Annotated in this window: 44 protein-coding genes and 1 riboswitch; of the genes, 30 read left to right on the plus strand and 14 right to left on the minus strand. The window is 68.7% G+C overall.

The window, feature by feature from the left end:
* Positions 1-77: 77 nt before the first annotated feature.
* Positions 78-611: an NUDIX hydrolase gene (locus ACWDU4_RS23495; RefSeq protein ID WP_450116344.1), complete on the minus strand. Its 534-nt coding sequence runs from the start codon at positions 609-611 to the stop codon at positions 78-80.
* 35 nt (positions 612-646) lie between these two features.
* Here ACWDU4_RS23495 and ACWDU4_RS23500 point away from each other — a divergent pair, with 35 nt between their 5' ends.
* Positions 647-1,030, plus strand: coding sequence for a nitroreductase family deazaflavin-dependent oxidoreductase (locus ACWDU4_RS23500; RefSeq protein WP_450116345.1), 384 nt, complete (start codon positions 647-649; stop codon positions 1,028-1,030).
* 383 nt (positions 1,031-1,413) lie between these two features.
* On the opposite strand, the gene ACWDU4_RS23505 is transcribed toward ACWDU4_RS23500, so the two are convergent.
* Positions 1,414-2,280, minus strand: coding sequence for an SIR2 family protein (locus tag ACWDU4_RS23505; RefSeq protein ID WP_450116346.1), 867 nt, complete (start codon positions 2,278-2,280; stop codon positions 1,414-1,416).
* A complete protein-coding gene (locus ACWDU4_RS23510) occupies positions 2,277-3,293 on the minus strand; it encodes a ParA family protein (RefSeq protein ID WP_450116347.1) in 1,017 nt (338 codons plus the stop codon). The genes ACWDU4_RS23505 and ACWDU4_RS23510 overlap by 4 nt, the downstream gene beginning before the upstream one ends.
* Positions 3,294-3,850: 557 nt before the next feature.
* On the opposite strand from ACWDU4_RS23510, the gene ACWDU4_RS23515 reads away from it, so the two are divergent.
* The 12 genes from ACWDU4_RS23515 to ACWDU4_RS23570 all read left to right on the plus strand — a co-directional run bounded on the left by ACWDU4_RS23515 (position 3,851) and on the right by ACWDU4_RS23570 (position 17,474).
* Entirely contained in the window at positions 3,851-5,116 is a 1,266-nt protein-coding gene (locus tag ACWDU4_RS23515) for a hypothetical protein (protein ID WP_450116348.1), read from the plus strand.
* Between the two features lie 199 nt (positions 5,117-5,315).
* A complete protein-coding gene (dop, locus tag ACWDU4_RS23520; protein ID WP_450116349.1) occupies positions 5,316-6,815 on the plus strand; it encodes a depupylase/deamidase Dop in 1,500 nt (499 codons plus the stop codon).
* A gap of 151 nt (positions 6,816-6,966) precedes the next feature.
* A complete protein-coding gene (locus tag ACWDU4_RS23525) occupies positions 6,967-7,161 on the plus strand; it encodes a ubiquitin-like protein Pup (protein ID WP_450116350.1) in 195 nt (64 codons plus the stop codon).
* Positions 7,158-8,042 carry a proteasome subunit beta gene (gene prcB, locus ACWDU4_RS23530; protein WP_450116351.1) on the plus strand — a complete coding sequence of 295 codons (885 nt, stop codon included), beginning with the start codon at positions 7,158-7,160 and terminating at the stop codon, positions 8,040-8,042. The genes ACWDU4_RS23525 and prcB overlap by 4 nt, the downstream gene beginning before the upstream one ends.
* Positions 8,039-8,836: a proteasome subunit alpha gene (gene prcA, locus ACWDU4_RS23535; RefSeq protein WP_450116352.1), complete on the plus strand. Its 798-nt coding sequence runs from the start codon at positions 8,039-8,041 to the stop codon at positions 8,834-8,836. The genes prcB and prcA overlap by 4 nt, the downstream gene beginning before the upstream one ends.
* Positions 8,837-9,031: 195 nt before the next feature.
* A complete protein-coding gene (pafA, locus tag ACWDU4_RS23540) occupies positions 9,032-10,390 on the plus strand; it encodes a Pup--protein ligase (RefSeq protein WP_450116353.1) in 1,359 nt (452 codons plus the stop codon).
* 26 nt (positions 10,391-10,416) lie between these two features.
* Positions 10,417-11,403 carry a helix-turn-helix transcriptional regulator gene (locus ACWDU4_RS23545; protein WP_450116354.1) on the plus strand — a complete coding sequence of 329 codons (987 nt, stop codon included), beginning with the start codon at positions 10,417-10,419 and terminating at the stop codon, positions 11,401-11,403.
* The gene (locus ACWDU4_RS23550) at positions 11,400-12,368 is read left to right on the plus strand and encodes a helix-turn-helix transcriptional regulator (RefSeq protein ID WP_450116355.1); all 969 of its coding nucleotides are present in this window, start codon (positions 11,400-11,402) and stop codon (positions 12,366-12,368) included. Before ACWDU4_RS23545 ends, ACWDU4_RS23550 begins: the two co-directional genes overlap by 4 nt.
* Before the next feature lie 72 nt (positions 12,369-12,440).
* Positions 12,441-12,695 (plus strand): Sec-independent protein translocase subunit TatA, encoded by a 255-nt coding sequence (gene tatA / locus ACWDU4_RS23555; protein ID WP_450116356.1) that lies wholly within the window; start codon positions 12,441-12,443, stop codon positions 12,693-12,695.
* Between the two features lie 74 nt (positions 12,696-12,769).
* A complete protein-coding gene (gene tatC, locus ACWDU4_RS23560; protein WP_450116357.1) occupies positions 12,770-13,693 on the plus strand; it encodes a twin-arginine translocase subunit TatC in 924 nt (307 codons plus the stop codon).
* A 108-nt stretch (positions 13,694-13,801) separates the two neighbouring features.
* Positions 13,802-16,492, plus strand: coding sequence for a DEAD/DEAH box helicase (locus ACWDU4_RS23565; protein WP_450116358.1), 2,691 nt, complete (start codon positions 13,802-13,804; stop codon positions 16,490-16,492).
* A 112-nt stretch (positions 16,493-16,604) separates the two neighbouring features.
* Positions 16,605-17,474, plus strand: coding sequence for a DUF4333 domain-containing protein (locus ACWDU4_RS23570; RefSeq protein WP_450116359.1), 870 nt, complete (start codon positions 16,605-16,607; stop codon positions 17,472-17,474).
* Positions 17,475-17,483: 9 nt separating this feature from the next.
* Here ACWDU4_RS23570 and ACWDU4_RS23575 read toward each other — a convergent pair whose 3' ends face one another.
* Positions 17,484-18,431, minus strand: a complete 948-nt coding sequence (locus tag ACWDU4_RS23575; RefSeq protein ID WP_450116360.1) for a 5'-3' exonuclease — start codon at positions 18,429-18,431, stop codon at positions 17,484-17,486.
* A 38-nt stretch (positions 18,432-18,469) separates the two neighbouring features.
* Between ACWDU4_RS23575 and ACWDU4_RS23580 the strand changes: the two genes are divergently transcribed.
* On the plus strand, positions 18,470-19,603 hold the full coding sequence (locus tag ACWDU4_RS23580; protein ID WP_450116361.1) for a M24 family metallopeptidase: 1,134 nt from the start codon (positions 18,470-18,472) through the stop codon (positions 19,601-19,603).
* Positions 19,604-19,679: 76 nt separating this feature from the next.
* Positions 19,680-20,636 carry a R2-like ligand-binding oxidase gene (locus ACWDU4_RS23585; RefSeq protein ID WP_450116362.1) on the plus strand — a complete coding sequence of 319 codons (957 nt, stop codon included), beginning with the start codon at positions 19,680-19,682 and terminating at the stop codon, positions 20,634-20,636.
* 7 nt (positions 20,637-20,643) lie between these two features.
* On the opposite strand, the gene ACWDU4_RS23590 is transcribed toward ACWDU4_RS23585, so the two are convergent.
* Positions 20,644-21,093 carry a hypothetical protein gene (locus ACWDU4_RS23590; protein ID WP_450116363.1) on the minus strand — a complete coding sequence of 150 codons (450 nt, stop codon included), beginning with the start codon at positions 21,091-21,093 and terminating at the stop codon, positions 20,644-20,646.
* Between the two features lie 79 nt (positions 21,094-21,172).
* Positions 21,173-21,586 (minus strand): pyridoxamine 5'-phosphate oxidase family protein, encoded by a 414-nt coding sequence (locus ACWDU4_RS23595; protein WP_450116364.1) that lies wholly within the window; start codon positions 21,584-21,586, stop codon positions 21,173-21,175.
* Positions 21,587-21,631: 45 nt separating this feature from the next.
* Here ACWDU4_RS23595 and ACWDU4_RS23600 point away from each other — a divergent pair, with 45 nt between their 5' ends.
* Genes ACWDU4_RS23600 through ACWDU4_RS23615 form a run of 4 tightly spaced genes read left to right on the plus strand, consistent with a single transcriptional unit; the run spans position 21,632 to position 25,132 of the window.
* Entirely contained in the window at positions 21,632-22,369 is a 738-nt protein-coding gene (locus ACWDU4_RS23600) for an SDR family NAD(P)-dependent oxidoreductase (protein ID WP_450116365.1), read from the plus strand.
* Positions 22,369-23,643 carry a precorrin-6y C5,15-methyltransferase (decarboxylating) subunit CbiE gene (gene cbiE, locus ACWDU4_RS23605; RefSeq protein WP_450116366.1) on the plus strand — a complete coding sequence of 425 codons (1,275 nt, stop codon included), beginning with the start codon at positions 22,369-22,371 and terminating at the stop codon, positions 23,641-23,643. Before ACWDU4_RS23600 ends, cbiE begins: the two co-directional genes overlap by 1 nt.
* Positions 23,640-24,389, plus strand: coding sequence for a precorrin-4 C(11)-methyltransferase (gene cobM, locus ACWDU4_RS23610; protein ID WP_450116367.1), 750 nt, complete (start codon positions 23,640-23,642; stop codon positions 24,387-24,389). The genes cbiE and cobM overlap by 4 nt, the downstream gene beginning before the upstream one ends.
* Positions 24,389-25,132, plus strand: a complete 744-nt coding sequence (locus ACWDU4_RS23615; protein ID WP_450116386.1) for a cobalt-precorrin-6A reductase — start codon at positions 24,389-24,391, stop codon at positions 25,130-25,132. Before cobM ends, ACWDU4_RS23615 begins: the two co-directional genes overlap by 1 nt.
* On the opposite strand, the gene ACWDU4_RS23620 is transcribed toward ACWDU4_RS23615, so the two are convergent.
* Together ACWDU4_RS23620 and ACWDU4_RS23625 are read right to left on the minus strand one after the other, a co-directional pair.
* Positions 25,118-26,353 (minus strand): RNA polymerase sigma factor, encoded by a 1,236-nt coding sequence (locus ACWDU4_RS23620; protein ID WP_450116368.1) that lies wholly within the window; start codon positions 26,351-26,353, stop codon positions 25,118-25,120. The genes ACWDU4_RS23615 and ACWDU4_RS23620 overlap by 15 nt on opposite strands.
* Before the next feature lie 109 nt (positions 26,354-26,462).
* Positions 26,463-26,819, minus strand: a complete 357-nt coding sequence (locus ACWDU4_RS23625) for a YciI family protein (protein ID WP_450116369.1) — start codon at positions 26,817-26,819, stop codon at positions 26,463-26,465.
* 219 nt (positions 26,820-27,038) lie between these two features.
* Here ACWDU4_RS23625 and ACWDU4_RS23630 point away from each other — a divergent pair, with 219 nt between their 5' ends.
* Positions 27,039-30,356: a protein kinase domain-containing protein gene (locus tag ACWDU4_RS23630; RefSeq protein ID WP_450116370.1), complete on the plus strand. Its 3,318-nt coding sequence runs from the start codon at positions 27,039-27,041 to the stop codon at positions 30,354-30,356.
* A gap of 39 nt (positions 30,357-30,395) precedes the next feature.
* On the opposite strand, the gene ACWDU4_RS23635 is transcribed toward ACWDU4_RS23630, so the two are convergent.
* Positions 30,396-32,678 (minus strand): TIM-barrel domain-containing protein, encoded by a 2,283-nt coding sequence (locus tag ACWDU4_RS23635; protein ID WP_450116371.1) that lies wholly within the window; start codon positions 32,676-32,678, stop codon positions 30,396-30,398.
* A gap of 125 nt (positions 32,679-32,803) precedes the next feature.
* Between ACWDU4_RS23635 and ACWDU4_RS23640 the strand changes: the two genes are divergently transcribed.
* On the plus strand, positions 32,804-34,129 hold the full coding sequence (locus ACWDU4_RS23640; RefSeq protein WP_450116372.1) for a flavin-containing monooxygenase: 1,326 nt from the start codon (positions 32,804-32,806) through the stop codon (positions 34,127-34,129).
* Positions 34,126-34,914: an SDR family NAD(P)-dependent oxidoreductase gene (locus ACWDU4_RS23645; RefSeq protein ID WP_450116373.1), complete on the plus strand. Its 789-nt coding sequence runs from the start codon at positions 34,126-34,128 to the stop codon at positions 34,912-34,914. Before ACWDU4_RS23640 ends, ACWDU4_RS23645 begins: the two co-directional genes overlap by 4 nt.
* Before the next feature lie 119 nt (positions 34,915-35,033).
* On the opposite strand, the gene ACWDU4_RS23650 is transcribed toward ACWDU4_RS23645, so the two are convergent.
* Positions 35,034-35,384: a zinc ribbon domain-containing protein YjdM gene (locus ACWDU4_RS23650; RefSeq protein WP_450116374.1), complete on the minus strand. Its 351-nt coding sequence runs from the start codon at positions 35,382-35,384 to the stop codon at positions 35,034-35,036.
* A 214-nt stretch (positions 35,385-35,598) separates the two neighbouring features.
* Positions 35,599-36,762, minus strand: coding sequence for a steroid 3-ketoacyl-CoA thiolase (locus tag ACWDU4_RS23655; protein WP_450116375.1), 1,164 nt, complete (start codon positions 36,760-36,762; stop codon positions 35,599-35,601).
* 295 nt (positions 36,763-37,057) lie between these two features.
* Between ACWDU4_RS23655 and ACWDU4_RS23660 the strand changes: the two genes are divergently transcribed.
* From ACWDU4_RS23660 to ACWDU4_RS23690, 7 genes are all read left to right on the plus strand, one after another.
* A complete protein-coding gene (locus tag ACWDU4_RS23660; protein ID WP_450116376.1) occupies positions 37,058-37,423 on the plus strand; it encodes an ArsR/SmtB family transcription factor in 366 nt (121 codons plus the stop codon).
* A gap of 84 nt (positions 37,424-37,507) precedes the next feature.
* On the plus strand, positions 37,508-38,371 hold the full coding sequence (locus ACWDU4_RS23665) for a hypothetical protein (protein WP_450116377.1): 864 nt from the start codon (positions 37,508-37,510) through the stop codon (positions 38,369-38,371).
* An 86-nt stretch (positions 38,372-38,457) separates the two neighbouring features.
* The gene (locus ACWDU4_RS23670) at positions 38,458-40,329 is read left to right on the plus strand and encodes a phosphoenolpyruvate carboxykinase (GTP) (protein WP_450116387.1); all 1,872 of its coding nucleotides are present in this window, start codon (positions 38,458-38,460) and stop codon (positions 40,327-40,329) included.
* A gap of 184 nt (positions 40,330-40,513) precedes the next feature.
* Entirely contained in the window at positions 40,514-42,256 is a 1,743-nt protein-coding gene (locus ACWDU4_RS23675) for a SulP family inorganic anion transporter (protein WP_450116378.1), read from the plus strand.
* 3 nt (positions 42,257-42,259) lie between these two features.
* Positions 42,260-42,655 carry a DUF5313 family protein gene (locus tag ACWDU4_RS23680; RefSeq protein ID WP_450116379.1) on the plus strand — a complete coding sequence of 132 codons (396 nt, stop codon included), beginning with the start codon at positions 42,260-42,262 and terminating at the stop codon, positions 42,653-42,655.
* A gap of 44 nt (positions 42,656-42,699) precedes the next feature.
* On the plus strand, positions 42,700-43,527 hold the full coding sequence (locus ACWDU4_RS23685; protein ID WP_450116380.1) for an alpha/beta fold hydrolase: 828 nt from the start codon (positions 42,700-42,702) through the stop codon (positions 43,525-43,527).
* 178 nt (positions 43,528-43,705) lie between these two features.
* The gene (locus ACWDU4_RS23690) at positions 43,706-44,005 is read left to right on the plus strand and encodes a hypothetical protein (RefSeq protein WP_450116381.1); all 300 of its coding nucleotides are present in this window, start codon (positions 43,706-43,708) and stop codon (positions 44,003-44,005) included.
* Positions 44,006-44,031: 26 nt separating this feature from the next.
* On the opposite strand, the gene cobJ is transcribed toward ACWDU4_RS23690, so the two are convergent.
* From cobJ to cobG, 3 genes are read right to left on the minus strand one after another with little or no spacing between them, the layout of a single operon-like run.
* Complete coding sequence (gene cobJ / locus ACWDU4_RS23695) at positions 44,032-45,567, minus strand: precorrin-3B C(17)-methyltransferase (RefSeq protein WP_450116382.1); 1,536 nt, start codon at positions 45,565-45,567, stop codon at positions 44,032-44,034.
* Positions 45,567-46,193 carry a precorrin-8X methylmutase gene (locus ACWDU4_RS23700; RefSeq protein ID WP_450116383.1) on the minus strand — a complete coding sequence of 209 codons (627 nt, stop codon included), beginning with the start codon at positions 46,191-46,193 and terminating at the stop codon, positions 45,567-45,569. Before ACWDU4_RS23700 ends, cobJ begins: the two co-directional genes overlap by 1 nt.
* Before the next feature lie 29 nt (positions 46,194-46,222).
* Positions 46,223-47,380, minus strand: a complete 1,158-nt coding sequence (cobG, locus tag ACWDU4_RS23705) for a precorrin-3B synthase (protein WP_450116384.1) — start codon at positions 47,378-47,380, stop codon at positions 46,223-46,225.
* A gap of 9 nt (positions 47,381-47,389) precedes the next feature.
* Positions 47,390-47,526, plus strand: a riboswitch (cobalamin riboswitch).
* A 35-nt stretch (positions 47,527-47,561) separates the two neighbouring features.
* On the opposite strand from cobG, the gene ACWDU4_RS23710 reads away from it, so the two are divergent.
* Positions 47,562-51,203, plus strand: a complete 3,642-nt coding sequence (locus tag ACWDU4_RS23710; protein WP_450116385.1) for a cobaltochelatase subunit CobN — start codon at positions 47,562-47,564, stop codon at positions 51,201-51,203.
* Positions 51,204-51,290: the final 87 nt, after the last annotated feature.

The following is a 51,290-nucleotide window of genomic DNA, read 5'->3' on the forward strand; positions in this document are numbered from 1 at the left end:
CAACGGGAATCCCGTTGCACCCCACCGACGTCTGTGCCGCATGCCGGTCGCGGGAACGCCATCGCCGAACGCGTGCCTCACCACACCGTTCCGGTCAGGAGCGCCCGGGTGTCCGGCACGAACGGCCACGACGGGTCCGTGAGATGGGCGCGCAGTTGCGCGTCGGTCCACCACCAGCCGTCCACGATTTCGCTCGGCTGGTGCACGACGGGGCCGTCCCAGCGGCCTTCGAACGCGAACAGGTGGCAGCGCAGGGGCTTTCCGTTCCACACGCCGTCCCAGGAGACCTGGGCCAAGGGAGAGAGTGCGATGTCCCGCACCCCCAGCTCCTCGCCGAGTTCGCGGGCAGCGGTCGCCGCGGGTGTCTCGCCCGGGTCGACGACGCCGCCGGCGAGGCAGTCGTGCATGCCGGCGAAGACCGCCTTGTCGGGGGAGCGGCGGTGCACGTAGATCCGGGCGCCGTCGAGCGAGCGCAACAGCACCCCTGAGCTCGCGTGCCACAGCCCCTCTGCGTACACGCGGGACCTCGGCGCGGTGCCGGTTTCGTTGCCGTCGGCGTCGTACACGGTGACGATCTCGTCGCGGGGGAGATCGTCGGTCGCCTGATCCATCGTTTCATCGTGTCACGTGGGGTTAGGCTGGCCGAGTGCCACTTCCGAGAAGGCTCGCCCGCATCAACCGGGTGGTGACCAACCGCCTGGTACTGCCGGTCGCAGGCTGGCTGCCGGGATTCGCGATCGTGTTGCACCGAGGCCGCCGGACGGGCCGGCTGTACCGGACTCCCGTCAATTGCTTCCGGTACGGCGACGGTTACCGCTTCGGCCTCAGCTACGGTGCGGACAGTGACTGGGCACGCAACATCCTCGCCGCAGGCCACGTGGACATCACCACCCGGGGACACCTGGTGAGCCTGGTCGAGCCGCGACGGGGGAGCGACCCGCGCGCGGACTGGGCGCCCCTGCCGGTGCGCGTGGTGTTGCGCGCGATCCACGCGGACGCGTACCTGCAGTGTCGCCTCGAGCGAGGATGAGTGGCGCGCATTGCGGTTCCACATGTGTGTTTCCAGCATTGAGTTTGTACATTAGATTGGTCACCCCGCGGGTATATAGCGATCGGCGGACCATGCTGCAGTCATGAACGGGGTAGGACATTCGATTCGGCTAGGGATGAGTCTTCGTTGACTGCCAGTATAATTTCGGGGTGTTAGGTGCCAATCAACTCGATGACAGTCGAGTGCGATAACAGAGTCGACTGTGAGGTACTGATGAGCGCATACGAGGATATAATGCCTGCTGCAACATTCCGGGGTCTGGTGAACGGGTCAAGAGTGACTTCGTCGCCAAGGCGCTGCGTTGAAGAGTCCCAATAGCGAAGATTGCATTCGGTCCAACCCGGATTGGGCGCCGCGGACGCTCACTCTTGAACTGGTGAGTTTCTTGGATAGGACGCCAAATCCTTTAGCTTGGCTAGTCCGTCTGTGTGATCCTCAGCGACGCTGTATTCAATTGGAATCACACCGAACGCATCCTTGAGCATCTGCTTCTGGAAATCATCAAGTTCCGGCGTAAGAAGGTAGTGGGACGGTGTTTGTCCACGTCCACCCACCGTATTCTGCAGTAGCAGCCTTATGTCTGGATCGGTTAACGAATATCCGACGAACAGAATGACGCGAGTGAGAAATAATGCCTGGACAACCTCAAGGGCATGTCTACCCTTTACATGCATCGTCGAGTAATCGGTCTGCGTCAAAACGATGTTGTTTAGATCGTCAACGGATCCGTGGATCTTTACAAGTATTGGATCTCCTCGACGGACCTCTGGTCCGATTGTGTCCGATAGGTAGGTATGGACTTGATATCCAGATAGGGATGCTCGTTCAATGAGCCGATCGTAGTTTGTCGTGATGATTACATTTGGTTCGAGCATCATGAGCGCATCGTGCCATTCGTTTGGCATGTATGCAGAACTTCCGTTGCGCCCATCGGTAAGTTCGCGAATCTTCTGTTGTATGTCACGAATTCTTCCCTTCATGTGGGCCATGGTCGTGACTCGCTCGGCCGCTTCCAGTAGTGAGCCTGCTTGAAGGAGTTTCTCCACGTTCTCGTCTACGTTGGTGCTGCCGGATGCCTCCTTGGAGAGTTCCCTAATCAGAGAACTCCAACTTGGAGGGCGGCTACCGTCTGCGCTGCAGCTGTTCGTAGAAACGCCGGCGCCGATCACAAGGACAAGGTCATTTCGACGAATCGCGTTTATGACATCCTTTGGCCAGGACTGAGTCACCGCGCTTCTCCCATGTTCCCTGCAGTGCGTGCAAATATCTCAGAAAGCTGTTCTCTGTAGCGTTCCTGTTGATAAACTTGAGCTCCTCGAACTTCGTCTCCCGCCTTCAGATCTGCGATCGGCGCATGGGCGTTCTGCGCTAATGCCACCATTGAGAACATGTTTGGCACGACTCCAAGCTCGAAAGTTTCCGCTGTGGGCGCCGCGAATTGCTGGAGTTCGGCTGCGCGGGCTGGAATCTGCGCCTTGTAGCGGTCGTATGCAGCTGTAGGGCGAAGTTTCCCCCCAGATGAACGCGCAACGTACTGTTGCACTGTATATCCGACGTATCCATTTCGGAGATGTGCATCGCCAGGTAGACGTTTGATTGAGTCCGATGTCGGGTTCTTTTGAATCGTTCGTGCCATTGATTCCTTGTATTCACCGATCCATGACTTTATCCACTCTCCGATGTTCTCAAGCGCATAGAGGCTGAAAAGGTCGGCGGCGACCGGTGTGATGAAGTGTGTACATCCAATTAGGGCACTACGATTGAGTGCGCCGAGGCTTGGGCCCAAATCGACCACGACAAGATCGTGAGGAAGGGTTTCGCGAAGTGTGGACATCCAGTTCGTACGGCGGGCTCCTCCGATTTGTTCTCCCTGCAGGTCGATCCATGCCCGGCTGAGATGGTCTTCGGTTCTGGACAGCGAGGGGTGTCCAGCAAGAACGTCAACAGCGAATCGATCGCCGTGGGTGATGCTGATATCCGTATCTACGGTGGAATCGCCTTCTAGAATCTGGGTGAAGGCCTTCAGTACTGTCTCCGCAGGACTAGATGTAGCGTTATCGTATAGTTCTTCCCATTTTTGTTCGGACAACAACAGCTGCGTTGCGTTCGCCTGCGGGTCTAAATCGATTACGAGTGTTTTTAGGCCCAGTTCCGTCGATGCGTAGTGTGCGAAGTTGCATGCAAGCGTCGTCTTTCCGACCCCTCCCTTGTTGTTGAAGAATGCAAGGGTACGTTTGGTCATTCAATACTCCGTTTCCAGTCCCAGGGCGTCTTAGCCTGTGATGCCGGCTTGACTCTAGCGTCGATCATTCGCAACGCCGTGGGTACGTGCTTTCCGATTGAAAGCGTGGAGCATCTCAGGCAGTAGAGCTGGCGTGTTTCCTGCTTGAATCGCACCACGGTTCGTGCAAAGAATCGGCGGGGTTCGTCTGCGCCTGTCCGAGGATCTGCGGGGCGACGGGCGTCGGGCTTCAACGGGTAGTCGCCGCCGATTGCTACGTGTATCCAGGTCGCAATCGGCTCCTCAGTTGCAATGTGCGCGAGCCGCTCACGCTATATGTAACCACCGATGGCAGCATCGCTCAGGCGTACGAGTCGGGGACGGCCAGGACCGGTATTCGTCCACTATTGGGCGGCCGGTTCGTACCGTGCCAGTGGCGGATATCGACGGGCGACGCCCTGCTGTGCCGCTTTAAGCACAGATCGTCCCCGACCCGCGGAAACCGCAAACCGGCGACCGCTCGCGCGTTACGGTTAACGGGCTCGTGTTCTGCTCGCTTCGGAAGAAGGTGCAGCTCGATGAGATCGCACGGTCGAGGAGCAGGTGTGATCGGCGCGGTGCTGTTGGCGTGCGCCGCATTCGTCGCGGCGCCACCGCCGTCCGCGCAGGGGTTCGCCGAGGATGTCTGCTACACGGAGGACGGCGCTCCGGTCCACAACTGCGGTCCACTGCCGCCGCCCTGCCCGATCGACGATCCGTACGCGCCGGTGTGCGGTCTGCAGGCGTTCGGGGTGTACGGATACACCTTGCGGCGGCCGCTCGGTGGCCGGAGCCTGGTGCACACGGACTCGACGTACATCATCGCCCGCAGCGTCGGGTTCTCGGAGCGTGACGCGTACTGGATCGCGGCGTACGACGAGGCGACCGACCTCGGGTCGTTCACGCCCCGGGACGTCGACGGCAGGCTCGTTCCCGATGCCGGGGCGCTCACAACCAGGGACATCAGTGGGCTCGTGCGGACACATTTCGCCACCGGCGGGTTCCTGTTCCACTTCCTGCCGACGATGCGCGGACCGTCCGACCCGGTACCCGACGGCCTGCATCCCGACGTCGGTGATCCGCGGCACGAGGTCATGCTCACGCACCTTCGTCGCTGGGCGATGGCGGGGCCGGGAAGTGACGCGCCACTGTGCACGGGCGGTTTCACGAACCCATCGGCAGGCGGCGACTACGCCACTGGTGCAACGTGTTACGGAGGTGCGCAGCCGGTACCGATCAATGGTGAGTACAGCGTGGTGACGCCGGCCGCGATCCCGTTCACCAACGAGACGGGGGAGCAGGTCGTGTCCGGCACGGTCCGGTCGTCGCAGTTCGACTCCTGGATCGGCGACAACGCCTGGAATGCGCGGGTCGGTGTCTATCTCCACGCGCTTGGTGATCGCATCTCGCACCACGCCTGCACCGACGTGGGGACGATCGTGCCGCCGGGACCGGATCTGCCGGGGTTTCGCATCGATCTGAACGTACCCAGCTGCGACCAGGGGCCACACGCGCTGCGGCACGAGTACGAGACGGGTGTGGACTTCGCCGGGCTCGAGCCGGGGGACAGGACGACCGAGGCGACCCTGTCGATGGTGTACGACGAACTGGTGGCGTTCGCGAGGGTTCGCGGCACGCTCGACCAGCGCGCGACCGCGCCAGAGGCGAAGGCCGCGCTGGTGGGCGGCGGGTTGGTGCCTGCGCTCGAGATCCGCGACCCGGTCGCACGGTTGACCGCGGTGGTCGGCGTCGGTTGCAGGGCAGGGGTTCCGCCCTTCCCGGGCAACCCGGCGTGCCGCGGGTGAGCACGTGGTGAAGCCTTCGGCACCTTTCTTCTGCTCGAGACGCACCGACAATTCACCTGCAATAATGTCATAACGCAACTTATCGGCACTTAAACCGGTGCCGGAAAATCCAGCACCGCGCCTTCTACAACAGCTTCAGGCACCGGGGCGGGGGCGGGCACCCCGATGCACAGGCGCCCGAGGATCTAGGCTCGACGCCATGCAGCGGATCATCGGTATCGAGGTCGAGTACGGAATTTCGTCCCCGTCGGAGCCGACGGCGAACCCCATTCTGACCTCAACGCAGGCGGTGCTCGCGTACGCGGCGGCGGCCGGCGTCCCGCGGGCCAAGCGAACCCGCTGGGACTACGAGGTGGAGTCGCCATTGCGCGACGCACGAGGCTTCGACCTCGGGCGGTTCAACGGCCCGGCGCCGGTGATCGACGCCGACGAGGTCGGTGCCGCCAACATGATCCTCACCAACGGTGCCCGGCTGTATGTGGACCACGCGCACCCCGAGTACTCGGCCCCGGAGGTCACCGATCCACTGGACGCGGTGATCTGGGACAAGGCGGGGGAGCGAGTGATGGAGGCCGCGGCCCGGCACGCCTCGAGCGTCCCCGGCGCGCCGCGCTTGCAGCTGTACAAGAACAACGTGGACGGCAAGGGTGCGTCGTACGGCACCCACGAGAACTACCTGTGCTCGCGGGAGACGCCGTTCACGGCGATCATCGCCGGCCTGACACCGTTCTTCGCCTCCCGTCAGGTGATCTGCGGATCAGGCCGCGTCGGCGTCGGGCAGTCCGGCGACGAGGCCGGTTTCCAGCTCTCGCAGCGGGCCGACTACATCGAGGTCGAGGTCGGGCTGGAGACGACGCTCAAGCGCGGCATCATCAACACCCGCGACGAGCCGCACGCCGACGCCGAGAAGTACCGCCGCCTGCACGTGATCATCGGTGACGCGAACCTCGCCGAATGGTCGACGTATCTCAAGGTCGGCACCACCGCCCTTGTTCTCGACCTGATCGAGGCCGGGGTCGACCTGTCCGATCTTCAGCTCGCGCGGCCGGTCACCGCGGTGCACCAGATCAGCCACGATCCGACGCTCCGGCAGACGGTGGCGCTCTCCGACGGTCGCGAGATGACCGGTCTTGCACTGCAGCGGATCTACCACGAGCGGGTGGCCTCGTTCATCGAGCGGGAGGGATCCGACGATCCGCGTGCCGCGGACATCCTCGCCAAGTGGGCGACCGTGCTCGACCTGCTCGAGCGGGATCCGATGGAGTGCGCGCACCTGCTGGACTGGCCGGCGAAACTGCGGATCCTCGAAGGCTTCCGCAACCGTGAGGGACTGGCCTGGTCGGCGCCCAAACTGCACATGCTCGATCTGCAGTACTCGGACGTCCGCCTCGACAAGGGCCTGTACAACCGGCTCGTCGCACGCGGATCGATCGAGCGGCTGGTCAGCGAACAGCAGGTGCTGGACGCGATCCACAACCCGCCGACCGACACCCGCGCCTACTTCCGGGGCGAGTGCCTGCGCAGATTCGGTGCCGACATCGCGGCGGCGAGCTGGGACTCCGTGATCTTCGACCTGGGCCGGGACTCCCTGGTTCGGATCCCGACCCTGGAACCGCTGCGTGGCAGCAAGGCGCACGTCGGGGCGCTGCTGGAGGCGGCGGATTCGGCGGCGGACCTCGTGGATCAGCTGACGACCTGACAATCGCCCGAAGACGCGACGGAGAAACGTCGCAGTGTCGTGGACGTGAAGCGTCACAGTGTCGTGCGCGATCGGTAGGGTGAAGGTCCGAGCACGAGCGCACACTGGGTGTGCGGGATGCAGTGCAAGAGCAACGAGGAGGTCGGCGGCTATGGCGCAGGAGCAGACCAAACGCGGCGGCGGTGGCGACGACGACGATGCCCCCATCGGTGACGGTGGTGCGGGACAGGAACGTCGGGAGAAGCTCGCAGAGGACACGGACGACCTGCTCGACGAAATCGACGACGTGCTTGAGGAGAACGCCGAGGACTTCGTGCGCGCGTACGTGCAAAAGGGCGGCCAGTGACGCCGGATTCCCCGGCGACGCGTACGACGATGGGGGGCGGGGTGCTGCGGTTCGATTCGCAGCTGTCCTCGTTCACCGAGCATCTGCGTGTCCATGCGCCGGAACTGTTGCCGGAGAACCGATTCGATCTCGGGGCAAACGGAGGTAGGGGTGAGCCGATGACGGGTCGTCCGGACATCGCCCCACACGGCACGACGATCGTTGCACTGACCTTCGCCGGCGGTGTCCTCATCGCCGGCGATCGCCGCGCGACGATGGGCAACCTGATCGCCAGCCGGGACGTCGAGAAGGTGTACGTCACCGATGACTACTCCGCCGCCGGGATCGCCGGTACGGCGGGCATCGCGATCGAGCTGGTGAGACTCTTCGCCGTCGAACTCGAGCACTACGAGAAGATCGAGGGCGTTCCGCTCACCTTCGACGGCAAGGCCAACCGGCTGTCGTCGATGGTCCGGGGCAATCTCGGAGCCGCGATGCAGGGGTTGTCCGTGGTGCCGCTTCTCGTCGGATACGACCTCGACGGAGCGGAACCGGCCAAGGCCGGGCGGATCGTGTCCTACGACGTCGTCGGTGGACGGTACGAGGAGAAGGCCGGGTACCACGCGGTCGGTTCGGGTTCGCTGTTCGCGAAATCGGCGCTGAAGAAGATCTACGATCCGGACGCCGACGAGGCGGGTGCCATGCGGGCAGCCGTCGAAGCGCTCTACGACGCAGCCGACGACGACTCCGCGACGGGTGGACCGGATCTGACCCGTGGCATCTTCCCGACCGCGGTGGTGATCACCGACGCCGGCGCCGTGGAGGTTCCCGAGAGCCGGCTCGCCGAATTCGCCCGCGCCGTCATCGCCGACCGCACCAAGGAAGCAGGTGACACGCCGTGACGATGCCGTACTACGCCTCCGCCGAGCAGATCATGCGGGATCGCTCGGAGCTGGCGCGCAAGGGTATTGCCCGCGGTCGCAGCGTCATCTCGCTGACCTATGCGGACGGTGTGCTGTTCGTGGCGGAGAACCCGTCGTCGTCGCTGCACAAGGTCAGCGAGCTGTACGACCGGCTCGGTTTCGCCGCCGTCGGGAAGTACAACGAGTTCGAGAGCCTGCGGCGCTCGGGCATCATGCATGCCGACATGCGCGGCTACTCGTACGACCGCCGCGACGTCACCGGTAGATCCCTGGCCAATGCGTACGCGCAGACGCTCGGCACGATCTTCACCGAGCAGCCGAAGCCGTACGAGGTGGAGCTCTGTGTCGCCGAGGTCGGGCGGGCGGGGCAGGACCACCACGCGCAGCTGTACCGGATCACCTACGACGGCTCGATCGTCGACGAGCAGCAGTTCGTCGTGATGGGTGGCGCGACCGAGCCGATTCTGACCGCATTGAAGGAGTCGTACCGGCCGGGCCTGCCGCTGGCCGAAGCGGTCGCGGTCGCGGTCGACGCGTTGCAGGTCGGGACCGCGCCGCCCGGCAACGGTGAGGCCGAACGGCGGCGCATCGGGGTCGGTGCCCTCGAGGTGGCCGTGCTGGACCAGACCCGCCCGCGGCGCGCGTTCAAGCGGATCACCGGGGCGGCGCTGTCGGCACTGCTGCCCGCCGAACCCGCGGCACCGGCTGCCGAGGCCGCGCCGGAGCCGGGAACGGAAGCCACGGGACCGGCGGCGGGCCCCGACGCGGGCTGACCCGACCCCTCGAACGTTTCGGCCCCGGTGGATCATCGCCGGGGCCGAAACGCGTCCGGACCGCCCGGTCTTTCGTCACGGGTCGTGTCTGTACCGAGACATCACCGAAATGCACGGCGGCAGCGGCGAAGTCACGCGGAATGTCGATGGCCGGTGCACCGGCCGCGGAGGGCTTCGGCGTTGTACTGTCGAAGTGTGCAGCGACGAATCATGGGAATCGAGACCGAGTTCGGGGTGACGTGTACTTTTCACGGTCACCGTCGACTCAGCCCGGACGAGGTGGCGCGATACCTGTTCCGGAGAGTCGTCTCGTGGGGGCGGAGCTCCAACGTCTTCCTCCGCAACGGTGCCCGGTTGTATCTCGACGTGGGATCGCATCCGGAGTACGCGACGGCCGAGTGCGACGGGCTGGCCCAACTCGTCACGCACGATCGCGCCGGTGAGCGTGTCCTCGAGGATCTTCTCGTCGACGCCGAACAGCGGCTCACCGAGGAGGGCATCGGTGGGGACATCTACCTGTTCAAGAACAACACCGACTCGGCAGGCAATTCGTACGGCTGTCACGAGAACTTCCTGGTGGTCCGCGCGGGGGAGTTCTCCCGAATCTCGGACGTCCTGCTCCCGTTCCTGGTCACGCGGCAGCTGATCTGCGGCGCGGGCAAGGTTCTGCAGACTCCGAAGTCGGCGACCTTCTGCCTGTCCCAGCGTGCGGAGCACATCTGGGAGGGTGTGTCCTCGGCGACGACCCGTTCCCGCCCCATCATCAACACGCGCGACGAGCCGCACGCGGATGCCGAGAAGTACCGCCGGCTCCACGTCATCGTCGGTGACTCGAACATGTCCGAGACCACCACGATGCTCAAGGTCGGCTCCGCGGCGCTGGTGCTGGAGATGATCGAGGCCGGGGTCTCGTTCCGCGACTTCGCGCTCGACAACCCGATCCGCGCGATCCGCGAGGTCAGCCACGACCTGACCGGCCGCAGGCCCGTCCGCCTCGCGGGCGGCAGGCAGGCGAGCGCGCTGGACATTCAGCGCGAGTACCACGCGCGCGCGGTCGAGCACCTGCGCAACCGGGAACCCGACGCTCAGGTCGAGCAGGTCGTGGAACTGTGGGGCCGGGTGCTCGACGCCGTCGAGTCCCAGGACTTCGCGAAGGTCGACACCGAGGTCGACTGGGTGATCAAGCGCAAGTTGTTCCAGCGGTACCAGGACAAGCACAACCTGGATCTGGCCGATCCGCGGATCGCGCAGCTCGACCTCGCCTACCACGACATCAAGCGTGGACGTGGCGTGTTCGATCTCCTGCAGCGCAAGGGCCTGGCCAAGCGGGTCACCGAGGACGAGCAGATCGACGCCGCGGTGAACACGCCACCGCAGACCACTCGCGCGAAGCTGCGCGGCGACTTCATCGCCGCGGCCCAGGACGCGGGACGCGACTTCACCGTCGACTGGGTGCACCTCAAGCTCAACGACCAGGCCCAGCGGACGGTGCTGTGCAAGGACCCGTTCCGGTCCGTCGACGAGCGGGTCGAGCGCCTGATCGCGTCGATGTAGTGGCGGTGCCGTTAGGCTGCTGATCCGTGGCGACCAGCAAAGTCGAACGGCTGATGAACCTAGTCATCTGCCTGCTCTCGACCCGGCAGTTCCTGACGGCGGACAAGATCCGTCAGAGCGTTGCGGGCTACAAGGAGTCGGTGAGCGACGAGGCGTTCAGCAGGATGTTCGAGCGGGACAAGAACGAACTGCGTGATCTCGGGGTTCCGCTCGAGACGGGACAGGCATCGCGGTTGGGCACCGTCGAGGGCTACCGGATCAGCCCCGAGGCGTACGCACTGCCGGAGATCGACCTCACCAGCGAGGAGTCGGCCGCGGTCGCCATCGCGGTGCGACTGCTCGAGTCCCCGGAACTGACGTCCGCCGCGCAGGGCGCCGTCCTGAAGCTGCGGGCCGCGGGCGTCGCGGTGGACCAGGAGTCGGCGTCCTCGTTGTTCACGGCACTGCCCGCGCGGGTCCGTGGCTCGGAGCCGGCACTCGAATCGGTGCTGGCCGCCATCGAGGCCGGTCAGGCGATCCGCTTCGAGCACCGGTCTGCCCCCAACGCGCCGCTGCGTACACGGACCCTCGAGCCGTGGGGTGTGGTCACCCACGACGGCCGGTGGTACGTGGTCGGTCACGACAAGGACCGCGATGCCACCCGCACGTTCCGGTTGTCCCGGATCGGGGAGCAGATCACCGCGTTCGGTCCCACGGGCGTCGTGCGCAAACCCGAAGGTACGGACCTGCGCGACATCGTCGGTCGCGCGGTCGGCACGGCGGGCGTGTCCGGCACCGCGACGGTGTGGGTGCGCGACGGCCGGGCGCAGGAACTGCGTCGCCTCGGTCAGCAGACGCGGGCCATGACGATCGGCGACCGGGCGGGTGCGGTGCTGGAGGTACCGGTCCGCTCCCGGGAATGGCTCGCACGATTGATCACGGGATATGGGGAGGATGCAGTGGCGCTGGCACCCGAGGCACTGCGCGCGGATGTCGTCGCGCGGCTGACCGTCGCGGCGGGTGAGGCGCGATGAGCCAGCGACTGTCGCAGCGGCTGTCGCGGCTGCTCAACATGGTGCCGTACTTCGTCGCCAATCCCGGGATCACGAAGAGTGAGGCCGCAGCGGAACTGGGGGTCACGGTCACGCAGCTGACCACCGACCTGAACCAGTTGTGGGTGTGCGGACTGCCGGGCTACGGCCCCGGCGACCTGATCGACCTGTCCTTCGAAGAGGAGACCGTCGCGGTCACGTTCTCCGCCGGGATCGACCGTCCCCTGCGGCTGACCTCGACGGAGGCGACCTCGATGCTGATCGCGCTGCGTGCGCTCGGGGACCTGCCGGGCACCGCGGATCCGTCCTCGGTCCAGGGCGCAATTGCGAAGATCGAGTCCGCGGCGGGAGTCGCGGCCGCCGGTGCGGTGACGCAGGCGGTCTCGGACCCGGGTCCGGAGAGCCCGGTGGTCGCGGCGGTGCGGTCCGCGGTCCGCCACGGGCGCGCACTCGACATCACCTACTTCTCGGCATCCCGGGACGCGGTGACCAGGCGGGTCGTCGATCCGATCCGGGTCGTCGCGGTCGACAATCACAGCTATCTGCAGGCGTGGTGCCGGCAGGCCGACGGCGTCCGGCTGTTCCGCTACGACCGGATCGACGCGGCCACCGAACTCGACGAGCCGGCGCGCGTCCCGGAGGACGCATACGACGAGTCCTCGGCGCTCGACCTGTTCCACGACGACGCAACTCTGCCCCAGGCGCGACTGCTGATCGCCCCGGACCACGCCTGGGTGATGGACTACTACCCGATGACGGACGTCGTGGTGGCCGCGGACGGGTCGGTCGAGGCATCGATGCGGTACGCGTCGCTGGACTGGATGGCCCGGCTGATGGCGGGGTTCGGCACCGGGGTCCGGGTACTGGGTCCGACGGAATTGTCCGAATCCATCCGGGCCCGTGCGCACGCCGCCCTGGAGATGTACCGGCAGCCGCTCGACAGCTGACTCCCAGCATTTGGGCCCGACGGGACCCCCGATGTCCGGTAGCATCGAGCCAACTGATCTCTGGAGGTAAAAATGGGTGCAATGAGCCCCTGGCACTGGGCCATTGTGGCGCTGGTCGTCGTGATCCTGTTCGGTTCGAAGAAGCTCCCCGACGCTGCCCGTGGTCTGGGCCGGTCCTTGCGGATCTTCAAGAGCGAGGTCAAGGAGATGCAGAACGACGGCGCGCCCGCCGCTGCCGCCCCGGCCCCGCCTGCGCAGTTGCCCGCGACGCCGGAGGTGCAGGCCACCGTGGTCGAGACCCCGCAGACCGAGATGAAGGCCTCGTAGGACGAACCACCGTGTGATCCCGGGGTGCATGGGCATCCCGGGGCGCAGCTGAGCAGAACCAAGGGCCCGAATCAGTGCGTATCCCCTTCGACCCGCGGCGCAGTCGGCGCCGGGTCAACCCAGACGGCACCATGTCGCTGGTCGATCATCTCTACGAGCTGCGGACACGGCTGCTGTGGTCGATCCTCGCGATCTTGGTCACAACGGTGTTCGGCTTCTTCTGGTACTCGCACCAGATCCTGGGCATCGACAGCCTCGGCGAGATCCTCCGCGGACCGTACTGTTCGCTGCCGTCGGAGTCTCGGGCCGCGCTCACCGAGGACGGCTCGTGCCGGCTCCTCGCGACAGCGCCGTTCGAGCAGTTCATGCTCCGCTTCAAGGTGGCGCTGACCGCCGGCATCGTCCTCGCGTGCCCCGTCTGGCTGTACCAGCTGTGGGCTTTCATCACGCCGGGTCTGTACTCCAAGGAACGCCGGTACGCCATCGGGTTCGTCTTCTCCGCCGCCGCCCTGTTCGTGTTCGGTGCGGTGCTCGCCTACCTCGTGGTGTCCAAGGCGCTGCACTTCCTGCTGACCATCGGTGGTGACGTTCAGGTCACCGCCCTCAGCGGTGCCGAGTACTTCGGCTTCGTGATCAACCTGCTGATCATCTTCGGTGTCAGCTTCGAGATCCCGCTGCTGATCGTGGCGCTGAACTTCGTCGGCATCCTGCCCTACGCCAAGCTCAAGGCGTGGCGGCGCGGCCTGATCATGGCGATGTTCGTGTTCGCGGCCATCGCCACCCCGGGGCAGGACCCGTTCTCGATGCTGGTGCTCGCAGTGGCGCTGACCGTCCTGCTGGAGATGGCCATCCAGATCGCTCGCCTCAATGACAGGCGGAAGGCTCGTAAGGACTCCGAGGGGTGGGGTGCCCTCGACGACGACGAGGCGTCCCCGCTCGACGCCGCCACCGACATCGCCGCACCCAGCCGGGTCAACGACTACTCGGACACGTTGTAGGTCCCACTCGTTCGGACGCACCGCGGCGCTTGCCCGCGGTGCGCCGGTCGGCGCGCCCATGCGGGCGGGTGAATTCCTGCGGACGGTCCCGGTCGATAGCCTTGCGGGGTGGAACTCGACGTATTCGCCGCCCAGCTGAGCTTCCCGCTGGACGGATTTCAGGTGGAGGCGTGTCGGGCACTGGAAGCCGGTCACGGAGTGCTGGTGTGCGCCCCGACCGGGGCGGGCAAGACGGTGATCGGCGAGTTCGCCGTGCACCTCGCGCTGGTGTCCGGGCACAAGTGCTTCTACACCACGCCGATCAAGGCGCTGAGCAACCAGAAGTACGCCGATCTGGTGGAGCGCTACGGCAAGGCATCGGTCGGCCTGCTCACCGGCGACGTGAGCATCAACTCGGACGCCCCGGTGGTCGTGATGACCACCGAGGTGCTCCGGAACATGCTGTACGCGGACTCGCCGACCCTGCGCGGACTGTCGCACGTCGTGATGGACGAGGTCCACTTCCTCGCCGACCGCTTTCGCGGCGCGGTGTGGGAGGAGGTGATCCTGCACCTGCCGGAGGACGTGCGCCTGGTCAGCCTGTCCGCGACGGTCAGCAACGCCGAGGAGTTCGGCGCCTGGATGGGGACCGTCCGCGGCGACACCGAGATCATCGTCGACGAGGTGCGACCGATCCCGCTGTGGCAGCACATGATGGTCGGCCGCCGACTGTTCGATCTGTTCGACACCACCGCCCAAGGCGCCGATCCGACGGCCCGGCTGGTCATCGACCGGGATCTGGTCCGGCACCTCAAGGAACGCCAGGCCCTCGACCGGTACGACACCTGGCAGCCGCGCGGCCGCGGTCGCGGTTCGGCGCCGAGTTCGGCGAACCGTCCGCTGCCGCGCCCGGAGGTGATCGCCCGCCTCGACGCGGAAGGGCTGTTGCCGGCGATCACGTTCATCTTCAGCCGGGCCGGGTGCGATGCCGCGGTGACGCAGTGCCTGCGGTCGCGGCTGCGGCTGACCACCGAGGACCAGGCCGACGAGATCGCCGCGATCATCGACAAGCACACCGGGGACCTGCCGAAGCACGATCTGTCGGTGCTCGGGTACTGGGAGTGGCGCGAGGGCTTGGAGCGGGGCATCGCCGGCCACCACGCGGGCATGCTGCCCGCGTTCCGGCACACGGTCGAGGAACTGTTCGTCAAGGGCCTCGTGCGCGCGGTGTTCGCCACCGAGACGCTCGCACTCGGCATCAACATGCCGGCCCGGACCGTCGTCCTCGAGCGACTCGTGAAGTACAACGGCGAGACCCACGCCGAGCTGACCCCGGGGGAGTACACCCAGCTCACGGGCCGGGCGGGGCGGCGCGGCATCGACATCGAGGGGCATGCGGTCGTGCTCTGGCAGCCCGGGGTCGAGGCCACCGAGGTCGCCGGCCTCGCGTCGACCCGCACCTTCCCCCTGCGCAGTTCGTTCCGGCCGTCCTACAACATGTCGATCAACCTGATCGACAGGATGGGCGCCGTCGAGGCGCGCTCGCTCCTGGAGCGATCCTTCGCGCAGTTCCAGGCGGACCGCTCGGTGGTCGGCCTGGTCCGGTCGATCGAGCGCGACGAGCAGGGACTCGTCGAGCTGCGTGACCAGTTGGGCGGGGAGGACAGTGAGTTCTTCGAGTACGCGCAGCTGCGCGAGCGGGTTCGGAACCGGGAGCGGCAGCTCGAACGGCAGGGCCGCACCGACCGTCGGCAGGACGCGGTGACCGCACTGACCTCGCTGCGCCGCGGTGACGTGATCGCGATCCCGACCGGGCGCCGGTCCGGTCTGGCCGTCGTCCTCGAGACGGACACCGATCCCCGTGATCCGCGGCCGCTGGTGCTGACCGAGGACAAGTGGGCGGGCCGGATCTCGGCGGCCGACTTCCCGTCGCCGGCGAAGGCACTCGGCAGTATGCGGCTGCCGCGGCACGTCGAGCACCGCACCGCCCGCACCCGCCGCGATCTGGCGTCGGCGCTTCGCAGCACCGGGATCGTCGCGCCCGGACGCTATTCGAAGCGGAAGTCCCCGGCCGCGAGCGACCGTGAGCTGGCGGCGTTGCGGCGTGCACTTCGCTCGCATCCCTGTCACACCGATCCGGACCGTGATCGGCTCAGCAGGATCGGCGAGCGGTACAACAAGCTGGCGCGGGAGATCGACAGCAAGCGGCAGAAGGTGGCGGCGACGACGAATTCGCTCGCCCGCACCTTCGATCGGATTCTGCGGCTGCTCGCCGAACGCGGATACACCGGATCCGACGGTGCGGTCACCGAGCAGGGGCACCGCCTGATGCGGCTGTACTCGGAGAGCGACCTGCTGGTCGCCGAGTGCCTGCGCAACGGGACGTGGAAGGGGCTGGCCCCCGCGGAACTGGCCGCGGTCGTCTCGGCGTTGGTGTTCGAGTCCCGGCAGGACGCGGCCACGGCGGATCGTGGTCCGACGGCGCCGATCCGCCACGCGCTCGGCGAGACGGTCCAGTTGTGGTCGGCGCTGCGCACCGACGAGGTCCGGCACAAGCTGCCGCTGACCCGCGAACCCGACTTCGGGTTCGTGTCCGCGATCCACAAGTGGGCGAGCGGAGGACCCCTCGTCGAGGCGCTGCTGGCCGCGGGCGACCGCGGGCAGGCGTTGTCGGCGGGCGACTTCGTGCGGTGGTGCCGTCAGGTGATCGACCTGCTGGACCAGGTGCACCAGACCGCGCCGGATGCCGAGGTGCGGTCGGCGGCGGCCAAGGCGGTCGGCGCGATCCGCCGCGGCGTGGTGGCGGTCGACGCAGCTTGATCGGCGGTTGTGTGATTGGATTCGCTCGCGCTCTGCCGCCACCCGGGGGTTCGTTGTACAGGGGTGGATACGGGGGATCGACAGTGCGAGCAGCGACGAGTGGAGGCAGCAGATGAGTGGCCTGGAGAGCGGTGGCGACACGGTCGGTGACCGTCCGCCCGCGGACGCCGATTCCGGTCAGCAGGCTCCGCCGCAGGCCGAGCAGGGCCAGGGCGAGCGCCCGGCCGATTCCGCACAGGCGCCGCAGGGTGTGCCGTCGGCGACGACCGTGCTTCCGCAACAGCCGTCGCCGCAGTGGGGCCAGCAGGCGTGGAGCGCGCCGCAGCAGTACGTTCCGCCCCAGTATTCGCAGCAGCCCGGGTATCCGCAGGCCCAGTATTCGGAAGCCCAGTACCAGCAGCAGTATCCGTACCCGGCCGGGCAGCAGTCCCAGTATCCGGGGCAGCAGCCGTACGGTCAGTACCAGCAGGCGCCGACGTCAGGGCAGTTCCCGCAGGCGGGATACCAGGCTCCGTACCCGCAGCCGGCGCAGTACCCGCAGGGGCCCCAGTACCCTCAGGGCGGCCAGTACCCGGCGCAGTATCCGCAACCGGGCTATCCGCAGCAGCCCGGGTATCCGCAGGGGCAGTTCCCGCAGCCGGCCGCGGCCGCCCCGAAGTCCAAGTTGCCGTTGTGGATCGGGATCGGCGTCTTGGCGGTGGTCGCGGTGATCGGCTTGATCGGCCTGTTCACTCGCGGCTTCGGCCTGGGGCTGACGACCACCCTGGACCGGTCGGCCGCCGAGAAGGGCGTCGTGCAGGTGCTGACCGGGACGTACGGACTCACCGAGGTCGATGACGTCGTGTGCCCGGCAGGCCAGGAGGTCGTCGAGGGCGGCACCTTCACCTGCACGCTCACGGTGAAGGGCCAGCCTCAGAAGGTGACGGTGACCTTCACCGACGAGGACGGCACCTACGAGGTGAGCCGGCCCACCTCGCGGTGACCGCTCGCCTCACCGGGCTGCCGCGAGTGCGGTCGTGAGGCGACCGATCGACGCGCCGATCTTCAGTTCCTCGGCGAGGGCGGACAGCCGGTCGGGGTCCGCAGGTGCCGTCGGCAGGGTGTCGGGCCCGGACAGCTCGACGGGTGCGTCGACCGCCACGCGCACCACCGGCAGTGCCGCGTCGAGATAGTCGGCGGACGCGGTGAGCTTGCCGCGCATCCCCTTGGCGAGGCCGGACGCCGGGTCGTCGACCGCGGCGCGCAGGGCCGCGACGGAGCCGTACTGGAGCAGCAGGGTGGACGCGGTCTTCTCGCCTACCCCCTTGACGCCGGGCAATCCGTCCGACGGGTCGCCGCGCAGCAGTGCGAGTTCGGCGTAGCCGGGGCCGGGCCGGTCCGCGGGCACACCGTACTTCTCGGCGACCTCGGCGGGGCCGAACAATTCGGCCTTCGACAGTCCCCGGCCGACGTACAGCACGCGCACTGGAACCGGGTCGTCGGAGACCACCTGCAGCAGGTCCCGGTCACCGCTGACGACGACGGTGGTGTCGTCGCGTTCGCGGGCGGCGAGGGTGCCGAGCACGTCGTCGGCCTCGAACCCGACGGCGCCGCCGGTGGCGATTCCCGCGGCGGCGAGCACGTCCATGATCATGTCGACCTGCGGGGTCAGGGTGTCGGGCACCTCTTCGACGTCCGGTCCGGCGTCGAGTTCCTCGGCGACCCGGTGCGCCTTGTAGGAGGGCACCAGGTCCACCCGGAACTGGGGACGCCAGTCGAGGTCCAGGCACACGACCAGTCGGCTCGGCTGGTGGCGGGTGATCAGCGCGGCGACCATGTCGGTGAATCCCCGGACCGCGTTGACCGGTCGCCCGTCGGCGGCCGTGAACGATTCGGGGAGCGCGTAATACGCGCGGAACCACAGGCTCGCGCCGTCGAGGAGTAGCAGGGGTCCGGTCATGGCGCCCATCCTGCCAAAGACCACTAGCCTTGACTGTCATGAGTGCACAGAGCGAGTCCGCAGCACGCTTTCCGACCACCGTCTACGCCGAGCGGTTGCGCCGGGCCGCCGAACTGACCGCGGCGTCCGGTCTGGACGCACTGCTGATCACACCGGGCCCCGACCTGAAGTACCTGGTGGGTTCGGGGGCGGCGTCGTTCGAACGCCTCACCTGCCTGGTCATCCCGGCGGACGGCACCGCGGCCTCGGTGGTGGTGCCGACGTTGGAGCTGGCCGGGCTGGCGGACTCCGCGATCGCGGATCTCGGCCTGGCCGTGCACGACTGGGTGGACGGCGTCGACCCGTACGCCCTCGTCGGGTCGCTGCTCCCGACTCCGGGTCGCACGGCGGTCGCGGAGGCGATGCCGGCGCTGCACGTGATTCCGCTGACGACCGCACTCGGGGCGCCGCCGGTGCTCGCGACGGGGGTGTTGCGGGAACTGCGAATGGTCAAGGACGAGGCGGAGATCGAGGCGTTGCGGAGGGCGGGTGCGGCGATCGACCGGGTGCACGCCCGGATGGGTGAGTTCCTGCGCGCCGGCCGCACCGAGGCCGAGGTGGCCGCCGACATCGCCTCGGCGATCGTCGAGGAAGGCCACTCCGCACCGGAATTCGTGATCGTCGGGTCGGGGCCGCACGGCGCGGACCCCCACCACGAGGTGTCCGACCGGGTCATCGAGTCCGGGGACGTCGTGGTGATCGACATCGGTGGTCCCGTCGCGCCGGGCTACAACTCGGACAGCACCCGTACCTACAGCATCGGGGAGCCGTCCGCGGAGGTCGCGGCGAAGTTCGCGGTCCTGGAGCGGGCGCAGCAGGCGGCGGTGGACGCGGTCCGGCCGGGGATCACCGCCGAAGCGGTGGACGCCGCGGCGCGGGACGTACTCGCCGCGGAAGGGCTCGCGCAGGTGTTCGTGCACCGTACGGGGCATGGCATCGGGTTGTCGGTCCACGAGGAGCCGTACATCGTCGCGGGCAACCGGATCGAGCTGGCGGAGGGGATGGCGTTCAGCATCGAGCCGGGGATCTACTTCCGTGGCGACTGGGGTGCCCGGATCGAGGACATCGTGGTCGTGACCGCGGATGGGTGCGAGTCGATGAACACCCGGCCGCACGGACTCACCGTGCTGTAGTCGGCTCCCGGCGGCACGGCACAGGCATAGGGTGTGACTCAGGTCACCATCCATTCCGTCGTGAGGACGTGCCGCCATGACCGCTACACCGCTCACCCGGCAGGGCTTCGGATCGATCAGGTCCGGCGGGCTCAACTGGGACGCCTTTCCGCTGCGCCTGTTCGCCAAGGGCAACGCGCACTTCTGGGACCCACTGACGATCGACTTCACCCAGGATGCGAAGGACTGGCAGGGCCTGACCAGCGAACAGCAGCGCAGCGCCACCTACCTGTGCACGCAGTTCATCGCCGGTGAGGAGGCTGTCACCGAGGACATCCAGCCGTTCATGAAGGCGATGTCCGCGGAGGGCCGGCTCGGCGACGAGATGTATCTGACGCAGTTCTGCTTCGAGGAGGCCAAGCACACCCAGGTGTTCCGGCTCTGGATGGACGCGGTCGGCCTGACCGGGGACCTGCACCCGTTCGTCGCCGAGAACCCCTACTACCGGCAACTGTTCTACGAGGAGCTGCCCGGCTCCCTGCGGATTCTCGAGACGGATCCGAGCCCGGCGAACCAGGTGCGCGCGTCAGTGACCTACAACCACGTCATCGAGGGCAGCCTCGCGTTGACCGGGTACTTCGCGTGGCAGAAGGTGTGCACCGAATGGAACATCCTGCCCGGCATGGTGGAGTTGATCCGGCTGATCGGCAACGACGAGCGCAGGCACATGGCGTGGGGCACATTCACCTGCCGCAGGCACGTGGCCGCGGACGACGGCAACTGGGATGTGGTCCAGCAGCGGATGGCGGAGCTCATGCCGCTTGCCCTGGGCCTGATCAACTGGGTCGACGACCAGTTCGAGGTACAGCCCTTCGGTCTCGACAACGACGAGTTCGTGGCCTACGCGGCGGACCGCGCGCAGCGGCGTCTCGGGGCGATCGAGTCGGCGCGCGGTCGCCCGGTCGAGGAGATCGACCTCGACTACACCCCGGAGGTGCTCGAGGAGCGCTTCGGGGCCGAGGACGCGGCGGCGTTCGAGGAGGCCGCCAAGTAGTGACGCGTCAGACGATGAAGTTGCCGAACGTCGGGTTCGTCTGACACAGCGGCAGGCTGCCGAGGTCGATCGTGCCGAACACCGTCGCCATCACCCTGCCGTGCCCGGTGTACACGGTCTTCGAGTAGTACGGGTAGGTGCCCTCGAGGTTCGCGATCCCGTTCTGGCCGGTGTCGTAGTTGACCCACGCGACGGTCACCTGACCGGCGGCCGGGATCGGCGGCGCGGCGGGGAAGCTCTGGAACCGGATCTCGCCGGGGTTGATTCCGGGTTCGGGCCCGGACTGCCCGGTGGCCCCGGTCAGCGACATGAGGCTGCCCTGGTTGGCGCAGCCGATGGTCAGGGCCGGCGGCCCGAACGGGTGTGGCGGCAGGGCCTGCGCCGCCGGGACCGACGCGAGGAGCGCGGCTGCCGCCGCCCCCACCAGGATCGAAACTCGAGTTGCTGTGCGTGTCATGACTGCCCCTCGGCTCGGGTGCCCCCGTAATCCGTACAACACTAGGCGCGGTTCCGGGGCGCCGTCGAGGGCCTGAGGCTCAGCGGCCGAGGAGCCCGGCCACCCCCAACGCACGCCGGACGTTGATCTCGATGACCACCCGGGTCGGGTTCTCGCGCGGCGGTCGGTACCGGCGCGTGTAGCGGGCGACGGCCTCCGCGACGTCGTCCGGGTCCGAACTGACCCGGGTGGTGCCCTCCAGGGTCAACCAGCGGGGTCCGTCGATCTGCGTGACCGCTCCGTACCCGCCACGCTCGGCATTGAGTGCCTTCTGCGATCCGGCGTTCGTGATCACCCTCGCCAGCATCCGCTCCGGATCCCAGGTGAACCCGACCGCGACCACGTGCGGGGTGCCGTCCCGGCGCAGGGTCGTCAGCGACGCCAGGTGCCGATCGGTGAGGAACGCGAGCGCCTCGGCGGTCAGGTCGGAGGGATCGAAGGGGGCACGGGCCATACCCCGACGTTAGGACACAGCGCTACGGCCCGGCACACTGGATGCATGAGTGTCGGATCGGTGGTCGTTCTCGGTGGGCGCAGCGAGATAGGTCTCGAGGTCGCGACGCGACTCGCATCCGGACGCCCGGTTGTCCTCGCGGCACGGCGCAGCGGCGATCTGGACGCCGAGCGGCGGGCCCTGCAGGCCGCGGGCGCGACCGCAGTGCACACCGTCGAGTTCGACGCCGACAAGGTCTCCGATCACGCCCGTGTGCTCTCCGAGATCGTCGAGCTGGGCCCGATCGACACCGTGGTGCTCGCGTTCGGTGTCCTCGGCGACCAGGCGCGCGCCGAGACGGACGCCCAGCACGCGGTGAACGTCATCCACACCGACTACGTCGCGCAGGTGTCGGTGCTGACGCACCTGGCGCAGCTGCTGCGCGCGCAGGGGTCGGGCCGGATCGTGGTGTTCTCATCGGTGGCCGGGGTCCGGGTGCGGCGTGCGAACTACGTGTACGGGTCCGCGAAGGCCGGCCTGGACGGGTTCGCGAGCGGCCTCGGTGACGCCCTGCACGGCAGCGGGGTCTCGCTGCTGCTGGTCCGGCCCGGTTTCGTGATCGGCCGGATGACCGAGGGGATGAGCCCGGCGCCGATGTCGAGCACTCCGGGTCAGGTCGCGGACGCGGTGGTCGCGGCGCTCGGGAAGGGCCGCGAGCGGGTGGCGGTCCCCGGTCGGCTCCAGTTCGTGTTCTTCGTAATGCGGCTGCTGCCGCAGGCGATCTGGCGCCGGATGCCGCGTTGATGGGACATCACACAAATGTGCTGACGGGCGCTCCGGTCAGTGTCGTCGGGATCGGTGCCGACGGCTGGGACGGCCTGTCTCCGAACTCTCGGCGCGCGATCGAGGACGCCGAGGTGCTGATGGGGTCCGCGCGTCAACTCGACCTCGTACCCGGTGACTCGAACCGGCTCCGGGTGCCGTGGCCGTCGCCGCTGGTGCCGGCGTTGCCGGGCCTGTTCGGTGAACACGACGGTCGGCGCATCTGCGTCCTGGCGAGCGGCGACCCGATGTTCCACGGCATCGGAGTCACCCTGGTCCGGCTGCTCGGGGCGGATCGGGTTCGGGTGCTCGCGCATCCGTCGTCGGCGTCGCTGGCCTGCGCACGCCTGGGCTGGGCACTCCACGAGACGGCGGTGGTGTCGCTGGTGACGGCGCCGCCCGAGGCGCTGATCCCCGACCTCGCCCACGGGCGACGGCTGCTGGTGCTGAGTCGGGATGCGCACACCCCCGACACCGTCGCGGAACTACTGCGCGACAACGGTTTCGGGGACACCACGATCACCGTCCTCGAACAGCTCGGCGGCCCCGCCGAGACGGTGGTGTCCGGCACCGCCGCCGGCTGGGACCGCGCCCCCGGGGACGCCCTGAACCTACTGGCCCTGCACTGTCTGCGCACCGCGGGCGCGGTGCGGCACACGCGCCTGCCCGGCCTGCCGGACGACGCGTTCGAGTCGGACGGCCAGCTGACCAAGCAGGAGGTCCGCACCCTGACCCTCGCCGCACTGGCCCCCGAACCGGGGGAACTGCTGTGGGACGTCGGCGGCGGCTCGGGCAGCATCGCCATCGAGTGGATGCGCACCGACCCGACCTGCCGGGCGATCGGGTTCGAGCGTGACGACCGCCGCCGCGACCGGATCGCCGCGAACGCCTCCCGGCTCGGTGTCCCCGGGCTCGGCGTCCGCGGCACCGCACCGGAGTCGCTGACCGGCGCGCCGATCCCGGACGCGATCTTCCTCGGTGGCGGCGTGACCGCGCCCGGCGTGTTCGAGACCTGCTGGGCGGCGTTGCCGGTCGGCGGGAGGATCGTCGTCAACGCCGTCACCGCCGAGTCGGAAGCCCTCCTGCTGGCCTGGCACGCCGAGTACGGCGGCAGGCTGCGCAAGTTCCAGATCTACCGCGGCAGCGCACTCGGCGGTTTCACCGCGTGGCGCCCTCAGCTGCCGGTCGCCCAGTGGATCGCCGCGAAGACGCCCCCGGGCGCGAGCCCGATCCAGTCACCAGAGGAGCTTTCGTGACCGTCCGTTTCATCGGCGCCGGACCCGGCGCCGCCGACCTGATCACCCTGCGCGGCGCGCGGATCCTCGAGCAGAGCCCGGTGTGCCTGTACGCGGGCAGCCTGGTGCCGGCCGAGCTGCTCGACCTGTGCCCGGACGGCGCCGAGATCGTCGACACGGCGCGGTTGAGCCTGGATCGGATCACCGAACTGCTCGTCTTCGCGCACCGCGAGGGCAAGGACGTCGCGCGGCTGCACTCCGGCGATCCGTCGATCTACAGCGCGGTCGCCGAGCAGGTCCGCAGGCTCGAGGCCGCCGGGGTGGACTACGAGATCGTGCCCGGCGTCCCGGCATTCGCGGCCGCCGCGGCCACTCTCGGCCGTGAACTGACGGTCCCCGGGGTGTCTCAGTCCATCGTCCTGACCCGCGTCTCGACCCTGTCGACGGCGATGCCGGAGGGGGAGGACCTGGCCACGCTCGGCGCGAGCGGCGCGACGCTGGTGATCCACCTGGCCGCGCACCGCATCGATCAGGTCGTCGACGAACTGCGCGTCCCCTACGGCGGCGACTGCCCGGTGGCGGTGGTGGCGTTCGCCAGCCGTCCGAACGAGATCGTGCTGCGCGGCACCGTGGACTCGATCGCGGCGCAGGTGCACGAGGCCGGTGTGACGAAGACCGCGGTGATCATCGTCGGGCGGGTGCTCGGTGCGGCCGGGTTCCCGGACAGCTACCTGTACTCGGCGAGCCGCGCCCGCGTCACCCATTGATGCGACGCGTCCTGATCCTCGGGGGTACGTCCGAAGGGCGTGCGCTGGCCGCCGCGCTGGTGAGCGAACCGGGGATCGCGGTCGAATCCTCGCTGGCCGGCCGGGTGCGGAATCCGCGTCTGCCCGACGGCGAGGTCCGCGTCGGCGGTTTCGGCGGCGTCGACGGCCTTCGGGAGTACCTGCGCGCGAACAGGATCGACGCGATCGTCGACGCGACACACCCGTTCGCTTCCCGGATCACCGCCAATGCCGCGACCGCGGCCGCCTCCGCGGGTGTGCCGCTGCTGATCCTGCGCCGCCCCGCGTGGACACCGGCACCGGAGGACAACTGGACACAGGTCGACTCGCTCGCCGCCGCGGCCGCCGCGCTTCCCGCACTCGGCCGTCGCGTCTTCCTCGCCATCGGCCGGCAGGGCGTCGACGCGTTCGCCGGGTCGGACGCCTGGTTCCTCGTCCGCGCCATCGATCCCCCCGAGGGGCCGGCACCCGCGGCCACGACGCTGCTGCTCGACCGCGGCCCGTTCGGGCTCGACGCCGAGCGGGAACTGCTGCGCGACAACCGGATCGATGTTCTGGTGACCAAGAACAGCGGGGGCGCGCTCACCGAGGCGAAGCTGACCGCCGCCCGTGAGCTGGGGGTCGCGGTGCTGATGGTGTCGCGGCCCCCGCTTCCCTCCGGGGTGCCGGTGACGTCCGACGTCGCGGCGGCGGCCGCGTGGGCACTCGAGTCAGTCGCCGACTGACTCGGCGCGTTGCAACAGCAGGTCCCGCTCGCGGAGGTTCTGGGTCAGCGCCGCGGCCCGGGTGAACTCGGTGCGAGCATCACCGCCGCGGCCCAGCTGGGCGAGCAGGTCGCCGCGGACACTCGGCAGCAGGTGGTAGTCGCGCAGCATCGGATCGTCGGCGAGGGCGTCGACGAGAACCAGTGCGGCCTCCGGGCCGTCGGCCCGGGACACCGCGACGGCACGGTTCAGTGCCACGACCGGCGACGGGGTCAGCGTGTACAGGCGTTCGTAGAGCGCCGCGATGGTGGCCCAGTCGGTGTCCTGGTACGTGGCGGCCCGCGCATGGCAGGCGGCGATCGCCGCCTGGAGCGAGTACGGGCCGGTGCCGGCGCGCAGCAGGGCCTCCATGCCGAGCCGGATCAGGAGCCGGTTCCAGCGGGCCCGATCCTGGTCCGCGAGCAGCACCGGCGCCCCGTCTGCGTCCACTCGCGCGGCGGTCCGGGAGGCCTGCAGGCTCAGCAGTGCCAGCAGTCCGTGCGTTTCGGGTTCGCGGGGCATCAGCGCGGCCAGGACCCGCGCCAGGCGCAGGGCGTCCTCGCACAGTCCGGGGCGGAGCAGGTCGTCACCGGTTGTCGCGGAGTAGCCCTCGTTGAACACCAGGTAGACCACCTCGAGGACCGACGACAATCGGGCGGCCCGGTCCGGTCCGGTGGGAACCTCGAACGGCACCTGCCGGGCGGCGAGGGTCCGTTTGGCGCGCACGATGCGCTGTGCGACCGTCGATTCCGACGCCAGCGTCGCGCGGGCGATCTCGGAGGTGGTCAGGCCGCCCACCAGGCGCAGCGTCAACGCGATCCGCGCCGGGGTGGACAGCACCGGATGGCAGGCAACGAAGATCAGCCGCAGCAGGTCGTCGTCGATCTCGTCCGGGTCCGGTGGCAGGTCGGGGGCCGCTGCCACATCGAGACCGCGGCCGATCTCGGCGAGCTTGCGTGTGTAGTTCTGCTGCCTGCGCACCAGGTCGACCGCCCGATTCCGGGCGGTGGCGATCAGCCACGGGCCCGGCCGGTCCGGAATCCCGGTCTGTGGCCACTGTTCGAGGGCAGCGACCAGCGCGTCCTGGGCCAGTTCCTCCGCGGTCCCCACGTCCCGCACGATCCGGGCCGCGGCCGCGATGATCCGCGGCGACTCGATCCGGAATACCGTCTCGATCGCCTCGTCGACCGACTGCGACCCCACGGGTCCGATGACAGCAAACCCGTGGGGCCCGGTCAAGGCGAGTCCGGCGGCCCTGTTGTTCGAAGTCAAGGTTGTTCGAGATCAAGGCCGTTCGGAATTCGGGCGACGGTCACTCCTCGGCGATCTGGCGCAGTTCGAGGGTGACGGTCCAGTAGTCCTCGTGGACCCGCAGGAACCGCCGCGACCACTCGAGGGCCTCGGCCTTGTCCTTGCACTGCATGATCGCGTAGCCGCCGACCACCTCCTTGCTCTCGGTGAAGGGGCCGTCGGTGTAGCTGAGCTCGCCTCCCGACCACGTGATCCGCGTGCCCTCCGAGCTGGGGGTCAGGCCCTGCGTGTCGAGCATGACGCCGGCCTTGGTGACCTCCTCGAGCAGGGCGCCCATGCGTTCCATCAATTCCAGGCTGGGGCCGTCGGCGGGGGCGGTGCGCTCGTCGACCCGGATGAGCGACAGGTAGCGGGGCATGGTGACTCCTCGGGTTGCTCGGCGGGGCCGTTCCCCGCCGCTACCTGTGAGTCGATCGGCGAGGCCCGGAATCGACAGCTTCCGGAATTTCTTTTCCAGAGGTCCTCACCACGGCGGCATATCCTGGATGCCAGTCCTTCCGAGGTGAGCGCATGGTGCATGTGCACGGGTCGTGCCGGCCCGGTGCGGAGTTCGGAGCAGTCAGGGCGGCGCAGCGAGATGGCCGACCGTGATCCGCTCGAGACGCAGCGTGCCGTGGTTCCTTCCGTCGCGGCGGAGTTGAGCGCCGCCGGATTCGACGAGGCACGCGAAATCGGGCGCGGCGGATTCGGCGTGGTCTACCGCTGCGTGCAGTCCTCGCTGGAACGCAACGTGGCCGTGAAGGTCCTCACCGCCGACCTCGACGAAGAGGCCCGAACACGGTTCGTCCGCGAGCAGCGGGCGATGGGCCGCCTGACGGGACACCCGAACATCGTCGGCGTCCTGCAGGCCGGCGCAACCGCCAGTGGTCGGCCCTACATCGTGATGCAGTACCACCCGCGCGATTCGCTCGAAGCCCGGATCCGCCGCGACGGCCCACTCGCACTCGCCGAGGCGCTTCGCCTCGGCGTGAAGATGGCCGGCGCCCTCGAGACGGCACACCGTCTGGGTGTCGTCCACCGCGATGTCAAACCCGCGAACATCCTGTTCACCGAGTACGGAGAGCCGGCGCTCACCGACTTCGGCATCGCCCACATCTCCGGCGGATTCGAGACCAGGACCGGCACCGTCACCGGATCGCCGGCGTTCACGGCCCCCGAGGTGCTCAGGGGGAACCCGCCGAGCGCCGCCTCGGACATCTACGGTCTCGGCGCAACCCTGTTCAGCGCCCTCACCGGGCACGCCGCTTTCGAACGCCGGGCCGGCGAGCAGGTGGTGGCACAGTTCCTGCGGATCACCACCGAGCCCGTCCCGGATCTGCGTGAACGGGGTGTCGGCGACGACGTGAGCGCGGTCGTCGAACGGGCGATGTCCGCCGATCCGGACGAGCGACCCGCCACCGCAGCGGATCTCGGGGACGAGCTGCGCCGGGTCCAGCTCGCCAACGACCTCACCGCCGATGACATGGCCCTGTTGCCCGACTCGGTCGGCCGACGACGAGAAGGAGCGCCGCCTCGTCCGCCGTCGGTCCGTGGCTTGAACTCGTCGGTTCGACGACGCACCGTCGCCGTACCGGCCGTGCCGAGTACCACAGGGGAGTTGCCGCTCGAACTCTCCAGTTTCGTCGGTCGCCGCCGGGAACTGACAGAGGTCAAGGAGAGCCTGTCCGTGTCGCGTCTGGTGACGTTGACCGGGATCGGCGGGGTGGGGAAAACGCGACTCGCGTTCCACGCGGCAGCGGACATGCGGCGCGGGTTTCGGGACGGGGTGTGCCTGGTCGAGCTGGGCGAGTTGCGCGACGGTTCGTTGCTCGTGGACGTGGTGGCCGCCGCCCTTGGAGTGCGGAATCCGTCCGCGCGGACGTTCGAGGACGTGGTGGTGGAGTTCCTCACCCCCCGGCACCTGCTGCTGGTACTGGACAACTGCGAGCAGGTCGTCGACGCGGTCGCCGCGCTGGCCGGTACGTTGCTTCGCCGCTGCCCGGAGCTTCGGATCCTGACCACGAGCCGCGAGCCGTTGAACATCGGCGGGGAAACGGTACTGCCGGTCCCACCGCTGGCGGTTCCCGACACGGACGCACCTCCATCCGTGCGGAGCGCGCCACGGTACGACGCGGTGACCCTGTTCGCGGAACGGGCCGCCACGACGGTGCCGGGATTCGAGCTCACCGAGGACAACCGAGCCACGGTGGCCGAGATCTGCCGTCACCTCGACGGCCTGCCTCTGGCGATCGAGCTGGCGGCGGCGCGACTACGGGCGATGTCGCCCGAGCAGGTCCTGGAGCGGCTGGCCGACCGGTACTCGCTGCTGACCCGCGGCCCGCGCACCGTGCCGCCACGCCAGCAGACATTGCGGCTGTCGATCGACTGGAGTTGGGAGCTGTGCACCCCGCGGGAACAGCGGTTGTGGGCGGGCTTGTCGGTGTTCGCCGGTAGCTTCGAACTGGATGCGGCGCAGGACATCTGCGGGGGAGACCTGGATCGGGAGGACCTGATGGACACCGTCGCAGCGCTGGTCGACAAGTCGATCATGACGCGCGAGGAGACCGGCGACACGGTGCGCTACCGGATTCTCGAGACTCTGCGCGCCTACGGTTGGGAGAAGGCGGAGCAGGACGGCGAGCACGAGGCCCTGCGCAGCCGGCATCGCGATTGGTATCAGAGGATGACGCTGGATGCGGAGGCCGGCTGGATCGGGCCCCGACAGTTGGAGTGGATCGAGCGCCTGGACCGGGAACAGTCGAACCTGCGTGAGGCGATGGAGTTCGCCTTGACCGACTCGGGTGACGGCGAGGGCGTCGCGGGGCTCCGGATCGCCGTCGGCCTGTTCCCCTTCTGGGTGTCGCGCGGTCGGCTCAGCGAAGGACGGCACTGGCTCGACCGCGCACTGGCCCGCCGACCCCTCCCACCGGCCGCGGAACGCATCAGAGCGCTCTACGCCGACGCTCTGCTCGCCGGAATGCAGGGCGACCTGCCCGCGGGGATCGCCCTCGTCGAGGAGGGGCAGGCGCTGACCGAGCAGACGCCCGACCCCGCGAGCGACGCCCTGGTCGCTGCCGGCGCCGGAATGCTCGCGCTGTACGGCGGTGATCTTTCCCGCGCGCACACCCGGCTGAGCGAGGCCCTCGAGTGGTTCGACGCCCAGGACGAGGTGTCCCGGGTGGGGATTGCGGTCCTGCAATCGCTCGGATGGACTCTGGAACTGCAGGGTGACGCCACGCGGGCCGCGGCCTGCCACGAGCGGGTGCTCGAGATGACGAAATCGCGTCACGAATCGGTGTATCGGTCGTATTCGCTGTGGGCCACGGGTGTCGCGGCGTGGAGGCAGGGTGATGGCACCCGCGCCGTTCGGCTGATGGAACAGGTCCTGCGACTGACCAGGCTGGTGGACGACCCTCTCATCGCCTCCGCGGGTCTGGAGGCACTGGCGTGGATCGAGGGCGACGGGCGCGACGCGCAGCGGGCCGCGACCCTGCTCGGAGCAGCCGAGTCGCTGCGCCGAGCCGTGGGCACCTCCACCCTCCTGTACCTGCACCTGCTCGTCCACCACGAGCAGTGCGAGCGTCAGATCCGCGGCGCGATCGGGGAGCGGGCGTTCGAGACAGCCCACCGCAAGGGCCGGGCTCTGAGTTTCGCCGACGCGGTTGCCTACGCACTCCGAGAGCCGTCCGCGGCCGCGTCGACCAACGCGGACACCGAGGCGACCCTGACGAAACGCGAACGGCAGGTTGCCGGCCTGGTGGCAAAGGGTCTGACCAACAAGGCGATCGCCGCCCAACTGGTGATCTCGCGGCGGACCGTCGAGGGCCACGTCGAGCACATCCTGATCAAACTCGGTTTCACATCGCGGGCTCAGATCGCCGCCTGGGTCGCCGAGCAGAAAGACGATGAACCCTGACGCGTGCGAGCGGCCACCTGCTCCCACATCGTTCCGGACTCAGACCTGGACGTCGCACTGCCGGTCGGTCGCGGATTCGACCCTGACGGGCGCGCGATCGCCGACCCGCACCTCGAGGGTGCGGCGGGCGGGTAGCCCGGGGAAGCCGCCGACCACGGGCTCGACGCTCAGCATCCTGGAGTTCTCGTCCCACCGGATCGTGGTCCGGGCGAACGCACCGTCGCCGTAGTCCAGTCCGGCGCCGGCGTCCTCGTAGAGCGTGAACCGTGCGTCCGCCCCGGGGAACACCGACACGACGAGATGATCGAGCGGTCGCTGGTCGTCGGAGTCCTGGTACGGGCGACGGATCACGATCGACCCGGCCCTGGCGTACACCGGCGCCCGCTCGAGCGGGACGGTCACCGGCTCGACACCGGGTCCGCTGCGCCGCTCGCCGGTGAAGAAGTCGATCCAGTCACCCGGCGGGAACCAGACGGTCCGGGTGGCCGGGTCGCCGGGCGTCGCCACCGGCGCGACCAGCAGGTCGGACCCGAGGGTGTACTGCCGGTCGTGGACGTACGCGTCCTCGTGATCCGGCCACTGCAGGTACATGCCGCGGGCGAGGGGCAGTCCGGTGTCGTGGGTCTCGCGGGCGAGGGTGTACAGGTACGGGACGAGCTCGCCGCGCAGCCGCAGGAAATCCGCGGCGACGGTGCGGGCCTTGCCTCCGAACTCCCAGGGCAGGCGCCGCGCGTCGCCGTTGTTGGAGGAGTGCAGGCGCAGGATCGGCCCGAACGTGCCGGACTGGATCCACCGGGTGTACAACTCGTCGTCCAGGGCGCCCTGGAATCCACCGATGTCGTGCGAGACGTAGGGCAGTCCGGCATTGCCCTCGGCGACGGTGAAACGGGTCTGGAAGTCGAGCATCTCCCACGTCGAGCGCGCGTCACCGGTGAAGTGGATCGTCGATCGGTGCTCGCCCCACGGTCCGGGCCGGTCCCCGGCCCAGTCCTGCCAGGAGCCGCCGACGCGCGACAGTGTCGGCCACCTGCTGCCGCGGGCACGGGTCCGGCGGGTGTACTGCGAGTTGATCCACGCGTCTCCCGACATCCCGTCCGGTGGACCCGCCGTCGACCCCTCGCAACACCAGTCCAGCCACCAGAAGTCGGCGCCGTCCTCCTCGAACGCGGTGTGCAGGTCCATGTACGCGTCGAGTTGCCGCGGATCGGCGAAGTCGAAGCCGTGGTGCACATCGATCACGCCGCCGGGGTCGGACTGGATGCTGATCAGATTCGGCATCACCACCGGGGCCAGTCCGCCGCCCGCGGCGTCGGTTTCGGCGAACCGGGCGTCGCCGCGGGCGATGGACGGATGCACGTTCAGGCCCACCGCGAGCCCCTCGTCGTGCGCCCAGCGGAAGAACCGACGCGGATCCGGGAACAGGTCGGTTCGCCACTCCCAGCCGTTCCACCGGTGCGGGGCCTTGAAGTCGGTGTCGACCATCAGCACGTCCAGCGGTACCCGTTCGGCCCGGAACGCGGGCAGCAGCTCGTCGCGGTACGCCTGCTCACTGTACGGGTGGTAGCGGGAGAACCAGACGCCCAGCGCCTTTCGCGGGGGCAGCGGCGCGGCACCGGACAGCAATCGGTAGTCGGCGAACGCGGCGGTCAGCTCGGTGCCGTACCCGAACAGGTAGCCGTCCTGGTAGGCGCCGGTGCGGGCGGGGCGGGGCGAGCGGGTGGCGCCGTCCTCGCCGAGCAGGACGCTGTGCGAGTCGTCGAGGAACGTCCAGCCGGCGCGGGAGAGCAGTCCGTCGTGCAGCGGGACGGGTCCGGAGCGGCTGTCCAGGCTGCGCAGCCAGCCCCCGAGGTTGCCGGGGGTTCCGGGTTCGGCCGACGCGAGCCCGAGGTAGCCGGCCATCCCGGCGCCCGCCGGGCTCGGGGTCGCAATGGGGGACTGCCATGCCGGGGACGCGAGCACGTCGGAGTCGCCGCGTCGCACCGTGATTCGCAGGTTGTCGGGTCCGAACGGACCGCTGCCGCGCCGGTATGTCACGGTGACGCGCCCGGTACGGAGCACCAGGTCGTCACCGGACGTCTCCCGGGAGAAGCTGGGCGCGGGAGTGTCTCGCCGGTACGCGAGCATCGTCGGACGATCCTCGAACCGGCCGTCGTCGGCGTACTCGAGCCGGATCAGTGTCGGGCTGAGCACCTGGAACCGGGCCCGCCCGTCGGCCACCACCCCCTCCGCGGGGGCGGCGCCTGCAGGCCCCGCTCCCAGTGCGCCTGCACCGATCCCGGCCGCGGCGACCACGAGAAAGCGGCGCCGACTCAGTTCGACCATCGTCCACCCCTTTTCGCGTGGCCTGACCGGCGACACGGTACCGCCGAGCAGGTCAGGAGGAGGCGATTCCCGGACATCGAGGGACCGGGCGGGTTGAATGTGCGGCGAGGAGAAGGGGACTGGATATGGATCGAGTGTGCATCGTCGGTGCCGGGCCGGCCGGATTGTCGGCCGCGCGGGCACTGCGGCGTCTGGGTGTCGAGTACGACCAGTTCGAACGGCACAGCGACGTCGGCGGGATCTGGGACATCGACAATCCCGGCACGCCGATGTACGAGTCCGCGCACTTCATCTCGTCCCGCACGGTGTCGGGGTTCTTCGACTTCCCGATGCCGGACTCGTTCCCGGACTACCCCGGGAACCGGCAGATCCTCGACTACACGCGTAGCTTCGCCCGCGCGTACGGCCTGTACGACGCGATCCGGTTCGACACCGGGGTGGACGAGGTGATCCCCGCCGGCGACGGGTGGTCCGTGCGGCTGTCGACAGGTGAGGTGCGCCGCTACCGGGCGGTGGTGTGCGCGACCGGGGTGACCTGGCAGCCCCGGATCCCGGAGCATCCGGGCAGTTTCGACGGCGAGGTGCGGCACGCGGTCACCTACCGCGACCTCGACGAGTTCCGCGGCAAACGGGTGGTGATCGTCGGTCTGGGCAACTCCGGCGCCGACATCGCCTGTGACGCCGCCGCGGCGGCCGTCCGCACGCACGTCAGCGTGCGTCGCGGCTACCACGTGATTCCCAAGCACATCTTCGGCACGCCGACCGACGTGTTCGCCGAACGCGGCCCGAAGCTGCCGCTGACGCTCGAACGGCCGCTGCTGACCGGACTGCTCCGACTGCTGCAAGGCGACCTGACCCGTCTCGGCCTGCCGCGACCCGACCACAAACTGCTCGAGTCGCACCCGCTGCTCAACAGCCAACTGGTGCACCATCTTCAGCACGGCGACGTCGAGATCGTTCCGGACATCGCGCGATTCGACGGCCCCCGGGTCGAGTTCAGCGACGGATCGCACCGGGAAGCGGACCTCGTCCTGTATGCGACGGGCTACGACTGGGCGATCCCGTACGTCCCGCAGGACTGCTTCGACTGGGCGGCGGGCCGACCTCGGCTGTATCTCACGGCCTTCAACCCGAAGCGGCCCACCCTGTTCGGCGTCGGATACCTGGAGACCAACTCGAGCGCGTACACGCTGTTCGACCAGGTGACCAATCTGCTCGCCCACTACCTGCACGACCAGCAGCACAACCCGGCCCGGGCGGCGGCCTTCGACCGCAGGATCGCCACCGACCGGCCGGACCTGAGCGGCGGGATCTCGTTCATCGGCACCGACCGGCACAGCGCGTACGTCGACTCGCACGCGTTCCGTGACCACCTGACCCGGGTTCGGGCCGAGCTCGGCTGGGCGGACCTGACGCCGGGGATGTTCGACCGCGTCAAGGTCACGGTGTGAAGCGCGCACTGGTCACCGGGGCGGCCGGAGCCATCGGGTCGGCAATCTGCCGGGGACTCGCCGCGCGCGACTTCGACGTCACCGCAGTCGATGTCGACGCCGCCCGCGCGAACGCGCTCGCGGACTCGGCTCCGGGACGGATCCGGCCGCACCCGTGCGATCTGGCCGACCCCGCACAGCTGGAGGCGTTGACCGTGTCGATCGACACCTGTGACCTGCTCGTGCACGTTGCGGGAATCGTTGTCACCACACCCTTCGAGCGGGTGACGGCGGCAGAGGTCGATCGTGAACTCGGGGTGAACCTGCTCGCCCCGATCCAGCTCACCCGGGCGCTGTACCCGAGGCTGCAGGACCGGGGCGGTCACGTGATCGCGGTTGCCTCGATCGGCGGGATGCTGCCGCTCGCGGAAAGTCCCGGTTACAGCGCGTCGAAATTCGGGCTGCGCGGCTTCCTGCTCTCGCTCGCTGCCCGTCACCCGGAAACCGGGGTGCGCGTCAGCATCGTCAACCCGGGGTCGGTCGACACCCCGATGCTGCGGCACGAGGCCGCAACCGGGGGATCGCCGCTGAACTTCCTCGGCGCACCGCTCGCGCCGCAGGCCGTCGCCGACCGGGTGCTCGCCCTCGTCGCCCGTCCCCGGGTCGAGGTCAACCTCCCTCGCTCGGACGGCTGGATGGTCAAGGCGGGCATGCTGATTCCCGGTGCCACCCTGCGGGCCCTGCCGTGGATCGGCCGGCTGGCCGGGCGCAATCTCGACCGGTACCGGACCCGCCACCGACTCTGATCGGCGGCCGGTCCGAGGTCCCGGGTCGATCAGCCCTGTCCGGCGGTCCGGAGGGTCGAGATGACTCACCTTGCGCCGCCATACGATCAGAGTCGGCACAGTGCTTCCACTGCCGCGCCTCAGACCTTCTTGACGACGCTCGACTTCAGTTGCATGGGGCCGATGCCGTCAACCTTGCAATCGATGTCGTGGTCACCGACACCGGCGACGAGGCGAATATTACGCACCTTCGTCCCGGTCTTGATTCCTGTGGGGCTGCCCTTCACCTTGAGGCTCTTGATGACAGTGACCGTGTCTCCATCAGCGAGGACATTGCCGACGGCGTCCTTGATCACCGGACCGTCCGCATAGGTCGTTGGCTCGGAGATTGGTTCCCATTCATGCGCGCATTCCGGACACACCATCAATGCGCCCATCTCGTAGGTGTACACACACGAGCACTGGGGGCACGGGGGAAGTGGCTGGTCCATTCGAGGCATCGTATTCGAGACGGTGAACGAGTCCATCACCTGTCGTCCTGGGCTCAGGCTGCTGCGGAACACCGATGCCGCGGAGTCGGCGCCTCTCAGGTGAACCGACTCGCCTCTGCGGTCTCATTTTCGACGGCCCCACATGCGAGGGGCACTCCGCGACGAAACGGTGCCGGCCTTCGGCGGATGGGTCCGATGGCCGACACCGAGACGGTCAGATCCGCTCGATGATGGTGCCGGTGGCCAGCGCGCCGCCGTTGCACATCGTGATCAGCGCGGTCGAGCCGTCGCGACGCTCGAGCTCGTGCAGGGCGGTGGTGATCAATCGGGACCCTGAACTGCCCACGGGATGTCCGAGTGCGATCGCGCCGCCGTTGACGTTCACTTTGTCCATGTGCGGCCCGTGCACCTGCGCCCACGACAGCGCTACGGAGGCAAATGCCTCGTTGACCTCGAACAGGTCCAGGTCGCCGATCTTCATGCCGGCCTTCTCGAGCACCCGGGACGTGGCTTGGACGGGGCCGTCCAGGTGGTACTCGGGTTCGGCGCCGACGAGGGCCTGGCTGACGATGCGGGCGCGGGGCGTCAGCCCGAGTGAGCGGGCGCGGTCGGAGTCCATGAGCAGGACGGCGGCGGCCCCGTCGGAGATCTGCGATGACGTGCCCGCGGTGTGGATACCGCCCTCGAGGACCGGCGTGAGCTTGGCGAGAGACTCGGCGGTGGTGTCGCGCAGGCCCTGGTCGCGGCTGACGACGTTCATCTCCGACGTCGGCTGCTTGTCGTCACCGATGACCGGCGCGGTGACCGGGACGATCTCGCGGTTGAAGCGGCCTTCCTCCCACGCCTGCTTCGCGAGGGCCTGCGAGCGGACACCGAGGGTCTCGATGTCGGCGCGGATGATGCCGCGGCGGCGTGCAATGCGCTCGGCGGCCTCGAACTGGTTGGGCATGTCGATGTCCCACGATGCCGGGCGGCGCGGGCCTGCGTCGGTTCCGACGTTGGCGCCGAGCGGGACCTGGCTCATGGACTCGACACCGCACGCGATGCCGATGTCGATCGCACCGGTCGCGATGAGGCCGGCGATGAGGTGGTTGGCCTGCTGTGCGGAGCCGCACTGGCAGTCGATCGTGGTGGCGCCGGTCTGCCACGGGAGCCCGGCTGCGAGCCACGCGGTGCGGGTGACGTTGTTGGACTGGGCGCCGGCTTGGGTGACACATCCGCCGATGACCTGTTCGACCAGCAGCGGATCGATGCCCGCGCGGTCAACGATGCCCTTCTGTGCGGTACCGAGAATCTCGGCCGAGTGCAGGCCAGACAGCCAGCCGCCGCGCTTGCCGATGGGGGTACGCACTGCCTCGACGATCACTGGTGTGCCCATGGTCAACAACCTCCACTGTTTTGGTTAGAACAGGTTCTTAATATCAGCGAAGCATGAAAAAGTCGACACACCAACCATTTTCGAATTTTGCTCGACTGAAACTGAAACACGAACACGGGTACCGCAGGGCGCGAGACGTGCGACCGGGGGAAGCTGGCAGCGCAGAGACTAGCAAATTGCTAAAATTCGCAAGTGGCGCCTTCCGTGTGGGATGATCCCGCGAAAGCGAGGGTGCATGACCACGTCGCTACGAGCGAAGACGACCACTCCCGCAACGGAGACGACAGGAGGCGCAATGGCCACGAGCGCGCGCCAACCGCTGTATCAGATGAAGGCGGACTTCTTCAAGACGCTGGGGCACCCGGCACGCATCCGGGTCCTCGAGTTGCTGAGCGAGCGTGATCACGCCGTCTCGGAGATGCTGCCCGAGGTGGGGATCGAACCGGCGAACCTGTCTCAGCAGCTGTCGATCCTGCGTCGCGCCGGGCTGGTCACGGCCAGGCGGGAAGGTCTGTCGGTGTCCTATACGCTGACCTCGCCGAAGGTCGCGGATCTGCTGGCGATCGCCAAGGGGATTCTCACGGGCGTCGTCGCGGGGCAGGCCGAGCTGCTCGAAGAACAAGCGGAGTCGGCAGTGCTGGTAGGAGAGGCCGCAGGCTGACCGAACGGGCGCCGGCCGGGTTTACTCATACCCACTGATTGCAGACTTTCTTAAATATGCATCTTGCATGAATGGACGACGAGGGTGACTGACGAAGACGACGACACGCGCGGACCCGCCGGCGGCACGGGTGTTCAGCTCGAGGGGATCACTGCCGCCGTTGTGACTGTCGGCGCATCCCGTCGCGACCGTTCTCCGGCCGAGCCGCAACGCTCGCCCTGGATGGTGATGGAGATGTACGCGGATCTGATTCGCCGCCGCACCCCGATTCGGGTGCTGCGGCTTCCCATGGCCACCGGGGACTCCCGGCTTGTCGCAGCGCGGATCGCCTCGGCATCACCGCGTGTGTCGGTTGCGTTCGTGACCGGCATCGGGGCGGGGGAGTCCTCCCGGATCGCAGACGACGTGGATGCTCGTGGCGGACCCGTGATCGTCACCGAACTCGATGTGCTGACCGCCGCACTGGTGGCAACCACGATTTCCCTTCTTCGTCGCGGCGGTGCCGCACCCCGTTCGGGACGCGTCGTGATCAACGGCCCCGAACGCGCACCCCTCCTCGGTCCGGTCCTGTTGAAGTCCGGAATCGGCGAGGTGATCAACTGGAGCAGAGTTGACGCACATGCGTTCCCCCTGCGGCGATTGATGCAGCGCCACGATGTCCTGATCGATCTCGCCGGCACCGCGACCGACACCGACGCGCCCGGCCGCACCGTGGCCTGGCCGACCGACCGCTTCGCGCTGGGACGGTTGGTCGTGCCGGGCCTGATGAGCGCTCTGTGTGGGCACGACACGACGAAGGTGACCGCTGAGATCCTCGCCGCGTGCGCGCGAGCCCTGGCGTTGACCACACCCCCGGGACAGACACTGCCGTCGTCGGACGACGGCCTCGTCACCCCGGCCATAGCCCGGCACGTCGGCCGCGCCATCGCCTTGTCCACCAACCAATAGCCACACATGACACGCCACGTCCGCAGGTATCCGTGAGGAGAACACCCGTGACCACACCCGCAACCGGTATCGGGGCCGCCCCGACAATGCACGAGGAGATCGTGTCCTGGGTCGTCGACGTCGCCGACCTCACGAGCCCCGACGCCGTGGTGTGGTGCGACGGATCCGCCGACGAATGGGACCGCCTGACGACGCAACTGGTCGACAAGGGTACGTTCGTCCGACTCGAGGGCAAGCCGAACTCCTTCTGGTGTGGGTCCGATCCGGAGGACGTGGCCCGGGTGGAGGACCGAACCTTCATCTGCTCCAGACTCGAGGCCGACGCAGGGCCGACGAACAACTGGATGGACCCCGTCGACATGAAGACGGTCATGACCGAGCACTACCGCGGCGCGATGTCCGGTCGCACGATGTACGTCATCGCCTTCTGTATGGGCCCGCTGGACGCAGCAGAACCGAAGTTCGGTGTTCAGGTCACCGACTCCGAGTACGTGGCCGTCTCGATGCAGATCATGACCCGATCCGGGGCCAAGGTATGGGACAAGCTCACTGCCGGAGCCGAATTCGCCAAATGCCTGCACTCGGTCGGCGCCCCGCTCCGTCCGGGCGAGGCGGATTCCACGTGGCCGTGCGATCACACCAAGTACATCTCCCACTTCCCCGAGGAGCGGATGATCTGGAGCTACGGCTCCGGCTACGGCGGCAACGCACTGCTCGGCAAGAAGTGCTACTCCCTGCGCATCGCCTCGAAGATGGCCAAGGACGAGGGCTGGCTCGCCGAGCACATGCTCATCCTCAAACTCACCTCCCCCGAACAGGAGGTGCACTACATCGCCGCGGCGTTCCCATCCTCGTGCGGGAAGACGAACCTCGCGATGCTCGAGCCCACACTCGACGGGTGGACCGCCGAAACGCTCGGCGACGACATCGCCTGGATGCGCTTCGGTGAGGACGGGCGACTGTACGCGGTCAACCCCGAGGCGGGGTTCTTCGGCGTAGCCCCCGGCACCGGCGCCCACACGAACCCGCACGCGATGGCCACCATCGAGCGGGGCAACTCGATCTTCACCAATGTCGCGCTCACCCACGACGGCGACGTCTGGTGGGAGGGGATGACAGATCAGCCGCCCGCCCACCTGACCGATTGGCTGCGCCGGGACTGGACCCCGAACTCGGGCGAGCGTGCGGCGCACCCGAACTCTCGGTACTGCACCCCGATCGCGCAGTGCCCCACCGTGGCCCCGGAATGGAACGACTCTGCCGGCGTGCCGATCTCGGCGATCTTCTTCGGGGGCCGCCGGGCCACGACCGTTCCACTGATCACCGAGTCGCTGAGCTGGCAACACGGAGTGTTCCTCGCCTCCACACTGTCCTCGGAGACCACCGCGGCGGCGGCCGGCAAGGTCGGTGTGGTGCGCCGCGACCCGATGGCGATGCTGCCATTCCTCGGCTATCACGTCGGCGACTACTTCGGGCACTGGCTGGACATCGGGGCGAAGGCGGATCCGGCGAGATTGCCGAAGATCTTCTACGTCAACTGGTTCCGGCGCGGTGACGACGACGAGTTCCTGTGGCCGGGGTTCGGAGAGAACGTCCGGATCGTGAAGTGGGCACTCGAGCGGATCGAAGGTCAGGGGGTGGCGGAGTCGACGCCGATCGGATACGTGCCAGCGGTGGACGCACTCGACTTGACGGGCCTGCAGCTCGACCACACCAAGATTGCCGCCGCCTTGAAGGTCGACGTCGACGAGTGGCTCGCCGAGACTCAGCTGATCGACGAGTGGTACGCCGCCATCGGCGGCAATACCCTGCCCGATGTCCTGCGCGAGGAGCTCGGCGCCCTCAGGCTCCGGCTCAGTGCTCCCGCCCTCGCCGATCTGTATCCCGGCAAACCGGCCACCACACGAGATGCCGACTTCCGTCGCGTCCGGGGCCGCACCCGTCGCCGCGAAGCCTGACATCCGGCGCACAGGGGTGCTGGACTCGGGCACCGAGATCGCACTCCTCCGCGCACCGCAACATTTGTCCCCGACAGTGGGCTGAACGGTGTCACCCGCATCGTCCAACCTTCCATTTTTGTGGATTGCCAACATTCGTAACTAGCGAGATGGCGAGACTCTCGGCATACCGAGGAAGCTGCACATGTCTGAACTTGGAAACCCGAACGGGCCCGCGAACGCGACCAGCCCTGCCGGTGGCCGCGTCCCCGGCGCTGTTCGGACGGTCGCCGAACTCCTCCCCAGGTGGAGCGAGTGGAAACCCGCGGTCCGCACACCCGGCGCCGATCTGCTCTCCGGCCTCATCGTGGCGCTGGTCGCGCTGCCATTGGCGTTGGGCTTCGGTGTCAGCTCCGGCCTCGGCGCAGCCGCGGGTCTGACGACAGCGGTCATCGCCGGAGCGGTCGCGGCAGTGTTCGGAGGTTCCCGCTTCCAGGTGTCCGGCCCAACCGGGGCGATGACAGTGGTCCTGGTGCCGATCGTGGCCGAGTACGGTCCGGAGGGCGTGCTTGCGGTCGGGTTGATCGCGGGGGTGGTTCTGGTCGGGTTGGCGTTTGCGGGCGTAGGCCGAGCCGTCCGATACATGCCCGCCCCCGTCATCGAAGGATTCACCGCGGGTATCGCCATCGTCATCGCTCTCCAGCAGGTGCCGGCCGCCCTGGGAATCACCGGTGCCGAGGGCGAGAAGGTGTGGCAGTCTGCGTTCGATGCCGTGCGCAAGTTCGTGGCGGATCCGTCGATCTTGGCGCCGTCCATCGCGCTGGTGGTCGCCGTGGCGATTCTCATCGGCGGACGCTACTTCCCGAGGGTCCCGTTCTCCCTCTTCGCGATCGCAGTCGCGACAGTCGTCGCGCAGCTGTTCGGTTTGGACATCGCGCGCATCGGCGCCATTCCGTCCGGCTTCTCCGCGCCGACTCTGAGCTTTCTACACCTGGGAAATCTCGCCTCGCTGCTTGCGCCGGCCCTCGCCGTGGCAGCACTCGCGGCACTCGAGTCGCTCTTGTCGGCGACCGCCGCCGATTCGATGGGAGTCGGCACGCGCCACAACCCCGACCGGGAGCTGCTCGGGCAGGGCCTGGCGAACATCGCCGCACCGCTGTTCGGAGGCGTCCCGGCAACCGGCGCGATCGCCCGGACCGCGGTCAACGTCCGCTCCGGCGCCCGCACCCGGCTCGCGGCCCTGACCCACGCACTCATCCTTGCCGCGATCGTGTACCTGGCCGCAAGTCTCGTCGCCGACATCCCTCTCGCCGCCCTCGCCGGGGTGCTCCTGGCCACCACCGTCCGGATGGTCGAAACTGCCTCGATCCTCGCCATCGCCCGAGCCACTCGCGCCGACACCATCGTGATGATCGCAACGTTCCTCGTCACCGTCGTTTTCGATCTGGTCACCGCAGTCGCCGTGGGCGTCGGATTCGCCGCGATCCTCGCATTGCGGGCGGTCGCCAAGGCAGCGCGGATCGAGCAGGTGCCACTGGAGCAGGACGAGCACCTGGCCGAGGAACACGAACTTCTGCGCGAGCACATCGTCGCCTACCGCATCGACGGCGCGTTGTTCTTCGGAGCGGCCCACCGATTCCTCCTCGAACTTGCGGAGGTCTCGGAGGTGAAGGTCGTGATCCTGCGCATGTCGCGGGTGACAGCCCTCGACGCCACGGGCGCCATGGTCCTCAAGGATGCCATCACCAAACTCGAACACCGTCACATAACCGTGTTGATCTCGGGCATCAGGCCAGAACATGTGCGCCCACTTGAAGCCCTCGGCGTGTTCACCACCACAGACAGCGAGGACCGGCACATCTTCGACACGACGCCACGCGCCATCAGCTATGCGCGGATGCTCGTCCTTCCCGACAGCCACTACGCCTCCACCAGTACAGAGGACTGACCGATGCCAGGAATCCAATCCACCACCGACACACCGACGATGCGCCAGTATCTCGGTTACCTCACCGGCCGCACCCTGCCGCCACACCTCCACGACTGGGTCGTCCACGACGTCACGGGGCCCGGCTCAACCCACCGCTACGTGATCCGCTGCGTCGTCCCCCTCGTGCCCGTTCTCGCGGCCCTGATGCTGATCCCCGGTCCGTGGGTGATCCGAATCGGCATGGTCCTTCTGCTGTTCCTCCCGTTCGTCTACTTCCTGTTCGCGCTGAAGAACATCTACCTGCGTCACCGCCTCGTCAGCCACGGCCTCGATCCGCAGCTCCTCGCCAAGCACAAGCAGCAGCGGCTCGACAAGGAACGCGAGGGATACGAGACCCGATACCGATCTGCCCCCTAGCCGACGGCCGCCCGCCACCCACGATGACAAGGAGTCACTCGGACATGCCCATCGCCACCCTCAACGGAATCCGACTCAACTACACCGTGACAGGCACCGGTCCACTGGTTGTGCTGGTCATGGGGAGCGGCAGCCCGGGCCGCGTCTGGAACACATACCAGGTCCCAGCCCTGGTGAAGGCCGGATTCCGGGTCGTCACCTTCGACAACCGCGGGATCGCTCCCTCGGACGAGGGCACGGACAACATGAGCATCGACGATCTGGCAGCCGATACGGCCGCACTGATCGAACACCTCGACGGGGCGCCTGCACATGTCGTCGGGGTCTCGATGGGAGCGCGCGTGGTCCAGGAACTTGCGATCGCGCGTCCGGACCTGGTTGCGAAGGCTGTCATGCTCGCCGCCACCGGGAGACCGCATCCGGTCGAGACCACCCTCAATCTGGGGCGGCAGGCCCTTCACGACCAGGGAGTGGAACTGCCACCGAAGTATGCCGCAGCAGTGAACGCACTCTTGCACCTGTCGCCGCGGACACTCTGCGACCCCGAGAAGGCGCAGGAGTGGCTGGACATCTTCGAATTCTCCGCCGCACCGCGAACCACGGCGGGCGTGCGCGCCCAGCTCGGCATGGACCGATCACGCAATCGGCTCGGCGATTGCGCCAGTATCACCGCGCCCACCCTGGTCATCGGCTTCGCCGACGATCGCATGACGCCGCCCGCCCATGGCCGCGAGGTTGCCGACGCCATTCCCGGCGGCCGCTACGAAGAGATCGCCGACTGCGGCCACTACGGATACCTCGAGAGGCCCGACGAGATCAACCAGCGACTCGTGGACTTCCTGACAGGTGTCGGGCCATCGATAGCCGGATGAACGCATAGCTCACCGGAGGCCGGTCGGTGTGCAAGAGGTCCGCGGCACCCAATCGGCATTCAGCAGGCAACGGCGCGGGGGCGCGGCTGGTTCCGATGTCGGTCGTGTTGTGGCGCCCGTCACCGCGGTCTAGCTTCGAGTGGGGACGTCCTGACGTCGATCCGGGAGGAAGTGTCCTGTGACGCAATCCGAGCATCACCCTCACACCGATCACGACCACGAGCACGGGCCCGGCTGCGGGCACGTCGCGGTGCCGCACGGCGACCATGTCGACTACGTCCACGACGGACACTTGCACCGCGTGCACGCCGGCCACGTCGACGAGTGCGAGACCGCGGAGCACTCCGTGCACGGCAGCCACGAACACCACCACGGCGAGGGCTGCGGCCACGTCGCGGTGCCGCACGGCGACCACGTGGACTACATCCACGACGGCCACCGGCACGCCGAGCACGGCGATCACTACGACGAACACTGACGCCGCGTCGGCGGCGCGGGTACCGGTCAGCCGGGGTAGCGCCGCGGCGTGAACACCTTCCGCTCACCGCCGGAGTCGACGATCGTCGTCTGCGAAGAGCCGACGATCAGCAGCGTGCGCATGTCCACCTCGGACGGCTCGAGGTCGCCGAGCGGAACGATCCGCACGCTCTCCTCCGGCCCGGCGACGTCGCGGCCGACGATCACCGGGGTATCGGGGGAGCGGTGTTCGAGCAACAGGTCCTTCATCGCCGCGACCTGCCAGGTCCGGGACTTCGACGCCGGGTTGTAGACGGCCATCGCCATGTCGGCGGCGGCGACCGCGGAGATCCGCCGCGCCACCACGTCCCACGGCTTGAGCCGATCGGAGAGGGAGATCATCGCGTAGTCGTGGCCGAGTGGGGCGCCGACGCGGCTGGCGACGGCGTTCGCGGCGGTCATGCCGGGCAGGACCCGCACGGGCACGTCGCGCCACTGCTCGTCGGCGGCCATCTCGATCACGGCGGCCGCCATCGCGAACACGCCGGGATCGCCCGACGACACGACGGCGACGCGAGCCCCGCGCTTGGCGAGATCCAAAGCCATTGCGGCGCGCTCGGATTCGACCTTGTTGTCGCTGGAGTGCCGGTTCTGTCCGGGCCGCACCGGTACCCGGTTCACATAGGTGGTGTAGCCGACGACATCGGTCGCCAGAGCAAGTTCGTCGCGCACCTCGGGGGTCGTCCACGCGTCGTCGCCGGGCCCCAGCCCGACGACCGTGACACACCCCGTCGCTTCGCTCGCCCCGGTCACACACCCCGTCGCTTCGCTCGCCCCGGTCACGCTGTCACGCTGCGCCGCAGGATTGTTCGACGGGCTGGGCACGATGGCGATGGAGAAGTACGGCACCTGCGACTCGTCGACGTCGGCGGCGCGCAGGACCCGCTGCTTGTCGGTGCTGGCGCGTTCGACGTACGAGGCCTCGCCGAGGCGGCCGGAGTCCGCCAGCGCCTGCCGCACAGCGGGGAAGGTGCGGCCGAGCTTCAGGATCGCGGCCGAGTCGGTTTCCCGCAGCCGCCTCGTGAGCTCCTCGGCGGGCAGCGTCCCGGGCAGCACGGTGAGCACCTCGTCCCGTTCGACCAACGGCACCCCGAGCGCCGCGGATGCCGCGCTGATGGAGGTGACGCCGGGGATCACCTCGGCGTCGAAGCGGTCGCACAGTCGCTTGTGCATGTGCATGTAGGAGCTGTAGAAAAGCGGATCCCCGGCGGCGAGCAGGGCGACCGTCCGGCCCGCGGCGAGATGCGCGGCGAGGGTCTCCGACGCCTCCGCGTAGAAGTCGTCGATCGCGCCCTGGTAGCCGCCTGGATGGTCGACGGTCTCGGTGGTCACCGGGTAGACCAGGTGCTCCTCGAGCTGTCCCTCGCGCATGTACGGGGCGGCGACGGCGCGGGAGATGCTGCGGCCGTGACGGGCGCTGTGGAACGCGATGACGTCGGCCTCGCCGATGATCCGCGCGGCCTTGACGGTGACCAGTTCCGGGTCGCCGGGGCCGAGACCGATGCCGAAGAGTTTGCCCGCCATCACTCGACCTCGCTGGCGATCGCGTTCAGTGCGGCGGCGGTGATCGCGCTGCCGCCACGGCGTCCCCGCACCACGATGTACTCGATGTCGCCGGCGCGGAGGATCAGGTCCTCCTTGGACTCGGCGGCACCGATGAATCCGACCGGGCAGCCGATGATCGCCGCCGGCTTCGGTGCGCCCTGGTCGATCATGTCGAGTAGGTGGAACAGCGCGGTGGGGGCGTTGCCGATCGCGACGACCGCACCTTCCAGCTTGGGCCCCCACAATTCCAGCGCCGCCGCCGAGCGGGTGTTGCCGAGACGGTCGGCGATCACCGGCACCCGCGGATCGCCGAGCATGCACACGACATCGTTCCTGGCGGGCAGGCGCTTTCGCGTCACCCCCGACGACACCATCGTCGCGTCACAGAAGATCGACGCCCCGTTGCGGAGCGCGGCGCGGGCCGCGGACACCACGCCGGGCGTGAACGCGACGTCGTCGACGAGGTCGACCTGACCGCAGGCGTGGATCATCCGCACGACGGCCTGTGAGACGTCCGCGGGGAACCGGGTGAGGTCGGCCTCGGCCCGGATCGTGGCAAAGGACTGACGGTAGATCTCGGCTCCGTCGCGGATGTAGTCGGTCATGGCTCCCCACGATATGGGGCGATCCACGCTCAGCGTGCGGGTGGGTCCACCCGGTAGCCGTCGCCGGTGGCGACGACGTCGGTCACCTCGCCACGCGGCCGGCCGCACCGCCGCTCACACCCGGACCAGTGCTGGCGGCCCTCCGCGGGAAGTCGACCGGACTGGACGGCGTCGGTCGCATCGCCCCGCACGTCCGCGAGGGACTTCGCGCAGCCTGGCCTGCCCGTGCAGGCGCTGACCTGCAGCCACGTCGAGTTCGCGTCGAAGATCAGGCCCATCGGGGCGAGGACGCGGACGACCTGTTCGGCGACCCCTTCGTCGAGGTCGTGCAGCAGGATCGACCGCCACGACGTGACCGTGATCGGTGCCTCCACGGCGACCAGGAAGTCCGCCAGGCGCGCAGGCAGCACCCCGAACCGCACGCCGGCGGCGAGGGTGACCCCGCCGTCGGGCTGATCGAGCCAGCCGATCGGACCCGCGGACTCGGGTCCGGTCAAGGCGATCGGCTCGGCGGTCGCCCCGAGGCCCAGCCGATCGAGCAGCAGCCGCGGTCCGCCGTCGATCTCGTGCAGACGCCACCGCGTGCCGCGGATCTCGTGCAGCGCCCGCGCCGCGTCCAGCAGCATCGCGACCCCGTCGTCGGCGGGCAGCCGCACCCCGTGGTCGGCGCCGGCGAGCACCAGCGCCACCTGGTCCGGGGAAACCGCATGGAGCCCGAGGTCGGCGCTCAGCGCGGAGACGTCGCCGCGGCCGTCGTCGAGCGTGAAGAGCACCCGGCCCGGCAGGTCCGCGAGGCGCGGGTCCCCGCACAGCCCGGCGTCCAGCGCCCGCACCCAGCCGCGGACGTCGACGAGTCCGCCGATCCGCCCGGACAACGGGGTGGCGAGGATGTTCCGCACCCGTTCGTGGGTAGGCGACGGCAGCAACCCCGACTCACGGAGCCGGCCCGCGAACGCGTCGGGGTCGGCGACCGCGCGGAGCTGGATGTTGCCGCGGGAGGTGAGTTCGAGCTCCCCGTTGCCGAGGTCGCGGGACGCGTCCGCGAGGACCTGCAACTGAGCTGCGGTGATCGCGCCGCCGGGCAGCCGGACCCGGGACAGGGCGCCGTCGGCGGCCTCGTGCACCTGAAGAGCCCCTGGACAGGCGTCGGGTCGGGACCGGGCAGGTGCGGATTCGGTATCGGACATCACCCACCAGCCTACGGGGGCCGTGCCGGTAGCATCAGCGGCGATTGCGGCAGCTCGTGAGGAAACCGGTGCAAATCCGGTGCGGTCGCGCCACTGTGACCCGGGTGTTCCCGGGGAGTCAGACCCTCCGACGCTGCCCACCGAACCGAGTGGGGCGCGAAACCCCGAGGAGGCCAGCCCTGTGATCCTGTTGCTGTCGACGTCCGACACCGACCTGCTCAGTGCACGAGCCAGTGGCGCCGACTACCGGTGGGCGAACCCCGCGCGGCTGCTCGTCGACGACGTGCCCGGGCTGATCGACGGCGTCGACCTGGTGATCGTCCGCATCCTCGGCGGCCGCCGGGCCTGGGAGGAGGGCCTGGACGCGGTCCTCGCCGCCGGGAAGCCCACCGTCGTGCTCGGCGGCGAACTCGCACCAGACGCGGAACTGATGGAACTGTCCACGGTGCCTGCCGGGGTGGCGGCGCAGGCGCACACCTATCTCGCCGAGGGCGGCGCGGCGAACCTGGCGCACCTGCACGGGTTCCTCTCGGACACGGTGCTGCTGACCGGCGTCGGGTTCGAGGCCCCGGCGCACACCCCGACGTGGGGACACCTCGACCGTCCCGGGTTCCCTGATGTCACATCGGGTCACCTGACGACCCCCAATGTGACATCACGGAACCCGACCGTGGCGGTGCTCTACTACCGCGCGCAGCATCTCGCCGGGAACACCGCCTACGTCGAGGCGCTCTGCCGCGCGATCGAGGACCGCGGCGCCCGGGCCCTGCCGATCTTCTGTGCCTCGCTGCGCACCGCGGAACCGGAACTGCTCGACGTCCTGGGCGCCGTCGACGCGATGGTCGTGACGGTGCTCGCGGCCGGCGGCAGCAGGCCTGCGGGCGCGTCCGCGGGGGAGGACGACGAGTCGTGGGACGTCAGCGCGCTCGCCGCGCTGGACGTGCCGATCCTGCAGGGCCTGTGCCTGACCGGCAGCCGGGAGGCGTGGGAGTCGAACGACGACGGCCTGTCCCCGATGGATGTCGCGACGCAGGTCGCGGTGCCCGAGTTCGACGGCCGGATCATCACGGTCCCGTTCTCGTTCAAGGAGATCGACGAGGACGGACTGACCACCTACGTACCGGACGCCGAGCGTGCCGCCCGGGTGGCCGGGATCGCCGTCCGGCATGCGCGGCTGCGGCACGTTCCCAACCGGGACAAGCGGATCGCGCTGATGCTGTCGGCGTACCCGACCAAGCACGCCCGGATCGGCAACGCCGTCGGATTGGACACCCCGGCCAGCGCGATCGCGCTGCTGGCCGCGATGCGCGAGGCCGGATACGACCTCGGCCCGGCGGACGGGGAGGACGCGCTGCCCGGCCTCGCGGCCGGTGACGGTGACGCGCTGATCCACGCACTGATCGCGGCCGGCGGACAGGACCCGGACTGGTTGACGGCGGAGCAGTTGGAGGGCAACCCGATTCGCATCTCCGCGGCCCGTTACCGCGACTGGTTCGCGACTCTGCCCGCGGACTTCCGCGAGGCCGTCGAAGAGCACTGGGGCGCGGCGCCCGGCGAACTGTACGTCGACCGGACGTCCGACCCGGACGGCGAGATCGTGATCGCGGCGCTGCGGGTCGGCAACGTGGTGCTGATGGTGCAGCCGCCCCGCGGGTTCGGGGAGAACCCGGTCGCGATCTACCACGACCCCGACCTGCCGCCGAGCCACCACTACCTGGCGGCGTACCGGTGGATCGCAGCTGATGCGGGTGCCGGAGGTTTCCAAGCGGACGCGATCGTGCATCTCGGCAAGCACGGCAACCTGGAGTGGCTGCCCGGCAAGACCCTGGGCATGTCCGCCTCGTGCGGCACCGACGCCGCGCTCGGCGAGCTGCCGCTGATCTACCCGTTCCTGGTCAACGACCCGGGCGAGGGCACCCAGGCCAAGCGCCGCGCGCACGCCACCCTGGTCGATCACCTGATCCCGCCGATGGCGCGCGCCGAGTCGTACGGCGACATCTCCCGGCTCGAGCAGCTGCTCGACGAGCACTCGAACATCTCCGCCCTCGACCCGTCGAAGCTGCCCGCGATCCGCCAGCAGATCTGGACGCTGATGCGGGCGGCGAAGATGGACCACGACCTCGGCCTGGCCGAACGCCCCGAGGAGGACGTGTTCGACGACATGCTGCTGCACGTCGACGGCTGGCTGTGCGAGATCAAGGACGTGCAGATCCGCGACGGGCTGCACGTGCTCGGGCAGGCGCCCGTGGGGGCCGCCGAGGTCGAACTCGTTCTCGCGGTACTGCGCGCGAAGCAGATGTGGGGCGGCGAACGAACCGTCCCCGGACTGCGGGAGGCACTCGGTCTGAGCGAGGCCGGTGACGAGGCCCGCGGACGAGTCGACCAGATCGAGGAACTCGCCCACGGCCTGGTCGCCGCGCTGCAGCGGTCGGGCTGGGATCCCGCCGCCGCCAAGGAGGTCGGTGCCGAGCACGGTGCCGACGTCGTCCGGGTGCTCGAGTTCGCCGCCGCGGAGGTGGTGCCGCGGCTGCGCGGCACCGGTCGTGAGATCGACCAGGTGCTGCGCGCGCTCGACGGCCGGTTCATCGAACCGGGCCCCAGCGGTTCGCCGCTGCGCGGACTGGTGAACGTGCTGCCCACCGGCCGCAACTTCTACTCGGTGGACCCGAAGGCCGTGCCGTCCCGGCTGGCGTGGGAGACCGGGCAGGCGATGGCGGAGTCGCTGCTCGCGCGTTATCTCGCCGATCACGGCGAGTACCCGACGTCGGTGGGTCTGAGCGTGTGGGGCACCTCGGCGATGCGCACCTCGGGTGACGACATCGCCGAAGTGCTTGCGCTGCTGGGCGTCCGGCCGGTGTGGGACGAGGCGTCCCGCCGTGTCACCCGGCTCGAGGTGATCGAGCTCGCCGAACTGGGCCGGCCCCGCGTGGACGTGACGGTCCGGATCTCCGGCTTCTTCCGGGACGCGTTCCCGCACGTGCTGGCGCTCCTCGACGACGCCGTCCGGATGGTCTCGGCGCTCGACGAACCGGCCGAGCAGAACTTCGTCCGGGCCCACGCGCAGGCGGATCTCGCCGAGCACGGCGATGAGCGACGCGCCACCACCCGCATCTTCGGGTCCAAGCCGGGCACCTACGGTGCCGGGCTGCTGCAGCTGATCGACTCGAAGTCCTGGCGCGGCGACGCCGATCTGGCGCAGGTGTACACCACCTGGGGCGGCTACGCGTACGGTCGCGGCCTCGACGGCGCCCCGGCCGCGGACGACATGCGGACGGCGTACCGGCGAATCGCGGTCGCGGCCAAGAACACCGACACCCGCGAGCACGACATCGCCGACTCCGACGACTACTTCCAGTACCACGGCGGCATGGTCGCGACCGTGCGCGCGCTGACCGGCAAGGACCCGGAGGCGTACATCGGCGACAGCACCCGACCGGACGCGGTGCGCACCCGCACCCTCTCGGAGGAGACGTCGCGGGTGTTCCGGGCGCGGGTGGTCAATCCGCGCTGGCTCGAGGCGATGCGCCGCCACGGCTACAAGGGCGCCTTCGAGATGGCCGCGACGGTGGACTACCTGTTCGGGTACGACGCCACCACCAACGTCGTCGCGGACTGGATGTACGAGAAGCTCGCGCAGACGTACGTCCTCGACGAGCAGAACCGCGAGTTCATGACGCAGTCGAATCCGTGGGCCCTGCACGGGATCGCCGAGCGCCTGCTCGAGGCTGTCGAACGGGACATGTGGTCGGAGCCGGCGCAGGACGTCCTCGACGGGCTGCGACAGGTGTACCTGGAAACCGAGGGCGACCTCGAGGACCGCTGACACCGGGTCGGGGGGGGGGGGCGCGGGCCCCACCCCCACCCGCCCCACCCGCCGCCCCGCCCCGGGCCGCGGCCGCCCCGCCACAAC

It is taken from the genome of Rhodococcus sp. NPDC003348, assembly GCF_053589375.1.

Excerpts from the sequence above, each read along its gene's own strand:
- dop (WP_450116349.1), top strand. The coding sequence starts at position 5,316 with ATGCAGCGGATCATCGGTATCGAGGTCGAGTACGGAATTTCGTCCCCG.
- ACWDU4_RS23600 (WP_450116365.1), top strand. The coding sequence starts at position 21,632 with ATGAGTGTCGGATCGGTGGTCGTTCTCGGTGGGCGCAGCGAGATAGGT.
- ACWDU4_RS23595 (WP_450116364.1), bottom strand. The coding sequence starts at position 21,586 with ATGGCCCGTGCCCCCTTCGATCCCTCCGACCTGACCGCCGAGGCGCTC.
- ACWDU4_RS23630 (WP_450116370.1), top strand. The coding sequence starts at position 27,039 with ATGGCCGACCGTGATCCGCTCGAGACGCAGCGTGCCGTGGTTCCTTCC.
- tatA (WP_450116356.1), top strand. The coding sequence starts at position 12,441 with ATGGGTGCAATGAGCCCCTGGCACTGGGCCATTGTGGCGCTGGTCGTC.
- ACWDU4_RS23670 (WP_450116387.1), top strand. The coding sequence starts at position 38,458 with ATGCACGAGGAGATCGTGTCCTGGGTCGTCGACGTCGCCGACCTCACG.
- ACWDU4_RS23615 (WP_450116386.1), top strand. The coding sequence starts at position 24,389 with ATGCGACGCGTCCTGATCCTCGGGGGTACGTCCGAAGGGCGTGCGCTG.
- ACWDU4_RS23575 (WP_450116360.1), bottom strand. The coding sequence starts at position 18,431 with ATGACCGGACCCCTGCTACTCCTCGACGGCGCGAGCCTGTGGTTCCGC.
- ACWDU4_RS23525 (WP_450116350.1), top strand. The coding sequence starts at position 6,967 with ATGGCGCAGGAGCAGACCAAACGCGGCGGCGGTGGCGACGACGACGAT.
- ACWDU4_RS23660 (WP_450116376.1), top strand. The coding sequence starts at position 37,058 with ATGGCCACGAGCGCGCGCCAACCGCTGTATCAGATGAAGGCGGACTTC.
- ACWDU4_RS23655 (WP_450116375.1), bottom strand. The coding sequence starts at position 36,762 with ATGGGCACACCAGTGATCGTCGAGGCAGTGCGTACCCCCATCGGCAAG.
- ACWDU4_RS23510 (WP_450116347.1), bottom strand. The coding sequence starts at position 3,293 with ATGACCAAACGTACCCTTGCATTCTTCAACAACAAGGGAGGGGTCGGA.
- ACWDU4_RS23685 (WP_450116380.1), top strand. The coding sequence starts at position 42,700 with ATGCCCATCGCCACCCTCAACGGAATCCGACTCAACTACACCGTGACA.
- ACWDU4_RS23580 (WP_450116361.1), top strand. The coding sequence starts at position 18,470 with ATGAGTGCACAGAGCGAGTCCGCAGCACGCTTTCCGACCACCGTCTAC.
- ACWDU4_RS23700 (WP_450116383.1), bottom strand. The coding sequence starts at position 46,193 with ATGACCGACTACATCCGCGACGGAGCCGAGATCTACCGTCAGTCCTTT.
- ACWDU4_RS23680 (WP_450116379.1), top strand. The coding sequence starts at position 42,260 with ATGCCAGGAATCCAATCCACCACCGACACACCGACGATGCGCCAGTAT.
- ACWDU4_RS23675 (WP_450116378.1), top strand. The coding sequence starts at position 40,514 with ATGTCTGAACTTGGAAACCCGAACGGGCCCGCGAACGCGACCAGCCCT.
- cobJ (WP_450116382.1), bottom strand. The coding sequence starts at position 45,567 with ATGGCGGGCAAACTCTTCGGCATCGGTCTCGGCCCCGGCGACCCGGAA.
- ACWDU4_RS23570 (WP_450116359.1), top strand. The coding sequence starts at position 16,605 with ATGAGTGGCCTGGAGAGCGGTGGCGACACGGTCGGTGACCGTCCGCCC.
- ACWDU4_RS23590 (WP_450116363.1), bottom strand. The coding sequence starts at position 21,093 with ATGACACGCACAGCAACTCGAGTTTCGATCCTGGTGGGGGCGGCGGCA.
- ACWDU4_RS23495 (WP_450116344.1), bottom strand. The coding sequence starts at position 611 with ATGGATCAGGCGACCGACGATCTCCCCCGCGACGAGATCGTCACCGTG.
- cbiE (WP_450116366.1), top strand. The coding sequence starts at position 22,369 with ATGGGACATCACACAAATGTGCTGACGGGCGCTCCGGTCAGTGTCGTC.
- ACWDU4_RS23515 (WP_450116348.1), top strand. The coding sequence starts at position 3,851 with ATGAGATCGCACGGTCGAGGAGCAGGTGTGATCGGCGCGGTGCTGTTG.
- cobG (WP_450116384.1), bottom strand. The coding sequence starts at position 47,380 with ATGTCCGATACCGAATCCGCACCTGCCCGGTCCCGACCCGACGCCTGT.
- ACWDU4_RS23650 (WP_450116374.1), bottom strand. The coding sequence starts at position 35,384 with ATGGACCAGCCACTTCCCCCGTGCCCCCAGTGCTCGTGTGTGTACACC.
- ACWDU4_RS23585 (WP_450116362.1), top strand. The coding sequence starts at position 19,680 with ATGACCGCTACACCGCTCACCCGGCAGGGCTTCGGATCGATCAGGTCC.
- ACWDU4_RS23550 (WP_450116355.1), top strand. The coding sequence starts at position 11,400 with ATGAGCCAGCGACTGTCGCAGCGGCTGTCGCGGCTGCTCAACATGGTG.
- ACWDU4_RS23640 (WP_450116372.1), top strand. The coding sequence starts at position 32,804 with ATGGATCGAGTGTGCATCGTCGGTGCCGGGCCGGCCGGATTGTCGGCC.
- ACWDU4_RS23635 (WP_450116371.1), bottom strand. The coding sequence starts at position 32,678 with ATGGTCGAACTGAGTCGGCGCCGCTTTCTCGTGGTCGCCGCGGCCGGG.
- ACWDU4_RS23625 (WP_450116369.1), bottom strand. The coding sequence starts at position 26,819 with ATGCCCCGCTACCTGTCGCTCATCCGGGTCGACGAGCGCACCGCCCCC.